36 protein-coding genes, 1 tRNA gene and 1 pseudogene (1 of these 38 running past the window's edge) are annotated in these 47656 nt (G+C 45.2%); 26 read left to right on the top strand and 12 right to left on the bottom strand.

Annotated features, from left to right (window positions below):
• Nucleotides 1-218 (bottom strand): hypothetical protein (locus tag JT26_RS10985; protein WP_235300034.1); only part of this gene is annotated, 218 nt, incomplete at its 3' end.
• A gap of 679 nt (nucleotides 219-897) precedes the next feature.
• On the opposite strand from JT26_RS10985, the pseudogene JT26_RS06385 reads away from it, so the two are divergent.
• Together JT26_RS06385 and JT26_RS10840 are read left to right on the top strand one after the other, a co-directional pair.
• A pseudogene (locus JT26_RS06385) lies at nucleotides 898-1529 on the top strand (DNA alkylation repair protein).
• A 48-nt stretch (nucleotides 1530-1577) separates the two neighbouring features.
• Nucleotides 1578-1748 (top strand): hypothetical protein, encoded by a 171-nt coding sequence (locus JT26_RS10840; RefSeq protein ID WP_160217641.1) that lies wholly within the window; start codon nucleotides 1578-1580, stop codon nucleotides 1746-1748.
• Nucleotides 1749-1910: 162 nt separating this feature from the next.
• On the opposite strand, the gene JT26_RS06380 is transcribed toward JT26_RS10840, so the two are convergent.
• Complete coding sequence (locus JT26_RS06380; protein WP_036847727.1) at nucleotides 1911-2678, bottom strand: TIGR03915 family putative DNA repair protein; 768 nt, start codon at nucleotides 2676-2678, stop codon at nucleotides 1911-1913.
• Nucleotides 2679-2706: 28 nt separating this feature from the next.
• A complete protein-coding gene (locus tag JT26_RS06375) occupies nucleotides 2707-3972 on the bottom strand; it encodes a putative DNA modification/repair radical SAM protein (RefSeq protein ID WP_036847724.1) in 1266 nt (421 codons plus the stop codon).
• Nucleotides 3973-4462: 490 nt separating this feature from the next.
• Between JT26_RS06375 and JT26_RS06370 the strand changes: the two genes are divergently transcribed.
• The 9 genes from JT26_RS06370 (at nucleotide 4463) to JT26_RS06330 (ending at nucleotide 18582) form a co-directional block, all read left to right on the top strand.
• The gene (locus JT26_RS06370) at nucleotides 4463-6040 is read left to right on the top strand and encodes a sulfatase (RefSeq protein ID WP_036847720.1); all 1578 of its coding nucleotides are present in this window, start codon (nucleotides 4463-4465) and stop codon (nucleotides 6038-6040) included.
• A 37-nt stretch (nucleotides 6041-6077) separates the two neighbouring features.
• The gene (locus tag JT26_RS10200) at nucleotides 6078-6611 is read left to right on the top strand and encodes a lipocalin family protein (protein WP_052110404.1); all 534 of its coding nucleotides are present in this window, start codon (nucleotides 6078-6080) and stop codon (nucleotides 6609-6611) included.
• Nucleotides 6612-6685: 74 nt separating this feature from the next.
• Nucleotides 6686-8236, top strand: a complete 1551-nt coding sequence (locus tag JT26_RS06360) for a class I SAM-dependent RNA methyltransferase (RefSeq protein ID WP_036847717.1) — start codon at nucleotides 6686-6688, stop codon at nucleotides 8234-8236.
• Nucleotides 8237-8271: 35 nt separating this feature from the next.
• Nucleotides 8272-10434, top strand: a complete 2163-nt coding sequence (locus JT26_RS06355; RefSeq protein WP_036847714.1) for a DPP IV N-terminal domain-containing protein — start codon at nucleotides 8272-8274, stop codon at nucleotides 10432-10434.
• Nucleotides 10425-11744 (top strand): phosphoribosylamine--glycine ligase, encoded by a 1320-nt coding sequence (gene purD / locus JT26_RS06350; protein ID WP_235300032.1) that lies wholly within the window; start codon nucleotides 10425-10427, stop codon nucleotides 11742-11744. Before JT26_RS06355 ends, purD begins: the two co-directional genes overlap by 10 nt.
• A complete protein-coding gene (locus tag JT26_RS06345) occupies nucleotides 11735-12667 on the top strand; it encodes a hypothetical protein (protein WP_036847712.1) in 933 nt (310 codons plus the stop codon). Before purD ends, JT26_RS06345 begins: the two co-directional genes overlap by 10 nt.
• The gene (locus tag JT26_RS06340) at nucleotides 12652-13101 is read left to right on the top strand and encodes a YqaA family protein (protein ID WP_036788366.1); all 450 of its coding nucleotides are present in this window, start codon (nucleotides 12652-12654) and stop codon (nucleotides 13099-13101) included. The genes JT26_RS06345 and JT26_RS06340 overlap by 16 nt, the downstream gene beginning before the upstream one ends.
• Before the next feature lie 43 nt (nucleotides 13102-13144).
• Entirely contained in the window at nucleotides 13145-16441 is a 3297-nt protein-coding gene (locus JT26_RS06335) for a S41 family peptidase (RefSeq protein ID WP_036847709.1), read from the top strand.
• Between the two features lie 449 nt (nucleotides 16442-16890).
• Entirely contained in the window at nucleotides 16891-18582 is a 1692-nt protein-coding gene (locus tag JT26_RS06330) for a family 20 glycosylhydrolase (RefSeq protein ID WP_052110402.1), read from the top strand.
• Between the two features lie 662 nt (nucleotides 18583-19244).
• Here the strand turns inward: JT26_RS06330 and JT26_RS06325 are convergent.
• The 7 genes from JT26_RS06325 to JT26_RS06295 all read right to left on the bottom strand — a co-directional run bounded on the left by JT26_RS06325 (nucleotide 19245) and on the right by JT26_RS06295 (nucleotide 25898).
• Nucleotides 19245-19460, bottom strand: coding sequence for a hypothetical protein (locus JT26_RS06325; RefSeq protein WP_152567004.1), 216 nt, complete (start codon nucleotides 19458-19460; stop codon nucleotides 19245-19247).
• A 239-nt stretch (nucleotides 19461-19699) separates the two neighbouring features.
• A complete protein-coding gene (gene tig, locus JT26_RS06320) occupies nucleotides 19700-21073 on the bottom strand; it encodes a trigger factor (RefSeq protein ID WP_036847703.1) in 1374 nt (457 codons plus the stop codon).
• Between the two features lie 95 nt (nucleotides 21074-21168).
• Nucleotides 21169-22308: a metallophosphoesterase gene (locus tag JT26_RS10195; RefSeq protein ID WP_052110401.1), complete on the bottom strand. Its 1140-nt coding sequence runs from the start codon at nucleotides 22306-22308 to the stop codon at nucleotides 21169-21171.
• The gene (locus tag JT26_RS06310; RefSeq protein WP_255359387.1) at nucleotides 22305-23651 is read right to left on the bottom strand and encodes an MATE family efflux transporter; all 1347 of its coding nucleotides are present in this window, start codon (nucleotides 23649-23651) and stop codon (nucleotides 22305-22307) included. The genes JT26_RS10195 and JT26_RS06310 overlap by 4 nt, the downstream gene beginning before the upstream one ends.
• Before the next feature lie 44 nt (nucleotides 23652-23695).
• Nucleotides 23696-24391 (bottom strand): Crp/Fnr family transcriptional regulator, encoded by a 696-nt coding sequence (locus JT26_RS06305; RefSeq protein WP_052110400.1) that lies wholly within the window; start codon nucleotides 24389-24391, stop codon nucleotides 23696-23698.
• A 159-nt stretch (nucleotides 24392-24550) separates the two neighbouring features.
• A tRNA-Lys gene (locus JT26_RS06300) sits at nucleotides 24551-24626 on the bottom strand.
• A 108-nt stretch (nucleotides 24627-24734) separates the two neighbouring features.
• Complete coding sequence (locus tag JT26_RS06295) at nucleotides 24735-25898, bottom strand: AI-2E family transporter (RefSeq protein ID WP_036788344.1); 1164 nt, start codon at nucleotides 25896-25898, stop codon at nucleotides 24735-24737.
• A gap of 211 nt (nucleotides 25899-26109) precedes the next feature.
• On the opposite strand from JT26_RS06295, the gene dacB reads away from it, so the two are divergent.
• Nucleotides 26110-27531, top strand: a complete 1422-nt coding sequence (dacB, locus tag JT26_RS06290) for a D-alanyl-D-alanine carboxypeptidase/D-alanyl-D-alanine-endopeptidase (protein ID WP_036847697.1) — start codon at nucleotides 26110-26112, stop codon at nucleotides 27529-27531.
• 29 nt (nucleotides 27532-27560) lie between these two features.
• Here dacB and JT26_RS06285 read toward each other — a convergent pair whose 3' ends face one another.
• On the bottom strand, nucleotides 27561-28766 hold the full coding sequence (locus JT26_RS06285) for a metallophosphoesterase (RefSeq protein WP_036847694.1): 1206 nt from the start codon (nucleotides 28764-28766) through the stop codon (nucleotides 27561-27563).
• 807 nt (nucleotides 28767-29573) lie between these two features.
• On the opposite strand from JT26_RS06285, the gene JT26_RS06280 reads away from it, so the two are divergent.
• From JT26_RS06280 to JT26_RS06265, 4 genes are read left to right on the top strand one after another with little or no spacing between them, the layout of a single operon-like run.
• Nucleotides 29574-32666, top strand: coding sequence for a glycoside hydrolase family 2 TIM barrel-domain containing protein (locus tag JT26_RS06280; RefSeq protein ID WP_036847692.1), 3093 nt, complete (start codon nucleotides 29574-29576; stop codon nucleotides 32664-32666).
• Between the two features lie 28 nt (nucleotides 32667-32694).
• Nucleotides 32695-33135 (top strand): hypothetical protein, encoded by a 441-nt coding sequence (locus JT26_RS06275; RefSeq protein WP_036847689.1) that lies wholly within the window; start codon nucleotides 32695-32697, stop codon nucleotides 33133-33135.
• A gap of 16 nt (nucleotides 33136-33151) precedes the next feature.
• A complete protein-coding gene (locus tag JT26_RS06270; protein ID WP_036847686.1) occupies nucleotides 33152-33949 on the top strand; it encodes a metal ABC transporter permease in 798 nt (265 codons plus the stop codon).
• Entirely contained in the window at nucleotides 33903-34739 is an 837-nt protein-coding gene (locus JT26_RS06265) for a hypothetical protein (protein WP_152567003.1), read from the top strand. The genes JT26_RS06270 and JT26_RS06265 overlap by 47 nt, the downstream gene beginning before the upstream one ends.
• A gap of 56 nt (nucleotides 34740-34795) precedes the next feature.
• Here JT26_RS06265 and JT26_RS06260 read toward each other — a convergent pair whose 3' ends face one another.
• Nucleotides 34796-35986 (bottom strand): pyridoxal phosphate-dependent aminotransferase family protein, encoded by a 1191-nt coding sequence (locus JT26_RS06260; protein ID WP_036788325.1) that lies wholly within the window; start codon nucleotides 35984-35986, stop codon nucleotides 34796-34798.
• 380 nt (nucleotides 35987-36366) lie between these two features.
• On the opposite strand from JT26_RS06260, the gene JT26_RS06255 reads away from it, so the two are divergent.
• The 10 genes from JT26_RS06255 to dapA all read left to right on the top strand — a co-directional run.
• Nucleotides 36367-37464 (top strand): TlpA disulfide reductase family protein, encoded by a 1098-nt coding sequence (locus JT26_RS06255; protein WP_036788322.1) that lies wholly within the window; start codon nucleotides 36367-36369, stop codon nucleotides 37462-37464.
• A 1109-nt stretch (nucleotides 37465-38573) separates the two neighbouring features.
• Nucleotides 38574-39866 (top strand): ATP-binding protein, encoded by a 1293-nt coding sequence (locus JT26_RS06245; RefSeq protein WP_036788315.1) that lies wholly within the window; start codon nucleotides 38574-38576, stop codon nucleotides 39864-39866.
• A gap of 283 nt (nucleotides 39867-40149) precedes the next feature.
• On the top strand, nucleotides 40150-41280 hold the full coding sequence (dnaN, locus tag JT26_RS06240; RefSeq protein ID WP_036788311.1) for a DNA polymerase III subunit beta: 1131 nt from the start codon (nucleotides 40150-40152) through the stop codon (nucleotides 41278-41280).
• Between the two features lie 85 nt (nucleotides 41281-41365).
• Nucleotides 41366-42139, top strand: a complete 774-nt coding sequence (locus JT26_RS06235; RefSeq protein WP_036788308.1) for a 3'-5' exonuclease — start codon at nucleotides 41366-41368, stop codon at nucleotides 42137-42139.
• Nucleotides 42140-42142: 3 nt separating this feature from the next.
• A complete protein-coding gene (coaBC, locus tag JT26_RS06230; RefSeq protein WP_036847679.1) occupies nucleotides 42143-43339 on the top strand; it encodes a bifunctional phosphopantothenoylcysteine decarboxylase/phosphopantothenate--cysteine ligase CoaBC in 1197 nt (398 codons plus the stop codon).
• Nucleotides 43339-44187 carry a DUF4835 family protein gene (locus JT26_RS06225; protein WP_036847675.1) on the top strand — a complete coding sequence of 283 codons (849 nt, stop codon included), beginning with the start codon at nucleotides 43339-43341 and terminating at the stop codon, nucleotides 44185-44187. Before coaBC ends, JT26_RS06225 begins: the two co-directional genes overlap by 1 nt.
• A 9-nt stretch (nucleotides 44188-44196) precedes the next feature.
• Nucleotides 44197-45873 (top strand): DNA repair protein RecN, encoded by a 1677-nt coding sequence (gene recN, locus JT26_RS06220; protein ID WP_036847673.1) that lies wholly within the window; start codon nucleotides 44197-44199, stop codon nucleotides 45871-45873.
• Nucleotides 45874-45887: 14 nt separating this feature from the next.
• Nucleotides 45888-46625 (top strand): 23S rRNA (guanosine(2251)-2'-O)-methyltransferase RlmB, encoded by a 738-nt coding sequence (gene rlmB, locus JT26_RS06215; protein ID WP_036788442.1) that lies wholly within the window; start codon nucleotides 45888-45890, stop codon nucleotides 46623-46625.
• A 47-nt stretch (nucleotides 46626-46672) separates the two neighbouring features.
• Nucleotides 46673-47056 carry a RidA family protein gene (locus tag JT26_RS06210; RefSeq protein WP_036847671.1) on the top strand — a complete coding sequence of 128 codons (384 nt, stop codon included), beginning with the start codon at nucleotides 46673-46675 and terminating at the stop codon, nucleotides 47054-47056.
• Between the two features lie 43 nt (nucleotides 47057-47099).
• Nucleotides 47100-47656, top strand: the 5' portion of a protein-coding gene (gene dapA, locus JT26_RS06205) for a 4-hydroxy-tetrahydrodipicolinate synthase (RefSeq protein ID WP_036847668.1). The gene runs 358 nt beyond the window's last position; 557 of the gene's 915 nt are visible here — the first part of the coding sequence; the start codon lies at nucleotides 47100-47102; its stop codon lies off the right edge, out of view.

Here is a 47656-nt window from a genome sequence, read left to right as displayed (position 1 = left end):
ATGGTACTATGCAAATGGGAGAGTAGGTAGCCGCCACTTATATAGAGAAGGAGAGAGACATGAACCGTAACAGGAACATGGCTCTCTCCTTTGTTTTTGTAGGTTTGCCGGTTTGCTTCTTCTTTCTTTTCTACTTCTTCATTTCTTTTTATTCTTTCCCTGTTCTGGATGAAAATAGAGACGGAACACCTTGCGATTATCTCTTTAATTCTTTTCACTCCGTTTCTCCTCTGCATTAAGATACATACTAGCGTCCTTCTTTCTCCTCTTCAACCCCTTTTTGCTCTTTCCACACTTCGTATGAAAATAGAAACGGATTTGCCGCTTTTCTCCTCTTCAATTCTTTTGCCCTTTCCATATTGGTTATTCTCAAATATGAGGTGTATATCCTCCGTCTCTTTTCAACCTCTTTTGCTTTTTTCGTCACTCCGCATAAAAATACAGGCGGAATCTTTCCACTGCTTTCTCTTTGATTTTTTATTCTGTTCCTCCTCCGTATGAAAATAGAGATGGCTTTGCTGTTCTCTCCTTTTCAATCTTTTTTCTTTTTCCATACTTCTAAGGAATATGCAAATAGGAGAGTAAGTAGCCGCCACTTAACGATAAGGAGAGAGACATGAACCGTAACAGGAATGTGGCTCTCTCCTTTGTTTTTATAGGTTTGCTGTTTCAGTTTCTATCTTCTTCGGTGTGCTTCAACTATAAGAAAAAATCTTTTCGGCTCAGCTTTATCGGTATTGAATAAATTTGTTTCCTTCCCAATTGAAATAATTACTTCACTTAACATGTCGTCCTTATGATACGAGAAAGAGGGATTTATCATTAAAGAAAAAATTGTTTTTGCGATAATAAAGCCTTTGTTGTACTTTTAAGGGATTGATTGTGACGATTATGGTAATGAGTAAGGATGCTAATAGTAGAGAGATTGATACTATTTTGAATAGAATAGTACAGATAGAACACGGCTTCAAACATGTGAATGAAGGAGCAGAAGAAATCATATTGCTGTATGGAGATGAGCGTTGTTTCGATATAGCTCTTGATCTATTTAAGAAAGATAGCTATCAAGTTCGAATGTTGGCTACTGTTATCTTAGGGCATTTAGCCGTGAGCAATAAGGCAGCTCTTCTGTATCTGAAAGACATAGTCAGTATGGATACGAACTGGCGAGTCCAAGAGATGCTTGCAAAAGCTTTTGATGAGATATGTAGAAAAGAGGTTATGAAGCATCTCTACCCCTTATTGAAGAGTGGATGAATGCAGGAAATCCTAATATTATTCGAGCTGTAACAGAGGGATTGAGAATATGGACAAGCCGCCCTTTCTTCAAGGATAGACCATTATTAGCTATCGAACTTATCAGCAAACATAAGGCTCATCCAAGCAAATACCTGAGAAAATCTGTAGGAAATGCTTTGAGAGATATAGGAAAAAAGCATCAAGATTTACTACTTGAAGAATTAAAGAGTTGGGACCTATCCGATCCATTGGTTTTATTTACCTATAAGCTTGTGACAAAGAAAAGGTGATAATACCTTTAGTATGAAAGTTTTGGACAGAGACCCTTGATAGTTAATTTGAATACTAAGAATATATCTCTATCTGAGATAAAGAAGAAAAATCCACAACTGACACTTATTATCGTAAGCAATACAGAGGCAGTAGAACGATTAAGTGCAAATCAAATACCTCTGAACAAAGCTCCATTCTTTAACGAGTGGGTGCGACTATTGGAGGTCTGGTTTTAAGATCCGGATGGGTATGGAATAGTGTTGTTGGGGTTATCGGAACATCCAATTGTGTAGTTGAGCCAAAGATAATACCTAACTAAATAAGTTAAATGAGGAAGTAAAAGCAAATAGCCGATACTTCCCTATTCAATATCCTTGAAGAGGCAGATTTTGTAGCCTTTACTGCATCTCCGTCAGATACTTCCAGTATCGTTTCGGCATATTTTGGCGTTGAAGTTTGAGATTGATGCGCTCTTTTACCGTGATACTTTGGAAGTATTCTTTCCACATTTTTTGGAATAAAATCTCCTCGTCAGACAGCTTCTCCTCTTCTATTATGCCGCTTTTGAGAGCAGTAAAATCTTTCTCGGAGAATGAGATATAGCGCGTTGTTGCTTTGTCGTAGTAGATGCCGGAGTTTCTGTTCGTGTCATATATGATCCACTGCTGGTCTGCATATCTTGCCTCAAAGTGAGAAACGATAAGAGAGAGTATATTGAAACGGGGAGCTATGGGGGCAAAATAGATGTTGTCTGCCGTTCGTTGAAATCGGACGAACTGGATGAATTTTCTCGATTCTCCTGCAACCTTTCTTGTAATCTCTTTTACCCGTATTACGTCTTCGTCTCCGAAGTTCATTTCATAGCCTTTAGGGGCATCTATCACCTTACAGATGTATCTGAATAGAAGCATTTCCACTTCAGGCAGCTCCGACAGCCACACCAAGAGAAGCATGTTTTGAGCAATCTTAGAGATCTTCTTTTCCAAGCCGGACCATACACGTCCGGCTTTTTTTGTGTCTGCGCTTATGGTGTATACCTCGTCCATGAGAAAAGACCTTTGTGCGTCTTGCGAAAGGATGGCTTCCGGTACAATCTTCTGCTCATAGGAGAAAAAGATGCAGGAGAGCAACCCGTCGAGTGTTTTGTCGTAAAGAAATATCGCCATCCTTCTTCTGTCTGTTTTCAGGCTGTTATCACTCTCCGAAGTTTATAGGAATCTGCATTGCTGCAGCCAATGCCTGCTTCTCTTTTTTCTCTGCGACCTGCTTGCGAACGTATTCGGGAGAAAGTTCGTTGATGGTGCGCATCGGGAGATCTCGGCAAACGATAAAGTATTGTGCTCTTTTCATCACCACTCCCATTCGTTTCAGCTGAAAAGAGTAGAGTGTCCCGAATCTTCTTGAAGCGATAATCAGCTTTGCGGACTTCACTCCTATTCCCGGTATCCTCAGTATCAATTCATAAGGAGCCGTACTCAAATCCACCGGAAAATACTCCGGATGCCGAAGTGCCCAGCTCATCTTCGGATCTATATCCAAGTCCAAGTCCGGATGCCGGTCGTTCACAATCTCATCCGCACTGAAGTTATAGAACCTCATCAACCAGTCTGCCTGATAGAGTCTGTTCTCTCGTACCAGTGGCGGAGAGAGCAGAGCCGGAAGACGGCTGTCATTCGTATTGACCGGGATATAGCCGGAGTAATAAACCCGTTTGAATGAAGGACGTTTGTAGAGAGCGGATGCGAGGGTCAGTATCTGCTTGTCGCTGTCCGGAGTGGCACCTATAATCATCTGTGTACTCTGTCCGGCAGGAACAAACTTCGGCGCAGAGCGAAACTTCTTTCTCTCTTCGACGCTTTCCAACATTCCTTGTTGGATAAAACGCATAGGTCCGAACACCCCGGCATAATCCTTTTCCGGGGCGAGGATTTTCAGATTCTCTTCCGACGGAATCTCCAGATTTACACTCATCCGATCCACATACGTTCCTGCTTTGGCTACCAATTCCCGGCTCGCTCCCGGTATGCTCTTCATGTGAATATAGCCGTTGAATCCGTACACCTCTCTTAGTAGCTTCACTGTTCGCAGCATCTGCTCCATCGTATAGTCCGGATTGCGTATCACTCCGGAGCTTAGAAAGAGCCCTTCGATATAGTTTCTGCGGTAAAACTCAATAGTCAGCTCTGCCAGCTCTTCGGGCGTGAACATGGCTCGCTGCACGTCATTGCTTCTTCTGTTGGAGCAGTAGGCACAGTCGTATATGCAGTGATTGGTCAGCAATACTTTGAATAGAGAGATGCAACGTCCGTCCGGAGTGAAGCTGTGACAAATACCCCACCCCGAAGCGTTACCTATTCCGCCCTTTGTATTCTTGCGAGAAGAACCGCTGGATGCACAGGATACATCATACTTTGCAGCTTCTGCAAGCGTTTTCAGCTTCTCTATCGTGCTTTCATTCATTAGGAAAAGTGTCTTTGCTCGGTATTGTGAGAGGAAGTTTTACCTCTTTCTACGACACCTAAAGATAGTCTAATTTACGATATGAACTCTTATAAACGAAGCCGAATTGCACCTGTTTTTTCCGAATATAAACTCTTAAAAGTGGTTGTAAACAGGATAAAGAGTTGTACTAAAGCGGTATAAATCTACAAACCGAATCTCGATTTGCAGCCGTCAAGCCACGATTGGTGCAAATCATGCTTTGATTTGCAGAAGTCAAGCCTTGATTTTCGGCTCTGAACGTGTTAAGTCTTGGTTGTAAACAGGTTTGGAGTAAGTTGTGAGTATATCTAAAAGAAGAAAGAAGGGGGACTCTGTTTTCTCCCTTTCAGACTCATTCTCTTCCTTTTGTGTGCAGAAAATTTTTCGTTCCGGTATCGGATGTATTACCATTAGGGCGATTAAGGTTATCTTTGTGGTACAAGTTTAATGTTTTTCAAAGGATCCATAGATGAAGAGTGTCTATAAAGTGGTGTTGCTGCCCCTTTCGGGTGTTGCGATGGTGGCTCCGGCAAAGCTGTTTGCCGAGGGAAAGAGAGAATCGAATAAGCCTCTGAACATTGTGTATATCATGACCGATGATCATACCAGACAGATGATGAGCTGTTATGACGGGCGTCATATCAGTACGCCCAATCTGGATCGGATAGCGGAGCAGGGGGTCTTATTTTCCAATGCTTACGTGGCAAACTCTATTTCCGGACCGAGTCGAGCATGTCTTCTTACCGGGAAGCACAGCCATAAGAATGGTAAGAAGGATAACCATACCACCTTTGACGGCAATCAGCAGACGGTGCAGGAACTTTTGCAAAAGGCAGGATACCAGACGGCGATGATCGGTAAGTGGCACTTGGATAGCCAGCCTCGTCACTTCCACCACTGGGAGATATTGCCGGGACAAGGAGACTATTACAATCCGGACTTCATCACTGCTGCCGGAAAGACCAAATATGAGGGGTACGTAACCACAGTTACAACCGACTTGGGATTGGAGTGGCTTGATAGCAAGCGCGATAAGAGTAAGCCGTTCTGTCTCTTCCTGCATCACAAAGCCGTACACAGAAATTGGATGGCAGATACTGCCGATCTTGCTCTATACGAGGATAAGGTTTTTGAATTGCCTGCCAACTTCTACGATAACTACGAAGGAAGAGCAGCTGCAGCAAAGCAAGAGATGAGCATTGCGAGCGATAAGGATATGGACTTGGCTTATGACCTTAAGATGTACAGGGAGGGAAAGCCATCGAGACTTAGTGGCTGGTATCCGGGAATCATGAAGAGAATGACACTGGAACAGAGAGCGGTGTGGGACAAACATTACACCCCGATTCTCCAACAGTTTTCTTCTGCCAATCTTCAAGGAAAAGAGCTTGCGGAGTGGAAGTACCAACGCTACATGAGAGACTATGCCAAGACGGTGAAGTCTCTGGACGACAACGTGGGTAGAGTACTGGACTATCTGGAACAGAGCGGACTGCTTGAAAATACGGTCGTGATCTACACATCGGATCAAGGGTTCTACATGGGTGAGCATGGCTGGTTCGATAAACGATTCATGTACGAAGAGTCTTTCTCTACCCCTCTATTGGTAAGACTTCCGAAGGGATATGGTAAGAGAGGAGAGATATCTGAGTTGGTACAGAACATAGACTTTGCCCCAACGATGCTGGATATTGCCGGAGTGGAGATACCTGAAGATATACAGGGAGTATCGCTGATGCCGTTGCTTTCAAGCAAGAAAGCCCCCAAAGATTGGCGGAAATCGTTGTACTATCACTTCTATGAGTTCCCGGGAGAGCACGCCGTGCGTCGCCACTTCGGCGTTCGTACCGAGCGGTACAAGCTGATCCGATTCTACAAGGATATAGATGCCTGGGAGCTGTATGACCTAAAGACCGATCCTTCCGAAATGAACAACCTCTATGGTGATCCCGGCTACGAAGCGGTAACACAAGAGCTTAAGCAGGAGCTTAAACGCCTGCAAGAGCTCTACGATGATCCTATCCGTACAAGTGTAAGTATAGAATAATGACTACCTTTAGAGGTAAATAATAGAGTCTTAGTCCATGAAAACAAGAACTAAAGCAGCCATAACTCTTGCCGTTGGAGCATTGGGCTATATGGCATACAGGGAGTGGGGTAGAGTAAAACCGGCAAGAGCGTATCCGATAGACTCTTTTGAGCCGGAAAAGTTTGTCGGCTCATGGCTTGTGGTGGCAGGTACACCCCAGTGGGTTTCTTCTTGTAGAGAGAATTTGAGCTACGACTTTTCCATTCTTCCGGATGGCTCCATGCAAGTCTTGAAGAGCTACTGCGAGGTGGGCAAAGAGCGTTGGCATCGCTCGGTAGGGCATGTGCTGTTTCGCGGTTCTTCCTCTCGCGGTGCACTCAGAGTATCTTTTTGTGGACCGTTTTATCGTGGATACAATGTTGTTGCGATAGATGAAGCTTACAGCGTGGCTCTTATAATAGGACGCACCGCAGCGGAGGCGATGATTCTTTCCCGTACTCCGGATGTGCCGGCAGAGATAATGGAGAAGTACATATCCCTCGCCAAATATATCGGCGTCAAGATGGGGGCTTTTGTTTGTCTGGCTTAGAGGAGGATTTCTGTGATTTTATACAACTGTTGTCAAACTATCGGAATGATAGCCTGCTTAATAGAAATAGATAGATGGAGATAGAAGAAAGAGAACAATTCAGGATGATGGCAAAGACCTTGCACGGTCTGGAAGAAGTACTCTGCAAAGAGTTGCAGGAGCTTGGAGCCGAAGAGATAGAAAAAGGTAGACGCGTGGTCTATTTTAAGGGAGATAAAAGGCTGCTGTACAAAGCCAATATTCATCTTCGTACAGCATTGAGAGTCCTTGTCCCGATTGCCACATTCGAGGCGACAAATGCAGATGAGGTTTATGACTATCTTAATGAGCATATCGCTTGGGACAATTATCTGGATCCCAAATCCACCTTCGCGGTGGACAGCGTGGTCTATTCGGATCACTTTACACACAGTAAGTTTGTTGCTTACAGAACGAAAGATGCCATTGCCGACTACTTCTCGGATCTGCAGGGACGCAGACCCAATGTTTCGGTGAGTAACCCTGATATTTTATTCCATCTCCATATCTCGCATACAACCGTAACACTCGCTCTCGATTCCAGTGGTGAAAGCCTTCATATCCGAGGGTATAGGAAAGTTCAGACAGATGCTCCCATATCGGAGGTTTTGGCTGCCGGGATGCTGCTTCTTGCCGGTTGGAAAGGCAAGAGTGCCTTTGTGGATCCGATGTGCGGTAGCGGTACCATCCTTATAGAAGCACTTCTTATGGCGAAGGGGATACCTCCCGGTATCTTCCGTCCCTCTTTTGCTTTCGAGAGATGGAAAGATTTCGATCAAGAGCTGTTGAGCTCCATCTTGGACGAATGGGAAGAAAAACCATTCGATCATCCCGTTGTGGGGATGGATATATCCCCAAAGGCGATAGTTGCAGCCAAGAAAAATGCAGAATATGCAGGTGTTTTGAAGGATATTTCTTTTGTTGTATCCGATATATCTGACGTCTTACCGGAGCAGGTTCCGGCTGTATCTCCGGGAGAAGAGCCGCCGATGCTTATGACAAACCCTCCGTATGGAGAGCGGCTTCGTCCGGAAGATCTCGAACAGACATACAGTGTACTCGGCTCTAAACTCAAGCATATCTTTACAGGGTATCGTGCGTGGGTTATCTCTTCATCCAAGGAGGGGTTGTGGAAGATCGGTCTTAAACCATTTTTCAAAGAGGTGCTTTTCAACGGTTCTTTGGAGTGCGAGCTGAGAGGCTATGAGACATTTTCGGGAAAGAGAAGCGAGTTTTTGGAAAAGTCTCCCGAAAAACCATCTCGAAAATCTTCTAAGGAGTCGGAGTTCAAAACCAGAGGTTACTCCGTTTCAAAAAGACAATCTTCTGGAGATGGTGAGAAAGGCGGAAGAAGAAGAGGCGATTTCAAGAAGCGGGAAGAGGGAGAGAAGAGAGCATTTAAGCCTCGTACTTTTGCTGCCAAAACAGAGAAGAAGAGAGAAGAACCGGAACTGTCTCGCTCCGAAAGAGAGATAGAAGAGTTTCGCAGAGAGTTCAGACCTCGTAGGATAGCTCATTTCGATGACGAGAGACGCAGAGCACCCAAGAGAGAGAACGAAGTGCGCTTCCGTCCTCGCCGAAAACATATACAGGAAGAGAAAGAATAACAGACAAGTCATATATCCAAACATTTTAAGAGAAGATGAAAAAGACCCTGAGCGTATCTCTACTTTTGATACTGCTTTTAGGCGGAAAAGCCACAGCACAGATGAAAACGTTTACGTTGGATCAACTTATTCCGGGAGGAAAAGAGTCTCACACGATAGTGCCGGAAAGCACAGCACTTCCTCTGCTTACCAATACTCATTTTATCTATAAGAGAGATAATATCTGGGTAGCTGCTCCACTTTCCGATGTGAGCAAACATCGACCATTCCTGACCCCCGACAGCTGGAAATCTTTGACTGGGGAAGAGGAGATGCCGTATGCCATCTCCCCAGGGGCAAAAGGCTCTTATCTCATAGCATATCACCCCTCTTTCGTTTATCATATCTCCAATGACGGGAAACAGATACTGGCAAAGTACAAGAGTGTGCCGGGAGGGGATAAGCTCTATCACTCGACGGAGAAGGGCGCAATATCTCAGAGTGCCAACCATAAAGTATATATCATCTATCCCGATGCCGAACCACAAGAGATCACTCCGGATGGATCGCGAGAAGTAGTCTATGGTGAGGTGCCTCATCGTAACGAGTTCGGAATAAATGATGGTATGTTCTGGTCTCCCGGCGGACGTCTTCTTGCTTTTTACAGAATGGATCAGAGCATGGTTACAGACTATCCGTTGGTAAATACGGCAGCAAGAATATCGGAGCATACTCCTATAAAGTATCCCATGGCAGGGATGGCAAGCCATCATGTTACGGTAGGAATATATGATCTTGAAAGCCAAAAGACCATCTACCTAAAGACCGGTGCACCGGAGGACAGATACTTTACCAATCTTGCCTGGAGCCCGGACGACAGATACCTTTATATAGATGAGGTGAACAGGGAACAGAACCACTGCTCTTTGGTGATGTATGATGTCCGTACTGGAGAAAAGGTGAGAGAAATCCTTCAGGAGACTCATCCAAAGTATATAGAGCCTTCAGATCCTATTATCCCTCTGAATAGCAAGAAACAGGACAGCTTTCTCAGACTTTCCCGAAACAACGGATTTAAGCATCTTATCCTGTTTACCAAGAATGGAGCTAAGAGCAAACAACTTACTCAAGGAGAGTGGGAGATTACCGATTTTCACGGATTGTCCGCAGATCATAAGTATGCCTACTTTACCTGCAATATCAATAATCCGACGGAAAGACAAGTTGCTCGTGTAGCCATCCCGAGTGGAAAGATGGAGCTGATCACTTCCGTTCCTGCATATCATACTGCTCTATTCAATCCGGGACTTACGGCAATCTTTGACCGATTCTCTTCTCAAACTATTCCCGGTCAGGAAGATATTTATACACTCAAAGGTAACAAGTGGAAAAAAGAGACATTCTTCAAGAGTGAGAACCCTATCGCAGATTTTCGCTTGCCCAATGTAGAAAGAGGTATCATAAAAGATGCTTCGGGGAAGTATGACCTTCACTATAAGATCACTTATCCTAAAGACATCAAGCCGGGAGAGAAACTGCCTACAATTGTTTATGTATATGGAGGTCCTCATGCCCAGCTTGTGACAAATTCATGGAATAGCCTGAATCGTGGATGGGATATATTCATGGCACAGAATGGCTATGTCGTATTTACGGTGGATAGCAGAGGTTCAGCCAACAGAGGCTTGGAGTTTGAAAATGTTACGTTCAGACGACTTGGAGAAGTGGAGATGGCAGATCAGATGAAAGGTGTGGAGTATCTTCTTTCTCTTCCTTTTGTCGATCCGGATAGAATCGGAGTACATGGCTGGAGCTATGGAGGGTTTATGACTACAAATCTTATGCTGACACACTCGGATATCTTTAAGGTAGGTGTTGCCGGTGGTCCCGTCATGGATTGGTCTATGTACGAAGTGATGTATGGGGAGCGTTATATGGATACACCTCAAAGCAATCCGGAAGGATATGATGCCAACAATCTTCTTAAAAGAGCCGGAGATCTGAAGGGAAGACTTCTTCTTATTCATGGAGATCTTGATCCTACCGTGGTTTGGCAACACAGCATACAGTTTGTACGGGCAGCGGTAGATGCCGGAACATATCCGGACTACATGGTCTATCCGGGACATGAGCACAATGTTCGAGGTCCTCAAAGAGTACACTTGTACTTTACGATCTCCAGATATTTTGATGATCATCTTAAAAAGATATGGAAATGAGTCAGGCAAAAACAAAGCATAACATGCTTGTTCTCGGTAGTGGAGGTAGAGAAGATGCTCTTGCATGGAAACTGAGACAAAGTCCTTTGGCAGACCATCTGTACCTCGCTCCCGGAAATGGAACGGAAAGAAACGGTATAGAGAAGTTGGATATAAAGCTTTCCGACTTTAATGCCATCTGCTCTGCTGTACAAGAGAAGCATATTGATGTTGTGGTCATAGGTCCGGAGCAACCTCTTGTGGATGGTTTGGTTGACTTCCTCAAGCAGAAAAAAGAGCTTGAAGGGCTTCATATCATAGGACCATCCGCTAAAGGTGCAATGCTTGAAGGAAGCAAAGATTTTGCAAAAGAGTTTATGCAGAAATATGGCATCCCGACGGCAAAGTATCTTACCGTAACTTCTGAAAACATAGCGCAGGGAGAAGCATTTTTAGCATCTCTTTCTGCTCCCTATGTACTAAAAGCAGATGGACTGGCTGCCGGTAAAGGGGTATTGATCTTATCTTCCTTAGAAGAAGCTCTTAAAGAACTTCGGGAGATGCTTACCGGAAAGTTTGGGAACGCCGGCAATAAGGTTGTGATAGAGCAGTATCTTTCCGGTATAGAGTGTTCCTGCTTTGTCTTGACCGATGGCAAAGGTTATATGTTGCTGCCTTATGCCAAAGATTACAAGCGTATCGGCGATGGAGATAAAGGCCTCAATACCGGAGGGATGGGTGCTGTGTCTCCCGTTCCATTCCTCTCTTCGGAACTCAAAAAGCGTATAGAGGAACAGGTGGTATGCCCTACCATAGAGGGACTCAACCGAGAGGGGTTGGACTATAAGGGCTTTGTTTTTATCGGCTTGATGATCTGTGAGGGGAAAGACCCTTATGTGATAGAGTACAACTGCAGAATGGGAGATCCCGAAACGGAAGTGGTAATGCCGAGAATTGGAGAAGATCTTCTGCCACATCTTATCAAACTGAAAGACCAAACGTTGTCTTCCGGATCATTGGAAGAGATTGCGGAGTATGCCACCACTGTTGTCATGACCAGCGGGGGGTATCCGGAAGAATATAAAACAGGATACGAGATTGCCGGAATAGAGTCGGCAGAAAATGGAGACGGAGTGGTTGTCTTCCATGCCGGTACTAAAGGAGCAGACGGTAAACTTCTATCTTCAGGAGGACGAGTGTTGGCATGTACCGGCATAGCCCCTACGCTTCAGAAGGCATTGGATAAGAGCTATCGAGCCACATCGTTAATCTCTTTTACAGACAAGTATAATAGATCCGATATAGGAAAAGATTTGATACCTTGGACATAACAAACATCGCTTTACCGGCACAAAAAGCTTTAGAACAGATTCGTTTTTGCTTTTCTACTTACGAGTTTCTTACTCCGTGGGTGCTTGGTATTGTGTTTGTTTTGACCCTGTTTTTTGTGCGCCGGCACGGACTGATATACTACGGAGGACGCTCTCAGGCATTTGTCGTTCCTCTGTTGTTTACACTCCTTGCCGGTGCTGTTTTTAGGGATATTTCGGTCTGGACTCTCTCTTTATTGAGTACATATCTTCTACTCTTCTTTGTAGAGATAGGTCTGAATAGTTATGGCCGCAAGCAGAGAGTAGTTGCGATGTTTGACACGGGAATCTTCATTGCCCTGCTTGCTCATATCCATCCGGTCTTCTTTATCCTGCTTCTTATTATTTTTAGGGTACTTAGGCGATTGGAACTTCTGCATAAAAAACAGATGGGGGCACTTATTTTGGGGATCTTCTCCATATTTTGGTGTTCTGCTCTGATTATATATATATTCTCCGGTATAGAGGTTCTAAGGGATAGTGCAGTTCATTATCTTCTTTTGCCGGGCGATTTGATGAAAAATCTTCAATCTTATCGGATATTTTCTCCACAGCTTCTCATGAGAGAGCTTCCTCTGATTGCGCTTATCATTATGATAGTGGTGCAAACAGCCGGAATGCTGCCAAGATCTTTGGAGAGACAGCGGTTCACTATTGATATACACATTCGTTTGGTTATTCTTCTCTATATCGCTCATCTCCTTTATGAGCCTGAGGGGGCATCCCTGTACCTTTGCTGTGCATTCTATACCTCTATACTTTCGGGATATTGTCTGACTCAAGCCAAAAGTGTGATCTTACGCACTTTGATATTGCTACCATATCTCTTTTTGCTTTATTCCTGCGTACAAAATTTATTGAATACAACATGGACTTTCTCATAGAATACGGATACTTGGGAGTATTCATTGCCGCATTTCTTGCAGCTACCATCCTACCCTTTTCGAGCGAAGTGGTACTCTCCGGAGTATTGCTTGCCGGTTCGGACTATTGGATGTGTATTGTAGCCGCAACCTTGGGAAACTGGCTTGGAGGTATGAGTTGCTATTGGCTTGGAGCGCAAGGGAAGAAGGAGTGGATTATTAAGTATCTCCGAGTAAATCCGCAACGTCTGGAGAAGATAACTACATGGCTTCAAGGTCGAGGCAGTTGGATGGGCTTTTGGGCATTTCTACCCGGAGTGGGAGACTTTTTTGCAATAGCTCTTGGTCTTCTTCGTGCCAATGTTTGGAGCGTTGCGCTGTTTATGCTTGCCGGAAAACTTGTGCGTTATCTGGTTTGGCAGCAGATTGTAGACTTTTTTGTTGCCCTGTTCTAAACAAGGCATTAACACATACTTATACTTTAACAATAACACTCTTATGAAAAGAAAGATTGCATTATCTCTACTCGCCGGTTTAGGCTTGAGTGCTTTTGCTTCTGCTCAAGAGGCTCCGATGTGGGTGCGTCAAACGGCACTTTCGCCCGATGGTCGGACCATTGCATTTACTTACAAGGGGGATATTTTCACTGTCCCTGTTTCCGGAGGACGCGCCACACAGATTACCTCCAATCCCTCTTACGATACAGCTCCGGTATGGTCTCCGGACAGCAAGAACCTTGCATTTGCTTCGGATCGTGAGGGCGCGATGAATGTCTATCTTACTACTTCGCAAGGAGGACAGGCCAAACGCCTTACGTTTAACTCTTCTTCGGAAATTCCTGTTGCTTTTGACGGCAATCATAACGTTATTTATCGTGCCAATATCCGTCCTGCAAAAGAGGTCGGACTGTTCCCAACGGGAGTCTTTTCTCAGCTTTATACTATTCCTGTTACAGGAGGTAGAGCCAAGATGTTCAGTGCCATTACTATGGAAGAACCATCTATCAGAGACGGAAAGATCCTCTATACAGATAGAAAAGGGTACGAAGATCCATTCCGTAAGCATCATACATCTTCTGTGACGAGAGACATCTGGCTTTACAGCAAAGACGGAGGGTATAAGAAGATCACATCTTTTGCGGGAGAAGACCGCAATGCACAGTGGGTGGCAAATGAAGATGCTTTCTACTATACATCCGAGCAGGATGGAACACTCAATATCTACAAGCGTGCACTCGCCGGAGGAAAGGATGTTCAGCTTACCACGTTTAAGCATCATCCTGTGCGCTATATGTCTGCAGACCGCTTGGGCAATCTCTCTTTCTCCTGGAATGGCGAACTCTATTATATGCCTGTGGGTGGGCAGCCTCGAAAGGTTGATATTGAGATCGTAGCGGACTATACAACTCCGGAAGTGCAGCATTTTAATCTCTCATCCGGTCTCAGCAGTATGGCACTTTCTCCGGATAATAAAGAGATTGCAATGGTTGTTCGTGGAGAGGTTTACGTAACATCTGTAGACTACAAAACCACAAAGCGTATCACCAATACTCCTCAACAAGAAAGAAACATTACATTCAGTCCCGATGGCAGAAAGATTGTTTATGCTTCCGAACGCAACGGCAAGTGGGATCTTTTCATGACAGAACTGGTCCGTAAAGATGACAAGAGCTTTACTTATGCCAGGGAGTTGAAAGAGACTCAGTTGACAGATAGTCCGTATCCCTCTTTTGATCCAAAGTTCAGTCCGGATGGAAAAGAGATTGCGTTTTTGAGAGATCGTTCTGCTATTGTGGTGCTTAATCTTGCCACAAATAAAGAGCGATTGATAAAGGACAAAGTGTTCGACTATTCCTATTCGGACGGTGATCAGTGGTTTGAGTGGAGTCCGGATTCCAAGTGGATTATAACGAACTATATCGGCGTTGGTGGTTGGAACAATAAAGACGTTGCTATCTTCAAAGCAGATGGTAGTGGAACGGTACACAACCTTACTGAGAGTGGTTACTCTGATATCAGAGGACGATTTGTACTTGGAGGTAAAGCGGTTCTTTTCTCTTCGGACAGATCCGGTTATAGAAGCCATGGTAGCTGGGGAGCAGAGCGAGACATCTATTTGATGTTCTTGGATAGAGAAGCGTACGATCAGTTTATCCGTTCTAAAGAAGAGCGCGAATTGGCAAAGACAGAGATTTCTGATGTTGATAAGAAGAAAGAAGACGAAAAGAGTGCGGATAAGAACAAAAAGTCCAAAGCCAAGAAAGACGATAAAGAGAAGAAGACCGAAAAGCCTTTGGTATTCCAGCTTGAAGACAGAGATTATCTCACTGTTCGTCTTACCAGAACGTCCGGAATGCAGACAGATTATGTTATAGAGCCAAAGGGAGAAATCCTTTACTATATTGGTCTTGTAGACAATGCGTTCAATCTGTACGAAATCAATCTTGTCGAAGGTTCTACCAAAGTACTTATCCCCAACATCGGATCCGGTTCTCTGTTCATGGGTAAGAATGGTACCACTCTCTTTGTAGCTACTTCTTCCGGTATCAAGAAGATTGACGGAACCAAGCAGACTCCTGTAACATTCTCTGCGCCATACGAACTTCGTAAGACACAGGAGCGTGAGTATATTTACCGCCACATGGTACAGCAGGTACAGGATAAGTTCTACGACGTCAATCTTCATGGCGTGGATTGGGCAATGTACTCTGCGAACTATGGAAAGTTTTTGCCTTACATCAACAACAACTACGACTTTGCCGAGCTGATGTCCGAAATTCTTGGCGAGCTCAATGCTTCTCACACCGGTGCAAGATACGGAGCTCCCGTCTCTGCACAGATTACGGCAAGTCTTGGTCTGTTCTATGACGAATCTTATACAGGCGACGGGCTCAAGATTGCAGAGGTAATGCCGGGCAGTCCTCTCAAGAATGCAGCGAGCAATGCCAAGCCCGGAGCTATCATCGAAAGCATAGATGGCGAAAAGATCCTACGCAATGTTCCGATAGAGCACTACTTCAACGGCAAAGTCGGAAAGCGCGTACTTCTTACCATCAAGAATCCAAGTAGCGGAAAGGTCAAAGTCGGAAAGCACGTACTTCTTACCATCAAGGATACAAAGAGCGGAAAGGTAACGGAAGAGTACGTCCGTCTCATCTCACAATCGGCAGAGAACGGACTTCTATACAGACGCTGGGTAGAGAAGCGTGCCGAAATGGTCAATAAATGGTCGAACGGACGCATCGCTTACATCCATATTCAGGGGATGAACAGCCCGTCGTTCCGCAAGATGTACAAGGAGCTTTTGGGTAAATATCGTCATTGCGATGCCGTTATCGTGGACACCCGCTTCAATGGTGGCGGCTGGCTGCATGAAGATTTGGCTATCCTTTTGAGCGGAAAGGTTTATTCCCGATTCACGCCTCGTGGCACATATATCGGCTCCGATCCTTTCGCTCAGTGGACCAAGCCGTCTGCCGTACTCATGAGCGAGGGCAACTACTCCAACGCTCACGGCTTCCCTTATGTCTATAAGACGCTCGGATTGGGTAAGCTGATCGGTGCGCCCGTACCGGGAACCATGACTGCCGTATGGTGGGAAAGCCAGATAGATCCTACTTTGGTCTTCGGTATTCCGCAGGTAACATGCTCCGATTTGGATGGCAAACCGCTGGAAAACGTACAGCTCGAACCGGATGTTTTGGTTTATAATACACCGGAACAATACCTTGTCGATGACGATCAACAGCTGCGTGCAGCAGTGAAGACTCTCCAAGAGCAATTGAATAAGAAGTAATACTTTCGGTCATTACTTATCTGAAAAAGCACCTAAGCTTTCAAACGAAAGCTTAGGTGCTTTTTATCGTTCTTCGGAATGGTAATTACCGTTCTCCAATTTAGTAATTACCATTTCTCGGTTTAGTAATTACCGTTCTCCAATTTAGTAATTACCATTTCTCNCCGTTCTCCAATTTAGTAATTACCATTTCTCGGTTTAGTAATTACCGTTCTCCAATTTAGTAATTACCATTTCTCGGTTTAGTAATTACCGTTCTTCAATTTAGTAATTACCATTTCTCGGTTTAGTAATTACCGTTCTCCAATTTAGTAATTACCATTTCTCGGTTTAGTAATTACCGTTCTCCGGTTTAGTAATTATCGTTTTTCAGGTTGATAATTATCTCCAAAATAAATGCTACATTGCTTCCGTTTATAAACATTATATCGTTACCCCAATTTTTCATCATGAAATCTCGTATTACTCTCCTTGTTCCCGCTGTTTTGCTATGGCTTTTCTTGGCAAACCGGCACACCGTATCCGCACAAGTATCGCATCAAAGCTCCCCGAATGCCTACGAATGGCGGGGCTGCATGATAGACGTTTCGCGTCATTTCTTCGGTGTGGATGTGCTGAAAAAGCAGATAGACATCCTCTCCTCCTACGGCATCAACCGCCTGCATCTGCATCTGACCGATGCCGGAGGCTGGCGTTTTGTATTGTCCGGATATCCTCGTCTGACCGAGCTGTCGGCATGGCGTACCGAAAGCCACTGGGACAAGTGGTGGGGAGAAGGGGATCGCCGATACCTCCCGGAAGGAACACCCGGCGCCTATGGCGGATATTACACCGAGGCCGAACTGAAAGCCCTCATCGCTTATGCCAATGAACGAGGCATCATGATCGTTCCCGAAGTGGAGATACCGGGGCATAGCGAAGAGGTGATGGCGGCTTATCCGGAGCTGAAGTGCGTTGGGAACGATGGGGCGCAGGCAGACTTCTGTGCCTCCAATCCTGCCTGTTACAAGTTCATAGACCATCTCATAGACGAGGTCGTGAGGATCTTTCCTTCGGATTATATCCACATCGGAGGCGATGAAGCGGGCAAGACACACTGGCGCACCTGCTCCCGTTGCCGGGAGATGGCTTCACGGCTGGGGCTGAAAAGCACCGACGAACTCCAAGACCATATCGTAAGCTATGCCATGCGTCGTGTCACGGATCATGGTCGTAAGCCTGTCTGCTGGGACGATGCCCTGTGCGACTCTCTCCCCGAAGGCAGTATCGTCATGGTTTGGCGCGATGTCAAGCAGGTACAGCGTGCATTGGAAAAAGGTTACGACGTTATTTTCTCCCCGTCGCAATATTGTTATCTGGACTATGCACAAGATGCACCACAGTCTCAACCCCGATCTTTCGGAGGCTATCTCCCCTTGAAACGTGTCTGGGAAATGGAGCTGCCGAAAGGAATACTCGGCGTGCAGGGAAACCTTTGGACGGAATACGTAGCTACACCTCAGCATCTGGAGTATATGCTCTACCCTCGTATGCTCGCGATTGCAGAGGTCGGACGTCTGGGAGATAAGCGTCCGCCGTATGAGGTGTTCAGAGCTTGGGCGTTGGAACAAACAGAGCATCTGCGCCGAAACAACGTGAATACATTCGACCTGAAGCATGAGCAAGGCGATCGTCCGGAGACTCTTCAGCCTGTCGTCCACAAGGCCTCGGGGGCGAAGGTCATCTATCACAAACCTTTCTATCCTTCCTATAATGCCGGCGGCGAACAGGCTTTGGTAGACGGACTTCGCGGTAACTGGCAGCACGGCGATGGACGTTGGCAGGGTTTCCTGGGAGAGAATTGCCTCGACCTTACTCTTGATCTTGGGAAAACATCTACACTACAATCCATCGGAATGGACTTCCTCCAAGCGGATGTCGCAGGGATCTATCTGCCAAAAGAACTCTGTATCATGGCTTCGACAGATGGGAAAAACTTTGTGGAAATCTTCCGAAAAGAGCATCCGAAAGAGCCTCGAACAATCTCTTTCATAGAGCATTGGAAGTGGGAGGGAAAGATTAAAGCTCGTTACCTGCGTATTATTGGCAAGGCAGGAAGCAGGGGTGAGTGGATCTTTACGGACGAAATCGTCGTGCGCTGATTGGCTCGGCGATATTTGCTCACAAGATTTGCACCATTTTTCTTATGGAAAAGCGGGTACAGAGGCTCGGCTGAAAAGAGCTTCTGATGGGATGGAATATATAAAAATGACCTCCTCCGAAGCTCCTGAAAATCTCTTCTTTTTTCTCTTTTTTCATTATGGAAGAAAAGCCGTAATGTCGTAAGCTCTTTTATCCCAAAGTGATACGGATTTTCTCGAATTTGGGAAAAATTTTTTCTCAGTCCGTTTGATGGGGCTTTTTCGCGTTAATAGGTGTAAATTTTAACACCTTTGTCTGTGAACGTTTCCTAATAAAGAAATTTGCCTTTTCAGAGGCATTTTAGGGTAAAAACAGGTAATCTGCTGATATTTAGTGTCTTGATTATTTTGGCTAAACACTTTAATCGAATCCGGTAAACGTATTAAATGAAATCGGTAAATACGTTTACCGACTTCGTTAAATACTTTAAGCCGACAAAATATACTGCTTTAGCGTTTTGAGTAAACCTGCATCAAAAATCGTGTTAATAAAACAGCCCGAATTTAACAGTTCGATCGTGCTCTGAAAACACTACCTCCGATCAAAATAGAGAGACCGAAAAAAGTGAGTATTTTTCGGGATGGAATATATAAAAATGAAGGGCGGTTTCGGGGGCTGAAAACTATCTCGGAAGATCGGATTGCTCTTCGCACGTTTTTTTCTTCTCCACTCTTTTGCGAGTGTATCTGCCTATGAGATCCGATGCGACAATCATAATGAAAACGATAACTCCTGAAGTGCGGGAGAGCCAACCCATTTCGATGATAAACCTTATTATTACAGCTATCACTATTGTTACCATCAGGTAGGCGATTACGTACTTTGTTTTTTGTGTCATGATCTGTGTGGTCTTGTTGATCTTGGTGCAAAGATACCCCAAATAGCCGTAAGAAGACCTTTGCATAGCAGCTTATCTGCTTCAAAGGTCTCTTTATGGTGTGCGTTAATCCGTATTTCAGACGGAGGATTTCCGGGCTGACGGCTCAAAAGAAGCTGCACCCCGAAAGTTTTGTTCCTAACTTTCGGAGTGCAGCTTGGTTACCGGAGTCCGGTATTGTTATCTGTGGCGGGAGAAGATTATGCTTCTGCCGGTTCGAACATTTTCTTGAACTCTTCTGCCGTAACGTTCTTTTCTTCAAGTGTTACCTGGTCTTTCATCCAAGCGGCAAACTTGCTTCTCTCGATCTGATCGTTGATCTGATTGCGGCTTTCAGGCTTTTCTATAAGCGTCTTGGCGTAGTTGGCAAGCACATCTTCGGGGATGTTGTTCATGCCATACTGTGCAAACTGCATCGCTGCCATCTGTTTTGCAGAGTTGAGAGTGTCTTCCTCTGTGGCTACGATATTATTTGCCGTAAGGATTGCATCTCTGTAAATGTAGCTCTTGATGTCTTCAAAGAAGCGAGGCATAGACTTTTCAAACTCTTCGTCCGTCATCTTTGCTCCCTGCTCGGTAGTCTTGTACCACTTCTTGAGGAGTTCTTCGTCGAGTGCTATGGCGTTTGCCTTGTGTTCTTTGATGTAAGACTCTGTATCGAGTTGGAACTTATACATGGAGTCGTTCTCGTTCTGTTTGCTGTAGATCTCTCTCAGCTTTGCACGCATTTCGTCTTCGCTCTTCACCTCACCCTCTCCGAATAGAGCATCGAAGAAGTCTTGGTTGAGCTCTGCCGCTTCACTGCGAGTAATCTTTTGGATCTCGAAGCTGAACTTGGATTGGTTGCCTTCCACCTCTTCTTTCTTCAGACCGAGAAGTGAAGCAAACTCTACTGTGCTACCGAAAGCAACCGTAGGGTCGAATACTATGACACTGTTGAGAGATGAGCCGATGAAGAGTTTTTGCTGTTCTTCATTCTTGATCATGGAGACAAGAAGCATGGCGTTTTCTTCCTTGCGCAATCCGCCTTCGAGAGGCTTACCGTCTGCGTCAAGCTCGCACACTGTTCCGCGTACGATATCGTTTGCTTCCACCACTTCTGCATCTACGTAGCGAGGGTTGGACTTTAGTATCTCTTGGATGCGAGCATCTATATCTGCATCTGTAAGCTCGATGTTGTAGTATGCCAGCTTGTCTTCTTTTGTGGGAAGATTGGTTACTTCCGGGCGAAGAGCCACTTCAAAGTCGAGTGCGAAAGTCTCTTGCTTCTCAAAGTCGATAGCAGGAGTGCTGTCCGTAACCATGGGTTGTCCGAGCACTTTAAGCTCGTTTTCTCTCAAGGCTTTATCTACTCCTTCGCTGATTTGACGTTGAACTTCTTCTACTTTGGCAGACATACCATAGAGCTTTTGTACCATTGCCATAGGCACTTTACCCTTGCGGAAACCTTGGAAGTTACCGTTGTTCTTGATCTGCTTAAGGGCTTTTTCTACTCCCGATTTGTAGTCTTCCGGAGTGATAACCACTTCAAAGATGGCTTTGATACCGCTCTTCTCTTTTATTGTTATGTTCATACTCTTATATGATGTGTTTTAATATCCTACTTTATTGAAGCTTACAAAATTAGTGCTATTATTTCATCCGACCAAAAATGGCAGGACGGGATAAGTTATTTTTGAAATTCGACATCTATAATAACCAATTCGCTACGTGTGCCGACACGGAACGGAGATCCGGCCACTCCATATCCGGAAGAGACCACTGCCGTTGTGTTGCCGTACTGCGAAATGCCTTCGATCTGCTTGAAAGCAAGCTGTACAAGAAAGCGGAAAGGTACAAACTGTCCGCCGTGGGTGTGTCCGAACATCGCAAGATCTATGCCCAAACTCCGAGCTTCGTCTATTTGACGGGGCTGATGATCGAGTAGCAGCAGAGGCTTATTGCGGTCTATGCGATAGCGCATTGCCAGATCGGAGAAAGAGGCACGCCCATTGGGATTGTTGTGATCATCCCTTCCGAGCAGCTGTATATCCGTTCCGGGAAGAGTGATGAGGGAGTCTATCAGAAGCGTTCCTGCGTCTCGAAGCCAAGCCTTTTTGCCCTCGACATCGCCTCTGTACTCGTGATTTCCCATTACGATATAGGTGCCGTATTTGCTGCTGATGGATTTCAAGGTCTCTTTTACGCCCTCTTTCTCTCCATATCTCAGGTCATAATCGAAGATGTCTCCGCCGATGAGAAAAATATCGGGCTTTTCTGCTTCGACCATTTTAGCCAGACGTTCTATGCTGCTCAAGCCCATGATCTCTCCGATGTGAGGGTCCGTTACCAGAGCTATTCGGAGCTTCTCTTGTCCGGGAGAGGGCTTTGCAATCTTCACTTCATAGCGTGAGACAATCGGCTCCATCGTATTGCGATAGCCTTTGTTGCACGCCAGTACGAGGAGCAGAAGAGACAGGAGCATCATGTAGCCATACCACCGCTGTTTGTTTTCAGCGGAGACATTCCACCTCTTGCGGAACAGCAGAAGCGCAATGCGCGTTCCCAAGCCTATCAGAGCAATGATGAAGCTGTATATGAGAATGATAACGTAGTAGTTGTTAAGGAAATACATGATCTGCCCGAAGCTCTCCCATGGTATGGATTTACGAGTAATATATACTCCGAGGAAGAAAAGATACATCAGGATAAGAAGTGCCATGATCACCTTTCCCCATTTTGTTTTTTTGAGAGAGGTCTGATTCACTTTGTAGAGCAGGTATAACATGATGAGAGTCTGCCCTACAATGGACATGAGGAATACTTTCATAAAGCCGGTTTGATGCGTTTGTTATAGTGGTACAAGTACACAAAAAAAGCTGTCATCGCTGCCAGTATATCGGATATGGGGAGTGAAAACCAGATTCCTTTGAGTCCCAAAATGGGAGGAAGCAGCAATAACAGCGGAATTAGATAGATAATCTGACGGGTAAGAGAGAGAAGCATGGAGACTTTTGCCCTGCCAATGCTCTGAAAGTACTGCGTTGTGGTGATCTGGAAACCGACAACGGCGAAGTGAAAAGTACATACCCGGACAGCATATACAGTGAGATCCATGAGTTTGGGATCAGATGTAAAGCCTCGTACGATGAGGCTCGGAGCGAGAACACCCAATAGTCCGCCAACGAGACCAATGCTCATATTCAAGCCGAAAGATCGCCACGAAGCCTCTTTTACTCTGTGGTAGAGTTCGGCTCCATAGTTATAACCGACAATCGGCTGCATACCTTGAGAAACACCCAAACACAACATCAGGATAAGCATAGCGAAGCTACTCAGTATGCCATACGCCCCCACCGCATAGTCTCCTCCGTACTGTGCCAAACTTTTATTGAGGATCACGGTGATGAGACTGCCGGTCAGCTGCATGGAGAAAGGCGCCATACCGATGGAGAGGATGGCGATGATGTGTCTCTTTTTGAGTTTGAAGTTTTTTATGCGAAGCTGTATGTTGCTGCTCTTACTCAGGAAGTGAGTAACGACGAAACACATACTGATGAACATGGATATGACGGTAGCCCATGCTGCTCCCGCTATTCCCATATTGAAGACAAAGATAAAGATCGGATCCAGAATAATATTCGATATGGCTCCGATAAGCATTGTCGTCATGGCTTTGGAGGGATAGCCTGCCGCTCTCATTACCGCATTGTAGCTGAAAGCAATGTTTGCAAAGATATTGCCGGGCAGTGCTATTATGAGATATTCGCGAGCATACTTCAAGGTCTGATAGCTTGCGCCGAAAGCCAAAAGGAGATCGTCCAGATAGATGAGACAGAGCAGTGTGGCCGGAAGACTGATCAGGAGCGTGAGGAGAAAAGCATTGCCCAAAAGCTCTTCCGCTGTCTCTCTTTTTTTTGCTCCGAGCAAAATGGAGACCCTTGCAGATGCTCCCGAACCGATGAGCATTCCCATAGCCTGAAGGAATATGATGATGGGAAATGTTACAGCCAGTCCGGATATTGCCAAGCTGCCGACACCATTTCCGATAAACATTCTATCCACGACATTGTAAAGCGAGTTTACCATCGTTCCAACCACAGCCGGAACGGCAAACTGCCTTAGTAGTCGTCCTACCGGAAGATGCTCCAATGCTTCGCTTCTTTTGTCCATCACTTTTATCCTTTCTGTTCGGGAACGGCTCTTGATGCGTTGATTTAACCCTTTCGTGCTATCTCATCGATGCTTTTTTCGTTGAGTATTGTAATCTCCCGACCTTCCATTTTTATGAGACCTTCTTCTTCAAATGCATTGAGAGTACGTATCGCATTGCTGATGGTCATGTTGGAAAGTTCGCCCATATCCTTTCTGGTCGGATTGATATTCAAAGAACCGTTCGGCTTGAGTCCGTACATCTCTTTCAGCAACAGCAGTCCTTCTGCCATGCGTGCGCGGGATTGCTTGACCAGCAACCCTACCGATCTTCTGTCGCTTAAGAATATGTCCCGATAGCTTTCCAGCATCAGCCAGTAGCTTACTTTGGGATTTTCTCTTGCAATATCCTCCAAGACGGTCAAAGGAAATTTATAAACAAGGCTTGCACCCACGGCAGAGATGCGAACTGCACTCGGCTTTCCCATAAAGAAAGTGCGATACCCAAAAAGCTTCCCCGGACAGATAAGGTTGACGATATGCCTTCTCCCCCCGTAAGATTCCATTGTTACTTTTACCTGTCCTTGAATAAGGATATAGCAATACTCCGGTATCATCCCCTCTTCGAGTAGTATCTCTTTCGGGGCTACCTGCTCAAAAGCAGAGTAGATCTGAAAAAACTCTTTCTCATTCTGAGCCAATAATTCCCACAAGTGTGGAATCATGGTAGAGATATGCGGATGCTTTTCTTTTGGAATCATGTTGTGGAAGATATATGTAAGGAATCAAAAAAGAAGAGTCCAAAGTTACGAAAAAAGTCTATTGCTTTCTGATTCTGGCGCTTTCTCTCTTCATCTGGCAAGCGTTAGGTGCTTATAAAAACCAAAGAGAGGCAGAATTCTCCCGAATTCCACCTCTCTTGGTGATTCGCCTGGGGCTCGAACCCAGGACCCCATCCTTAAAAGGGATGTGCTCTACCTACTGAGCTAGCGAATCCCACCTGTCAATTATGAAAATCAAATGAAAAACTAGCGCATGAATCACTTCATTGCAGCGCAAAGGTAGAGAGAAATTTTTAATTCTCCAATACCTCTACTCAAAAATCTATTTCTTTCTCCTTGTTTTCTTTACTATTTTGCTCCAAAGCGGATCGGCTTTCTTCTGTTCAAGTTCAAGATTTTCCACCGGTTTGCCCACGATATATTTCATGTGGAAGGTGTACAGAATCATTGTTGCAGGGAGAGCGATCACCATTCCAAGCAGTCCGAACAGATACCCGAATATGGATAGAGAAATAAGGATAACGGCAGGCATCATTCCCATGGTCTTTCCCATGATGCGCGGAGTGAGGAACGTATCCTGGATAATCTGTACCAGAAGAAGTATGCCCAAAGATATTGCGAGGACTATGCCCAGATGCTGACCCGTCTCTGCGCTATGCAGCATTGAAAGAAAGACGATAGGAAGCAGTCCTAATATTTGCAGATATGGAACCAGATTCAGTAGTCCGATTAGCATACCCAGTAAAATACCGAGAGGAAGCCCTTGTATAGAGTAGCCTATAGACAGCAGTACGCCCACGCAAAGGGCTATAAGAGACTGCCCTTTGAAGTAGTTGGTCAGGTAGTATTCTACATTGTGTCCCATTTCTATCACGAATGGCTTCAGATGATCCGGTATCAGCTTCATGAATCCGGCATTTAGCCTTTCGTAGTCCAGCATGATAAAGATGAGGTAGAGCAGGAACAGGAAGACCACTGTCGTACTCATGATGATGGAGAATGTGCTTGCAAGGATAGAGACGGACTTGCTCAAGAACTGTTGGAGGGTCTTTATCAGGTTCTCCATATTGAACTCGTTCATCACCGAAGCCACATCGGGATACTGCTCCAGCTGCTCTACCACACTCGGTGGAAGGATGCTCTTTAAGGCTTCAAACGAAGCATACGTCTGGAGTAACTCCCATGCTTTATTCGCTTCTGCCGTTAAAGAGGGCCATATAGCTATGATTATTCCCGAAATTGTTCCCCCAACAAGGATCAGAACCGTAAGTACCGAGAGAGCCCGTGAGCGTATTTTGAGTTTCTTCTCGAAGAAGTAAACCAACGGCATAAGCAGATGTGCGATGATCCATGCCAGTATAAAAGGGATCAATATGCCCGATAACTTTTGGAACAGAAATATTCCCAACGCCGCAAACAGTACGGAAAAGAAGATTTTAGATAGTCTGTCTAAGGTAAATGGCCTGTCGAAAAAGTCTTTAATCATATATTTTTCGGTCTTGTGTCTGTGTAAAACTTGATGTTTACAAAGATAAAAAATTTAGAATGATACCTTTTGTGCTACTATTCTTTCAGCTGCGTTAAATTTTGTTGCCTTTTTTACTGAGCTGTCTTAACAAGATTCACGCTCGAAATATCGGGTCGCGAGCAAAAGATCGCTATCTTTGAAGAAATACGTAAAAAAGATTTAGACTTGTATGATTGGACTTCGACACCTCTTTACACTTATTCTTATCTCATTCGGATATGCTTCCGCTTACTCTCAGAGGATGCCTGCCTCATCTTCTGTTGCACCCCTAAAGAATGCTTTACTGGGTATAAGCGTCAGGGATGCCGATACCGGGAAAGAGATTTTATCTCAAAACAGCCATGTGCTGTTCACTGCCGCAAGTGTGATGAAAGTGATAACCACAGCTACCGCACTCGAAGTTTTGGGTGCGGATTATCGCTTTTCCACAGAGGTCAGATATACCGGCACCATAGAGAAAGGCGGTATCTTGAATGGCGATCTCTATATCATCGGGGGAGGAGATCCCTCTCTTGGCTCCCGTTTTCTCACCAATATTCCTCAAGACACGCTTTTCTCCGCTGCGCTGAAGGAGCTTAAGGCGCTCGGCATACGTCAGATTATGGGACGAGTATTGGCACCGATATCGGAAGCAGATCTGTTTCCCATAAATCCGTATTGGCTTCACACCGATCTTGGCAACCATTATGCTCCTCACGTTTCTCGTCTTTGCCTCTATGATAATGCTTATTCCGTTACCGTGTACCGAGACAGACGGGATGTGAGAGTCTTTCCGAATGTCCCGGAACTGAATATCCGCCAAAGTTTTGAAGTGTCCGGCAGAAAGAGTACCGACAGTCTGCATATCACGGGGGCTTTGAACTCTTACGAAAGAACCGTTTACGGACTTTTTCCGGCAGATAAAGAGAGTGTAACCATACGTGGAAGCATCCCTTCTCCGGCACTTTTTGCTGCCCGAAGACTCACATCCGTTCTCCGGCAGAATGGTGTTTCCATTGCTCTTCCTGCAGATCAAACGATGGACTTCCCCTCGGAGGCAATACTCTTGTACAGGCACCTCTCCCCGACGCTTCTCGAAATAGCGAAGATCACCAATGTACACAGCCACAATCTCTTTGCCGAACAGCTTCTGCTTGCAATAGCTTCTCCTCAAGGAAAACACCTTGCCGGGCAAAATATTTTCCAGAAAGCATTGGCAGATCTCGAAGCTTATTGGACGGGCAGAGGGTTATCGCTGAAAGAGGCAGACTTGATGGACGGCAGCGGACTATCGCCATACGGCAGACTGTCTCCGGCATTCCTCTCCGAACTGCTTGCCAAAGAGCACCGCTCTCCTCGCGGTGCGCTGTTTCGCAGTACGCTGCCATTCGTTGGGCAGGACGGTAGTGTAAAGAACTTTCTCAAGAATACTTCTCTTGCCGGAAAGGCTCAACTGAAAAGCGGATCCATGAGACAAGTGGTTACTTATGCCGGATATATCCCCTATAAAGGGAAGACTTATGCGGTCTGCATTATGGTCAATAACCACAACAGCACCTATCGCGCCACGAGAGATGTGGTAGGAAAGGTGCTGTTGAGTATGTTTCCGTGAGAGAGGATGGCTCCTACACGCTTTTAGTCTTAGTATAACTTTCTGCGATTACCGAGGTCGTCGATGCTGTAAAATACGCCCCTTTCCACAAGGAGACCTTTGGTTTTGCCGGTCTGTTTCTTTTGACCATGTTTGAGGTCTATGTTGATCGCTTTGCCGTTGAACGTCGGAACAATATCCTCAACGACAGAGTGTCCGAACACCACCCTGTCTGCTCCGTAGCGGTTCAGTATTTCATCCAGCCGGTGCTGCTCTATCTTGGTGTATCTGTCCTTGTATGCCGATACAAAGCCTCTATACCAGAACACACCTTTAGCTCCTAACAGAAAGTTGGCTTTCGGATCTTCTCCGGGGTGTCCGTAGAGATCTTTTGTCTGATTGGCTCTTGATATTCGGTTTATATCCTCTATCGAGAGGTTGTGGTCCAATATTTCGGGTGAAAGACCGGCGTGTACAAAGAGGGTCGAACCTATCTTCATGATACCATTTTTGGTCTGGAGCCATCTGCCCAACTCTGTTTCAGAGAAGATATACTGGACAGCCTTTTTCGGGTTGTCATGTCCGCTTATCTTTTGAGCAGCGGCAACATATCTTTCGCGATTGTATTGGAACTTCCCTTGCATATTCATCAGTTCATGGTTCCCAAGTATGAAGTGTACCGCTCCACCTGCTTGTTCTGCCTCTTGTTCCAGTTTATAGATCAGCCATAGTACTGCTGTTACATTGTCGCCTCTGTCTACAAAGTCTCCCACGAGTACAAGATGTCCGTTTCCGAAGCTCCATCCGAACTCTCGATCTATCACTCCGTTGCTTTGGAGGAAAGAGACAAATCCGTCGAAGTTCCCCTCGATGTCTGAGATTGCAACCAGCTTGTCCGGCATCGGTATGGTTCCGGGAGACATCTTGAAACCGGAACGAAGAAAGAGGTTGAAGTGGTCTCGATCCTCATTTTTTACCTCTACCCGTATCGGTCTGCTTCTGTCCACTTTTTCTTTGAGCAGGTTGTCCCGTGCATCTACTCTGTACAGTGTTTCTCCCACTATATAAGGGCCATCCACTCCATCAAGATCATCATCATCTTTGTCGTCCTCGTCGTCTCCATCGGGAGTGTTCGAGAAGAGAGCCGATGATGTCGGGCGGATGCCGGAAAAGGCATTGGGGGTTTGGATGGTACCGGACAAGATACATAGCAGTGCTATCCGGAAAATATTTTTAATGCTTTGTGCTATTTTCATTGCGGAATATGTGTTAATAACATTCTAATTCATAAGGCTTTGTATTAACGTAAAGCCACCGGATACAAAGCTACGAAACTTATTTTTATTTTGATGCAAGTCGGTTTGTTATAAGTTGTGTCTTAATGTATAATACTTTTGCCTTTTCAAAAAACTTTTTGAGACCATCTGCCGAAGAGATTTTTATATATTCCATACCGAGTGAAATGCCCCGAAAATTCCTGCTTCTATTTTGATCGGAGGAAGTGTTTTCAGAGCATGATCGAACTGTTAAATTCGGGCTGTTTTATTAACACGATTTTTGATGCAGATTCACTCAAAACGATAAAGCAGTATATTTTGTCGGCTTAAAGTATTAACCGAAATCGGTAAACGTATTTACCGATTTCATTTAATACGTTTACCGGATTCAATTAACGTGTTTAGAATTTTTGCTTATGGTATTGAAAGATAGTGGTTTATCTATTTTGCCCTCTTTTTTGCTGTTTTTAGAGGCAAAATCCTATTAAGGCTTATTTACAGAAGTGGATGTTGAAATTCACACGAATTAACGCAAAAAAGCTCCATCAAACGGACTGAGAAAAAATTTTTTCCAAATTCGCGATCTTTTGTATCTCGTTGTGTGTCATATTTTTGCGGATTTGTCTCTTGCCCGGAAGGGAAATGCGAGGAAGCCTCATGCCGCCTCTTCACCGGATTTTTTGCCATCCGTTTTTATATAAAAGCACCACGCCGAGCAGGGAGAATATCATCAAGAAACACTCTGTTCTTGTTCTATTGCACCGAATAATGTAACTTTGTAATACTATGAAACGATGTTCTACTATGTATATCCTTATGGCGCTCATCATGGCTCTGCCTTTGCTGGGTAGTGTAGCCGTTGCGCAAGAATCAACCGACAAGAATCTGCCCGAATGGCAGGCGAATTTTAAGACCGGAGAAGGAGGTGTTAAACCTCATGCCGGACTGCTGCCATTTGCTACGGCAGAGCAGATAAAGAGATATGATCGTGAGGCTTCGCCCTTGTTCATGAGCCTGAACGGCAAGTGGCATTTCTCTTGGGTGCGTAACCCGGAGAAAGCACCGAGAGAATTTTATAAGGAGGATTATGATGTCTCCAAATGGGATCTTATCAATGTCCCGGGCAACTGGGAGAGACAGGGCTATGGGCTTCCCATTTATGTGAACGAGACATACGAGTTCGACTCTCCGCTCTTCTCATTCAAGAAGAATCCGCCCTATGTCCCGACTGAGGCAAACGAGGTGGGCTCTTATCGTCGCTCTTTTTCCGTTCCGTCTGCATGGAAAGACCGGAGAGTACTGTTGAGGCTCGAAGGTGTATCCTCTTTCTACTACCTCTGGGTCAATGGAAAGAAGTTGGGATATGCGATGGACTCGAAGACTGCCACCGAATGGGATCTTACCGAGTATGTTCGCATTGGAGATGATAAGAGCAATACCATAGCGATAGAGGTGTACAGATGGAGCACCGGTTCTTATCTGGAGTGTCAGGATATGTGGCGTATCAGCGGGATAGAGCGTGATGTTTTTCTCTATTCCACGCCTAAAAGCTACATCAAAGACCTCTCTCTGAATGCTTCATTGGACAAAGAGCAGTACAAGAACGGTATCCTTGATGTGAGTGCCGAGCTGTTCAATAACAACAGAAGTGCTCTCGAACTCTCTTATATGCTTCTTGATGATAGTGGGGCTACGGTCGCTTCTTCTTCCGCGAGTATAAAGGGCAAAGGAGCTAAGGCTGTACAGTTCCCGCAGGTCGTACTTCCGGATGTGAAAGCATGGAGTGCGGAGCATCCCAATCTCTATACACTCCGTTTAGAACTCAAGGATAAGAAAGGTACTCCGATCTATCAGACAGGAATGGAGATAGGTTTCCGTTCCGTAGAGGTTGCCGATGGACTGCTGAAAGTAAACGGAAAGCCGATACTTATAAAGGGGGTCAATCGTCATGAGCACTCGCAACGCGGTCGCACAATATCTCGTGAAGAGATGCTTCAGGATATACTCCTTATGAAAGAGCATAACATCAATACGGTAAGAAACTCGCACTATCCTACCGATCTTTACTGGTATCATCTTTGCAATCAGTACGGACTGTATGTGATAGATGAAGCGAACATCGAAAGCCATGGTATGGGCTACGGAAAAGAGTCGCTCGCTAAGGATGAACGCTGGATGGCTCACCACATGGCGCGGACCGAGAGAATGTATCACAGAACCAAGAATACTCCATCGGTTATCATCTGGTCGCTCGGTAATGAAGCAGGAAACGGGGTGAACTTTGAAGCAACATACAACTGGCTCAAGAAGCAAGATACTTCTCGTCCGGTACAGTACGAAAGATCCGAAGAGGCGTACAACACAGACATATACTGCCGAATGTATCGCTCACCGGAGCATATCGAGGAGTATGTAACAAGGGAAGACATCTACCGTCCATTCATTTTGTGTGAGTACGCTCACGCTATGGGTAACAGCTTGGGTGGCTTCAGAACTTACTGGGATGTCATTGAGAAGTATCCGAAAGCACAAGGAGGTTGCGTGTGGGACTGGGTGGATCAGTCGTTCAGAGAGGTCGATCCGAAGAGCGGTAAGAGTTACTGGACATACGGTGGCGACTATGGCCCGAAGAATGTTCCCAGCTTCGGAAACTTCTGTACCAACGGATTGGTTGCCGCAGACCGTACTCCTCACCCTCATTTGGCAGAAGTACAGAAGGTGTATCAGAATATAAAGAGCAGTCTGCTCTCTGCTTCTCCGAAAGAAGTCCGCTTGGAGGTACGCAACTGGTACGCTTTCACCAATACGAATGCCTTTCACGCCGAGTGGAATGTGCTCGATAGCGAAGGAAATATGCTTGTTCATGGCAAAGAGAATCTGGATCTCGCTCCCGATTCAAAAGGCGAAATGCGTATCGCTTTCGATAAAGAACTCGAAGGTGTAGGTGAAAGATTTTTCTACATAGAGTGGTGTGCTCCGGACGGAAAGAGGGTTGCTTACGATCAGTTTGCACTTCCTATTGCTCCGGCAAAGCCCTCTGTTCGCACTTTTGGTAAGGAGAAAGTGGAGTATCGTATAGATAAAACAACCGGTGCAATCTCTTCCTTGACATTGGATGGCGAGGAAATGCTGACCTCACCGATAGCCATATCGCTCTGGAGACCGCCTACGGATAACGACATTAGAGATGCTCATGGCAACCGTGCATGGCAATCTTCCGGAATAGATAGCCTGCAACAAAAGGTGGTTTCCGTTGTGGCACAGAAAGACGGATCTACCATAGTGAATCTGGAACTACTGGGCAGAAGCGGTCAGAAACTCGGTTTTGCAGAACAAAAGATCAGTAAGGGTGCTCAAGGAGAGGTGAAAATATCCATCGTTTGGAAGCCTAACCAAGAAGTGTTGAAGGCTGTGGCTCGTTTGGGACTCGCCTTTACGATGTCCAAGGAGTTCCGCAACGTGAAATATTTGGGACGTGCTCCGTACGAAACATACGTGGATAGAGCAGATGCCGGCATCGTTCGGATAGATTCTCGAAGCGTCGATGAGATGTTCCACAACTATGTGCGTCCGCAAGCTACGGGTAACAGAACAGGTACTCGCTGGATGGAGATTACAGACGGAAGAGGTAAGGGGTTGTATGTAAAAGCACTCGGTGAGGAGCTGTTCCAGTTCAGTGCTTATCCGTACAGCGACAGCTCTATCCGTAAAGCCACTCACCAACATCATCTGCCCGATGGAGAGGATGTAACAGTACACTTGGATCATCGCCAAATGGGTATAGGTACTGCAACATGCGGACCCGGTGTGAGAAAAGAGTTCTTAGTGCCGGTGGAAGAGACCGCTTTCGGCTTCGTCATACGTCCGTATAGAAAATAACAGGAAAAGACTCTGTAATCTACTGTATATGGAAACATGGATCATACTTTCAGGTATAGCGGTGATTACGGCTGTTCTGGTAGGAATACTGCTCAGGAGTAAACCTCTATCCGAAGAGGAACGGCAACAGGAACAAAAGGAACACCCGGAAGGCTGTTGCGGTATGCACCTGACGTGCATTAAGGATAGCCTTCACTCCGGAGTGAGTACCAAGATAGAGTATTACGATGATGAAGAGCTGGATAGATATGCCGGAATGGATCCGGCACTCTATACAGCGGAAGATGAAGATAGTTTCCGGGATGTCCTTTACACGCTCAAGCAAGAAGATGTTCCCGGATGGGCGAGGAGCATTCAGCTTAGAAACATTCCGTTCCCCGCTGTTATCAAGGACGAACTATTCTTGATCGTGAACGAAATGAGAGACTATTCCGCTCTTGAAAACAGCTATACCCATCCCTCTGCCTGAGCATAACCGATAGCGTATGACCGATATTCTGCTGCATACGATAGCTGTGGCACTGCTGATCTCCGTACTCACGGGGATTATCGGCTCCTTTATGGTGGTTCGTAGAATGGTATTTGTCGGTGGAGGCATTACGCATGCCTCTTTCGGCGGACTTGGTCTGGGCTTCTTTTTAGGCGTAAATCCGATATATACGGCTGCTCTTTTTGCATTGGGCAGTGGCTTTTTGGTGGAGGGCTTAAGCAGTAAAGGGAGAGTGAGAGAAGACTCTGCTATTGCTGCTGTCTGGTCTTTAGGTATGGCGGTGGGTATTCTTTTCAGTCATTTTACACCCGGATATGCTCCCAATCTTTCCGCTTACCTTTTCGGAAATATCCTGTTGGTCTCAAAAGCCGATTTCTGGATGTTGATCGGCTTTCTTGCTATCCTGATACCTTTGGTGCTCTACTATTATAAGACGTTGCTCTTTATCATGTTCGACTCTGAGTACGCTTCCACACGTGCAAAAGGTGTTGGTGTCGTGCGTTTTGCTATGATAGGATTTCTTTCCATAGGGATTGTCCTTACGATAAGAACAATGGGAGTGATGATGTTGATGAGTATGCTTACCATTCCGCAGATGATTGCCTCTTTGTATGCTCATGATCTGAAGAAAATCATACTGCTTTCCATCTCCATCTCCATGCTGGCAGCGCTGGTCGGATTAGCCGGCAGTTATTTCTTGAATCTGCCTACGGGGGCTACCATTATAGTTCTTCTTTGTATCTCTTATGGCTTCACTTGGCTGGCAAAATGGGCAACACAGAAGGTGCGTTAGGGTTCTTCTCTTCTTTATTCTGCTTCTAACTCTTTCCGGATGCCGTATTTGGAACAAAGGGAAGGAGTACAACGCAAGAGTGAAAAGCTCCGAAAGGTTTGAGGAGCTGCTGCAAGAGCATGAGAGAAACCTGTTTTTGATCCCGTCTCATCAGTTGATTTACCCTCTTTCAGAAGAGATAGATAGAGAAGCACTCTCTTCAAAGCTGCGCCGGGAGTATGATTTGTACACCGGCAGAAGCTATTCGGCTCTCGTGGCCAACGCTCAAAATGCGTTGGATAGTGCGGATTACAACCGGGCTTCAATGCTTCTTCAACAACTTGTCAGAAGCGACTCTTTCCCCTCTCTAAAGTGGAGAGCCTCGCTCATAGGCTGGGATGTTGCCAACAGGACAGGCGATCGTACCACAGAAAAGTACTTCTTGAAAAAGCTCTCTTTCATTCCCTTTTCGTGGGAGATCAGAGCAATTGCCGGGTACCAACAGCATGGGAAAAAGAAGCGACTGTGTCCGCCTTATGTCTCAGACCGGTCAGAGGAGTCTCGTGCTTACTTTTATATCGAACAGTTAGCCAAATCGGAGAACGACTCAATTACTTTTTTGTCTCTTTGGAGAAAGGATTTTCGAGAGACGGAGCCGGCTCTTGCCGGAAAGAAGAGAGATCTATTTGGTGCTGTGTCTTTGTTTTCTCTATCTGCCGTAAGGGATCGGGAGAAAGAGATAGAGAAGTTCCGCTCCGTCTGGGGAGAGATCTTTGAAGAGGACAATTGGTTTAGACAGTACAAGCGATAGCTCCTATCACAGTGATAAAACAGAAGAAGCTCGATGACGATCGAGCTTCTTCTGTTTTATTGTTCTATGACACCATATTTTATGAACACCTCTTGGAGCTGGTCTAAAGCGAAATCCAGCTGCTCGTCGGTATGGGATGCCATGAGCGAGAAGCGTATTAACGTATCTCCCGATGCTACGGCAGGAGCAACAACCGGATTGACAAACAACCCTCTCTCAAACAGCTCTTTGGTAATCATGAATGTCTTTTCATTGTTTCTGACAAAGAGTGGAATGATAGGTGTAGAGGTTGCGCCGATCTCGAAATTGCGTTCCTTGAAACCTCTAAGCGCTTTGTGCGTAAGCCTCCAAAGGTTATCTATATAGTATGGTTCTGTCTTCATGATCTCCAGAGCAGCACGAGCAGCTGCGGTGGCAGCAGGTGTACAGCTTGCGCTGAAGATATAAGAACGGGCATGATGTTTAAGATAATTTATGGTGTCCTTGTCTCCGGCGATGAAGCCACCGAGGGATGCAAAAGACTTGGAGAATGTTCCCATGATGAGATCGACGTCATCGACCACTCCGAAATGATCGCATGTTCCTCGTCCCATATCGCCCATCACTCCGATGCCATGCGCTTCGTCCACCATGACGGCAGCGTTGTACTTCTTTGCCAACTGGGTTATCTCCGGAAGAGGAGCAAGGTCTCCTTCCATGCTGAATACGCCATCCACGACAATTAGCTTTACTCTGTCCGGTTCGCATTTCTGCAACATCTGTTCGAGCGAATCCATATCGTTATGGCGGAATTTCAGCTTTGTCGAGAACGATAAACGGTGTCCTTCTATGATGGATGCGTGGTCTCTCTCATCCCAGAGAATGTAATCTTCCCGACCGGTAACGCATGAGACCGCTCCGACATTTGCTTGGAATCCGGTAGAGTAGAGCTGTACGGCTTCTTTTCCAAGGAAGTCTGCCAACTCATCTTCCAGTTCGAGGTGTATATCGAGTGTACCATTCAAGAATCTTGATCCTGCACAGCCCGTACCATATTTCTTGGTTGCCTGTTCGGCTGCTTCTTTTACTTTGGGATGATTGGTGAGTCCGAGATAGGAGTTCGATCCGAACATCAACACTTTCTTCCCGTTTATGATCACTTCATTACCCTGTTCACTCTGAATAGTTCGGAAGTATGGATATATGCCGGCAGCTATTGCTTTCTTGTCGGCATCAAACTTTCTGAGTTTGTTTTGTAGGAGTTGCATTCTTATCTGCTTCGTTTTAGAGAGATCGGACTGCCGCTGTCCTGCAGTCGTAAACAGACCTCCAAGTATCTTTATTGGGCAAAGATATAAATAATTGAACAAAAAACAGGAAAGTGTGCAATGTGTAAATGTTGAAAAGATACTATCTCATTGAGACAGAAGAGCCGTTTGCATTTGCAGAAAAGGGTGTGAGGATTGCACTTTGAGAGATACTCTTGTTTTCCTCTCTTGTATAAAATTCTCCAAAATATCACTGTCGGCACAAAAGTTTTTCTCTAAATATGAGCTAACCGACTAAATATTTGTACCTTTGCTCCATCTTTGGATGTTCTTTCAGAGACTTTAAGACAAGAAGATTATCACAAACATTTATTTTTATTATGAAGAAGTTTATTTTCGGTGTTATGAGTGCAGCGCTGTTGCTCACTGCTTGTAACACTTCAAAAAACGAGGCACTTATTTCCGGTACCGTATCGGATGGTTCTCTTGACGGCAAGTATGCCTACATCTATTCGGAAGACGAAAAAGTGGTGGACTCAGTATTGGTGGAAGCAGGTAAGTTTACTTTTGCTCCTATTACAGCAGACACTATCGCTTATTTGGTGTTCAAGGTAGAAGACATTGCAGGTTCTTTTATCGCTGAGCCGGGTAACCTTACCGTTACAGTAAATCCGGTGGCAGAAGGTACTGCTCCTAAGGTAGACTTTGCCGGTACTCCTCTTGCAGACTCTTGGAGTTCTTTGATCAAGACACGCAGAGTTGCTATCAAGGATCTAAGGGAATACGGCAACACTTTGATGGCAGACTCTACTTTGCAAGAAGAGCAAAAAGATTCTCTCTATGGCGTTAAGGAAGAGGAAGTTATTGCAGGCTTGAAGAAAGAAGCTCTTGCCATCTATGAAGCCAATAAAGAAAATGTTCTTGGTCGTGTATCTTTCGAGTTCGCAAGACCATTCTTGGAAGATGCAGAGTTCGTACAAATGTATGAAGCAGCTTCCGACATGGTAAAGAAGAGCCCAAGACTTCTCAAGGGCTATGAGGCTGTAAAGAACTTTGAAGCCACAAAAGAAGGCGTTAATTACGTAGACTTCACAGCTGCTCAAGAGGATGGAACAGAAGTGTTGTTCTCTTCTTTCATGGACGGCAAGAGCTATCTTCTTGTAGACTTCTGGGCTTCTTGGTGCGGTCCTTGCAAGGCAGCCATGCCACATATCCGCAAAGCCTACGATGCTTATAAAGACAAAGGTCTTCGCGTACTTGGCGTTGCTACTTGGGACAAGTTTGAAGCAAACGAAAAGGCTAAAGAAGAGCACGGTATCGTGTGGGAAAACCTTTTCGACAAAGAGAGTGCAGGTGCTAGTGCTTACGGTGTAAACGGTATTCCTCACCTTATGCTTATCAGCCCTGAAGGGGTGATCCTAAAACGCGGTATCAATCCAAGCGAACTCAGCACGGTTATTGCTGAATACATCAAGTAAGATCTCCTGAAGAGCCTGCCCCGATCTTCGGGAAGGTCTAAAAGGATAAATAAGCTGCGCCTTGTCTGCCATTTTCGGAGCGGATAAGGCGCAGCTTCTTTTTTGTACCAAAACGAGGCTGTTTTTATCACTTTTCAACTGCTTTGACGAGGGCAAAAAAAACAGCATTTTCAGGGAGCTTTTATATAAAAACGGAGCTGTTAATTTTCTCCTCTCAGGTACCTCTTTCGTCTCTCTCTTCTTGAAGATCAAATCAATCAGCCGTTGTAATAGGTTTTTAATCAGGGTTTTACTGAAAATCGCGAATTTGGAAAAAATTTTTTCTCAGTCCATTTCATGGGGCTTTTTCGCGTTAATAGGTGTGAATTTTAACACTCTTTTCTGTAAACGTTTCCTAATAAAGAAATTCTCCTTTTTAGGTGCTTTTTAGGGTGAAAACACATAGCAGTCTGATTATTAGCGCCTTAGTTATTTTAGCTAAACACGTTAATCGAATCCGGTAAACGTGTTTAATGAAATCACTAAACGTGTTCGTTGAAAAATTAAACACGTTAAGCCGAAACAATATGCTCGTTTAGCGTTTTTGCTTAATAGGTATCAGAAATTGTGTTAATAAAACAGCCCTGATTTAACAGTTTGGTCGTGCTCTGAAAATGACCCCTCCGATCAAAATAGAGAGCAAGAAAAAAAGGAGTATTTTTCGGGATGGAATATATAAAAATAGAGCTTCGGAAAAACTCCTTATGAGGGCTTCAAAAGCACCCGATAGGTTCAATAACAAACCTGTCTGTAGAAACACCATATTGACGCTACTAATAGTATCGAAGTAAATATAGCGGGTGGGTTCGATAAACAGTTGTTTGGCAGACGGGCAAAGCTTCCCCGACAGCATTGATCCGAACAACCTCCTCCAAATGAACATAGAGTATTTCAATTTTAGAAAACTTGCATAGAGGGAAGAAGATTATCCCTAGAGAAAAGATAGCGGACAAACCGCAAAAACACCGAATGAAATGCCACAAAAACACCGAATGAAATGCCACAAAAACACCGAATGAATTTGCTGAAAGAAACTCTTTTCGTACATTTGCCTTTATAATATTCAGTATATGGAATACTTTCAAAGAACAGCCGATGCAATGCTTCAAGATCTTCTCGATGCCTTTGGTGCGGTGCTGATAGAAGGTCCGAAATGGTGCGGTAAAACAACCACGGCAGCGCAGTTTGCCAAAAGCATTATCAAAATGCAGGATACTGATATGAGAGAAGAGTATCTTGCTACTGCGACTTCCAAGCCCTCATTATTGCTCAAAGGAGATGTGCCTCGGCTTATAGACGAATGGCAGGATGCTCCGGTTTTATGGGATGCGGTTCGTACTCAAGTCGATGAGCGTGGATTGCCCGGTCAGTTTATCCTCACCGGGTCTAATGCGATAGAAAAAAGCAAAATCCTACACTCCGGCACAGGACGAATAGCTCGTATGAAGATGTTTCCAATGAGTTTATGGGAGTCCGGGGACTCAGCAGGGGAAGTCTCCCTGCGAAATCTATTCAATGATCCGAACTACGATATCGATGGTAAAACATCAAAAATGAGTATAGAAGATCTTATATTCGCCGCTTCTCGGGGAGGTTGGCCTGCCTCTCTTTTTGCCCGCTCACATAAGGCACAGCTGCTTATTGCAAAAAATTATGTACGCACGGTTTGCAGTGAGGATATTTCACGCATAGATGGACGGCAGAGAGATACAAAGACCGCAGATTTCCTGTTACGTTCGTATGCTCGTAATATATCCACTCTCGCAAAGAAAACTACACTTTTGTCTGATATTACGGCTTCCGGAGAAGTCTGTTTGTCCATGGATACGTTCAATGATTATGAAAGAGCCTTGGAGAACCTTTTTGTCATACAGAATATAGACGCATGGAGCCCGGCGATCCGGAGTAAAACCGCTATTAGAAGCTCTCCCAAACGAAGTTTTTGCGATCCGTCAATTGCTGTCGCACTGCTCGGGATGTCTCCGGAGGCGTTGTCGGTTCAGCTAAAAACATTCGGCTTCATATTTGAACAGATGTGTGTACGAGATCTCAGGGCTTACACCATGGATGTAAACAGTCATGTCTCATACTATAATGATCGTTATGGGCTTGAAGCCGATATAGTACTTCATCTTGAGGATGGTAGATATGCGCTTATAGAATGTAAACTTGGAAGCAAAGAAATAGATATGGGAGCTGAGCATCTGCTGGAACTTAAACGACTCATCCGAGAACACAACAAACAAGAGCGGCAGATGCCTATACGAGAACCCGATTTATTGATAATTCTGACCGGAGGACAAATGGCATATACTCGCACAGATGGTGTCAAAGTAATTCCTCTTGGCTGCTTGAGAGATTAGTGGTACACAAGAGTAAAAAATATTCAAACCATACAAGTTCCTCTTTTGTATTGGAGTTAAGGACATCCTCACTTACAATAATTGCCCATCCGACCAATTTATGTATATTTGTTCTTTGAGATCCTTGTACGAAAACAACGTGATGTCTCCTCTGTTTCTGCCTCTTATATCCTTGATTTTGGAAGAGTTGTACGGCAACCGAGGGCAAGAGATCTCCGGGTAAAGACTCCTGAAAACAGACGGGAGGAATGGTCGTGAAGAATTAAACTAAATATCTACATATATGAAATTTAAGGTCTCAAACACAAAGCTTCATGCGCAACTTCAGATACTCAGCCGCCTTATTGCATCACGGAACAGTGTGCCAATCTTAGAAAGCGTTCTGTTTGAAGTGCGTGCCGGAAAGCTCTTTTTGGCTTCTTCCGATGGGGAAAACAGACTTGAAACATGGATGGATCTGGATGAACAAGAGGGAGATGACTTCTCTTTTGCAGTCAAGAGTGCTTTCTTGCTGGAGCCTTTAAGAGAGATACCGGAGCAGATTATCACTTTCGATATCAACGAAGCCGATCTTAATACTGTGGTTTCTTACCTTAACGGACAATTCGTTTACAGGGCAGAGGCGGCAGATCAATATCCTGTGATGGATCCTTTAAGGGAAGATGCTCCGAGCTATGCCGTACCGGCAAAAGTGTTGGACGAGGGAATTGCTTATACGTTATTTGCCACAAGTCAGGACAAAGCACGCCCTATCACAACCGGTATCTGTGTGGATGCCAGAGAGGACAGACTCTCTTTTGTGGGAACGGACGGATTTCTTCTCGCGCTTTACTCCAACAGCGATGTGAAGGTTGCTGCTCCGGTCGAGTTTATTCTCTCGCGAAAGCCTTCGTTGCTTATTCGTCTTCTGTTGCAGAAGCTGGATCCGGAAAGCCTTATCAACATTCATGTGGGAGACAAACATACGATCATGAGCTGCGATGAATTTACTTTGCGTTGCAGTCTGATAGCCGGAAAGTATCCCAACTACCGCAGTGTCTTTCCGAAAGAACAGGCTAACGTGTTGGAAGTGGATCGTCAAAAGACGGTGGCAGCCCTTAGGCGTGTGTCGATGTTTTCGGATAAAACATTGGGAATGGTAGAGCTGGATCTCAAGGCAAATGCACTTAGAATGTGCTGTCGAGACATAGACTACTCCACCTCTGCGGATGAGTATATGGATGTATCCTATTCGGGAGAGGATATGATCATAAGCTTCAAGATCAATCATCTTCTTGACATATTCTCTACATTCGACCTTTCCGATACTCTTCAGTTCAAACTCGGAGACAAGACCGCTCCCGGTCTGGTAATGCCTGCCTCTCTTCCGGAAAATGTAGAGCTGAAAGCGATGGTTATGCCTCTGATGAGGTAATGAACAGAACAATAGAAGCAGATGCGGAGCGCTCTTTCGAGACTGTTCCGTATCTGCTTTTTGATATACTTATACATACTGAGAAATGAAGCTTCAACTTCAAAGACCCTTGGTTTTTTTCGATCTTGAAACTACCGGTACGGATATTACCAAAGACCGAATAGTGGAGATCTCTCTCCACAAGGTCTATCCAAACGGAGACACAGAGACAAAAACCCGACGGATCAACCCCGAAATACCCATTCCGGCAGAAGCGACAGCGGTACACGGCATATCGGATGAGGATGTCAAAGATGAACCCCCATTCAAAAGCATAGCAAAGGATCTGGCTCGTATCTTAGAGAATTGCGACTTTGGCGGATACAACTGCAACAGATTCGATTTACCCATGCTTGTGGAGGAGTTTCTAAGGGCAGAAATTCCCGTGGACTTCTCCGACAGAAAAGTGATAGATGTTCAGGTGATATTCCATAAGAAAGAACAGCGTACTCTTGCTGCGGCTTATGAGTTTTACTGCAATAAAGAGCTGGTGGACGCACACTCTGCAGAGGCAGATACGATAGCTACGTATGAGGTCCTTTTAGGGCAGCTCGACAGATATGATGACCTGCAAGGAGATGTGGATTTCTTGGATGAGTACACCAAGCAACGCCGTGTGGTGGATTACGCAGGGCGTTTGCAGTGGAACGATAAGGATGAAAAAGTGATCGCTTTTGGCAAGTATCGCAATCAGGTTGCTGCCGAAGTGTTGAAAAGAGATCCCGGATATTACGACTGGATATTGTCTTCGGACTTCCCTCGTAACACAAAGTTGGAGTTCATGAAAGTGTATGCCGAAATACACGCACCAAAGAAATAAAAAATGATGCAGGGTAAACATATCGTCATAGGGATAACAGGAAGTATCGCAGCCTATAAAGCCGCCACTCTTGTAAGGCTGTTTGTGAAAGCCGGTGCGGAAGTGCGAGTGATCATGACGCCTGCGGCGAAGGAGTTTATCTCTCCACTTACGCTTGCTACGCTGTCTCAAGCACCGGTCATATCCGAGTTTTTCGACAAGGCAGACGGTCAGTGGCACAGCCATGTGGACTTGGGATTGTGGGCGGATGCTTTTATCATAGCTCCTGCCTCGGCTTCCACCATTGCGAAGTGCTCTTACGGCGTGGCGGACAATATGCTCATCACATCATATCTGTCTACAAGAGCAAAGGTCTATATCGCTCCGGCAATGGATTTGGATATGTTTGCACACCCTACCACTCAGGAAAATCTCCAAAGACTTCAAGAGAGAGGTTGCACCATTATTTCTCCTCAAGAGGGTTTTCTTGCCTCCAAACTTATCGGCAAAGGGCGTATGGAGGAGCCGGAAGAGATCTTCCGCAGGGTGTCGGAATCCCTTTCCGGAGAGAAAAGACTCTTAGGAAAAAGAGTGATAGTAACGTCCGGACCTACTCATGAGAAGATAGACCCGGTACGATTTATCGGTAACTACTCCAGCGGAAAGATGGGAACGGCTCTTGCTCAAGCATTGCATGAAGAGGGAGCAGAGGTGATATTCGTTACCGGTCCTGCGTCTGTGATGCCATCCGATAAAGAGGTGAGTAAGCTGATTAAAGTAACCTCCGCTTTGGAAATGGAGGCTGCGGTGCGTTCTTGTTTCGATGCAGAGACGGATGCTGCCATATTCTGTGCAGCGGTTGCAGATTATAGAGTGGCTTCTCCGGAAGGGGATAAGGTCAAAAGAGAGAAGAAAGAGGTGTGGAACTTGGAACTCATTGCCAATCCGGATATTGCGGCAGGAATCGGAGCCATAAAGCAATCGCATCAAAAGATGATCGGATTTGCCTTGGAGACAGAAGAGGGAACATCATACGCTTTGGATAAGATGAAGCGTAAAAATCTTGATGCCATCATCCTCAACTCTATGGCTCACGAAGGTGCCGGGTTCGGCGTGGATACCAATAAAGTATCGGTCTTGGAAGCAGACGGAAAGCGACACGATCTTCCTCTTATGTCTAAAGCCGATGTGGCAAAAGAAATAGTGCGAATCTTGTTCTGATGAGACTCTCAAGGCTCTTGCTCTTTTTCTCTTTGCTTGTCTCTTTTTCCATCAAAGAGATAGAGGCACAAAGTTCGGCACAGTTCTTTTCCGTGCGTATCGATGTCTCTGCTCTGCCGTCTCACCAAAGACAGGCGATGAGCAGCATGGAAAGAGAGAGCCTTTCTTATCTTAATACAGGGGAGAGGCAGATAGAGGTGCCGATCCCTATGGCTTTGCTGACAATCTATCCCAGGCAAGTTGCTTCTTCTCGTATCGTGGCAGATATAACCATAGACGTGAGGCGTCCGGTGTATCACTCTTCCGCGTACAGCACTCTTTTCAAGTGGTACGATAAAGAGGTCGTTTTTGATTATCAGTCTTCTCGAACACTTATAGCTTATCAGCAAGAACCTACATCCCAACTTGAAGCACTCCTGTCTTTTTACAGAGGGGTCGCTTTGGGACTTTGGCTCTCAAGTTTTGAAGAGAACGGAGGAGTGTCTTACTTAAGACAAGCTACCACTCTTGCCAAGAGTGCTGCCTCTCGTGGAGAGTGGAGCGGATGGGGTGCCAATGCTCTTTCCAAAAGTAGATTTACGTTGGTTGCAGATCTTTCGGAACAGCTATTGACTGTCTGGTATCTTTATCATCGTAAGGGATTGGATCGTCTTATGGAGCATTCGGAGCAGGCAAAAGATGAGATAAGAAAAAGTTTGGAGACTTTTGAGACTTTTCCCGAAAAGGGATCGTGGCTTTGGATATGGGAAGATGCTAAAGTGGATGAGGTGATCCGACTTATGGGTAAAGAGCCTAAAGTTGTGGCTCTCATAAAGAGATTGTTCCCGACAAAAACGCTACATTTGTAGACAAGTATTATGATAACGTCTCTCTACATTAAGAACTTTATTCTCATTAAGGAAACAAGGATTGATTTTACTTCCGGAATGACCTCCATCACAGGGGAAACCGGAGCCGGAAAATCTGTTCTTTTGGGAGCTATCGCCTTGATACTTGGAGGTCGGGCAGATGTTAAGACCATTCGAGAAGGAGAGACAAAAAGTGTTGTCGAAGCAACGTTTGATATTTCATTCCTTTCCGATATCAAGGAGATATTGAATAAGGAAGATTTGGATGCAGAGGACGATACCTGCACTTTCCGTCGAGAGATCTTGGCTTCCGGTAAGAGCAGGGCTTTCATAAATGATACCCCGGTAACCGCTCAACAGATGAGAACTCTCGGAGAGCGATTGATAGATATCCATTCTCAGCACAACAATATGCTGATAGGAGAGTCTTCCTTTCAGATCTCCGTGCTTGATGTTGTCGGGCAAAACAGAGAGATACTTTCTCGTTACAGGGAACAGCTCCAACTCTACAAATCTCTAAAAAAAGCTTTGGAGAGAAGAACGGAAGAGTTGCAAAGGCAAAGTAGCGAACGTGAGTACATAGAGTATCAGTATCGCCAACTTGCCGAGGCTTCCCTTAAACCGCTGGAAGAGGAGCAGATTCAGAGCATACTGTCGCAGGCGCAGCACTCACAGGAAATAACAGAAGCAATAGGAAAGGTTGCATACCTGTCCGATGCAGATGATGTTCCTTCTGCTCTTTCTCAGATAGAGGATGCTGCCAAAGCTATGCAGGGTGTCCTCTCTTATTGGACAGATGCAGAGGGTTACGCCGAGCGATTGGAGAGTGTCAAGATAGAATTAAAGGAGTTGTCCAGAGAGTGTGTCCAAAAGATAGATGCTTTTGGCGCAAATCCTGCTCAGGTTGAAGAGCTGACTCAAAGAATGGATCTCATACAGACACTCCTTCACAAGCATAAGAAAGAGAATACAAAAGAGTTGCTTGAGCTGCAAGAGAGTTACAGGAAGTCTCTTAGTGCGATAGGAAACGGCTCAAGTGAACTTGAAGATATGGCTCAGGCTATGAATGTAGCTTATGCCGAGGTATTGGCTACTGCAAGAGAGCTTCATCTGTCCAGAGTCGAGGCGGCAAAAAGTCTCTCAGAACCTCTTGAAAGAGAACTTAAACAACTTGGTGTTGCAGGAGCATTATTCCGGATAGAGGTGGATTGGGAAGAGGGTAGTCTCTCTGAAAATGGGATGGACAAGGTTCGCTTTCTATTTTCTGCCAATAATCGTTCCGAGCTTCGTCCGATCAATGAAATAGCTTCCGGCGGAGAGATTTCTCGCTTTATGCTTGCTCTGAAAGCCATAATAGCACTACACTCCACTCTGCCTACAATCATCTTCGATGAGATCGATACCGGAGTCAGTGGGCAGATAGCAGAAAGAATGGGCTTAATGATGAAAGAGCTGGGATATCGTGTACAGGTTATTACCATAACGCACTTACCCCAGATTGCAGCACTGGCGCAAGAGCAGCTTCGAGTATTTAAGAGGCAGGATGAACAAGGGGAGTATAATACTCATATAGATCATCTCTCCTACGAAGAGAGAGAAAAAGAGATCGCTTCAATGCTTAGTGGAAGTGTCCTGACGGACGAAGCTATCCATAATGCAAAGGTGCTTCTCAAACAGTATAAATGATAAAACAGATTCGTATGGCAGTAAAAGATAGCGAAATGATATTTGGACTTCGTGCCGTGATAGAGGCTCTTGAAGCCGGGCAGGAGTTGGATAAGATATTTGTACGTAGAGAGAGTAGAAGCGATCTGATGCAAACTCTTCTTACAGCAGTCGGTGAGCGCAGTATTCCTATACGGAAAGTGCCGGTTGAGAAGCTCGATCGTCTTACTCGTAAAAATCACCAAGGGGTTATAGCATTTAAGGCCTCTACAACATATTATCGTTTGCACGAAGTGATTCCGGTCCTTTATGAAGAGGGATTGGATCCTTTTATTGTAGTTTTGGACGGAATAACGGATGTTCGGAACTTTGGTGCAATTGCCCGGACTTGCGAGTGTGCTGCGGTAGATGCTATTGTGATAGCGGAGCAGAATGCCGTCTCTGTAAATGGAGATGCCATAAAGACTTCTGCCGGAGCTCTTAGTCGTATAGCCGTTTGTCGAGAACGAACCATGGGAGATATTCTTCACTATTTGAAAGATAGTGGTGTGCGCATCATTGGAGCCACCGAGAAGAGTGATCTTACCTATACAAAGGGTAACTACACCGGTCCTCTTGCTTTGGTTTTGGGAGCAGAAGATACAGGGCTTTCTCCTTTGACGATGGAATTGGCAGATGAATTGGTTTCCATTCCTCTATTAGGAGAGATCGGTTCTCTCAATGTTTCCGTTGCGGGCGGTATTATAATGTATGAGGCAGTGAAGCAGCGATAAAAACAAGACAATATTTATAATCTAACCTAATACATAACAGAATTAAGATGAAAAAAGTAATCAACACCACTAATGCTCCTGCAGCTATTGGTCCTTATAGCCAAGGTATTCAGGCCGGACAGATATTTTATTTTTCGGGTCAGCTTGGCCTTGATCCGGCTACAGGAGCTTTCGTTTCAGAGACAGATGTTACAGCTCAGTGTGAACAGATATTCAAGAATATTCAGGCTCTTTTGACAGAAGTGGGTTGCACATTTTCCGATGTGGTTAAGACAACTGTTTTCCTTGCAGATATGGCTTACTTTGCAGAGATGAATGAAGTTTATGGCAAGTATTTTCAAGCTCCATATCCTGCTCGTTCTGCTGTGGCAGTGAAGACATTGCCCAAGAATGGACTTGTCGAAATAGAGGTGATCGTCGTTAAGGCATAACTTTATGCTGTCTTGATTATTAAATAGCTTTTCTATTATTACTATGACCTGCAAGACGAATACTTTAGGAGGCTTTGGGGTGGCTCTTGTTACTCCATTTACTTCTGACTATGAGGTGGACTATTCAGCTCTTGAGAAATTGATAGAGTTTCAGATTGCAGGAGGAGTAGACTTTTTGGTGACGTTGGGAACAACGGCTGAGACACCCACTCTTACAGAAGAAGAGCAGATCAAGATAGTTGCATTTGTACAGAAGGTAGTGGACAAGAGAGTCCCTATCGTTGTCGGTATGGGAGGGAATGCCACAAGAGAGCTTTGCAAGAAAATACGTCGTTTTCCTATGGAGGGCATTTCTGCAATACTCTCAGTGGCACCCTACTATAACAAACCGTCTCAAGAGGGGCTGTATGCACACTTCTCGGAGGTAGTAGAAGCATCTTCTAAACCTGTGATTCTGTATAATATCCCCGGTCGTACAGGTGTCAATATGCAGGTGGAAACTGTCTTACGACTCTCACAAGCATTTCCTGACAAAGTCATTGGAATAAAAGAGGCTTCGGGATCTATTACCCAGATAGAAAGAATACTTAAACAGAGACC

The organism is Porphyromonas sp. COT-108 OH1349 (genome assembly GCF_000768755.1).
Lineage (GTDB): Bacteria > Bacteroidota > Bacteroidia > Bacteroidales > Porphyromonadaceae > Porphyromonas_A > Porphyromonas_A canoris.
This window is presented reverse-complemented; position numbering and strand designations above follow the sequence as displayed.

Coding starts and splice junctions, on each gene's coding strand:
- JT26_RS06380 (WP_036847727.1), bottom strand. CDS start 2,678: ATGGCGATATTTCTTTACGACAAAACACTCGACGGGTTGCTCTCCTGC.
- JT26_RS06375 (WP_036847724.1), bottom strand. CDS start 3,972: ATGAATGAAAGCACGATAGAGAAGCTGAAAACGCTTGCAGAAGCTGCA.
- JT26_RS06370 (WP_036847720.1), top strand. CDS start 4,463: ATGAAGAGTGTCTATAAAGTGGTGTTGCTGCCCCTTTCGGGTGTTGCG.
- JT26_RS10200 (WP_052110404.1), top strand. CDS start 6,078: ATGAAAACAAGAACTAAAGCAGCCATAACTCTTGCCGTTGGAGCATTG.
- JT26_RS06360 (WP_036847717.1), top strand. CDS start 6,686: ATGGAGATAGAAGAAAGAGAACAATTCAGGATGATGGCAAAGACCTTG.
- JT26_RS06355 (WP_036847714.1), top strand. CDS start 8,272: ATGAAAAAGACCCTGAGCGTATCTCTACTTTTGATACTGCTTTTAGGC.
- purD (WP_235300032.1), top strand. CDS start 10,425: ATGGAAATGAGTCAGGCAAAAACAAAGCATAACATGCTTGTTCTCGGT.
- JT26_RS06340 (WP_036788366.1), top strand. CDS start 12,652: ATGGACTTTCTCATAGAATACGGATACTTGGGAGTATTCATTGCCGCA.
- JT26_RS06335 (WP_036847709.1), top strand. CDS start 13,145: ATGAAAAGAAAGATTGCATTATCTCTACTCGCCGGTTTAGGCTTGAGT.
- JT26_RS06330 (WP_052110402.1), top strand. CDS start 16,891: ATGAAATCTCGTATTACTCTCCTTGTTCCCGCTGTTTTGCTATGGCTT.
- JT26_RS06325 (WP_152567004.1), bottom strand. CDS start 19,460: ATGACACAAAAAACAAAGTACGTAATCGCCTACCTGATGGTAACAATA.
- tig (WP_036847703.1), bottom strand. CDS start 21,073: ATGAACATAACAATAAAAGAGAAGAGCGGTATCAAAGCCATCTTTGAA.
- JT26_RS10195 (WP_052110401.1), bottom strand. CDS start 22,308: ATGAAAGTATTCCTCATGTCCATTGTAGGGCAGACTCTCATCATGTTA.
- JT26_RS06310 (WP_255359387.1), bottom strand. CDS start 23,651: ATGGACAAAAGAAGCGAAGCATTGGAGCATCTTCCGGTAGGACGACTA.
- JT26_RS06305 (WP_052110400.1), bottom strand. CDS start 24,391: ATGATTCCAAAAGAAAAGCATCCGCATATCTCTACCATGATTCCACAC.
- JT26_RS06295 (WP_036788344.1), bottom strand. CDS start 25,898: ATGATTAAAGACTTTTTCGACAGGCCATTTACCTTAGACAGACTATCT.
- dacB (WP_036847697.1), top strand. CDS start 26,110: ATGATTGGACTTCGACACCTCTTTACACTTATTCTTATCTCATTCGGA.
- JT26_RS06285 (WP_036847694.1), bottom strand. CDS start 28,766: ATGAAAATAGCACAAAGCATTAAAAATATTTTCCGGATAGCACTGCTA.
- JT26_RS06280 (WP_036847692.1), top strand. CDS start 29,574: ATGAAACGATGTTCTACTATGTATATCCTTATGGCGCTCATCATGGCT.
- JT26_RS06275 (WP_036847689.1), top strand. CDS start 32,695: ATGGAAACATGGATCATACTTTCAGGTATAGCGGTGATTACGGCTGTT.
- JT26_RS06270 (WP_036847686.1), top strand. CDS start 33,152: ATGACCGATATTCTGCTGCATACGATAGCTGTGGCACTGCTGATCTCC.
- JT26_RS06265 (WP_152567003.1), top strand. CDS start 33,903: ATGGCTTCACTTGGCTGGCAAAATGGGCAACACAGAAGGTGCGTTAGG.
- JT26_RS06260 (WP_036788325.1), bottom strand. CDS start 35,986: ATGCAACTCCTACAAAACAAACTCAGAAAGTTTGATGCCGACAAGAAA.
- JT26_RS06255 (WP_036788322.1), top strand. CDS start 36,367: ATGAAGAAGTTTATTTTCGGTGTTATGAGTGCAGCGCTGTTGCTCACT.
- JT26_RS06245 (WP_036788315.1), top strand. CDS start 38,574: ATGGAATACTTTCAAAGAACAGCCGATGCAATGCTTCAAGATCTTCTC.
- dnaN (WP_036788311.1), top strand. CDS start 40,150: ATGAAATTTAAGGTCTCAAACACAAAGCTTCATGCGCAACTTCAGATA.
- JT26_RS06235 (WP_036788308.1), top strand. CDS start 41,366: ATGAAGCTTCAACTTCAAAGACCCTTGGTTTTTTTCGATCTTGAAACT.
- coaBC (WP_036847679.1), top strand. CDS start 42,143: ATGATGCAGGGTAAACATATCGTCATAGGGATAACAGGAAGTATCGCA.
- JT26_RS06225 (WP_036847675.1), top strand. CDS start 43,339: ATGAGACTCTCAAGGCTCTTGCTCTTTTTCTCTTTGCTTGTCTCTTTT.
- recN (WP_036847673.1), top strand. CDS start 44,197: ATGATAACGTCTCTCTACATTAAGAACTTTATTCTCATTAAGGAAACA.
- rlmB (WP_036788442.1), top strand. CDS start 45,888: ATGGCAGTAAAAGATAGCGAAATGATATTTGGACTTCGTGCCGTGATA.
- JT26_RS06210 (WP_036847671.1), top strand. CDS start 46,673: ATGAAAAAAGTAATCAACACCACTAATGCTCCTGCAGCTATTGGTCCT.